We start from the raw sequence: 55,743 nt of genomic DNA on the forward strand, positions 1-55,743 counted from the left end.
CGCGCGCGCCTGTCTGGCCTTGTCGATTGATGTACGGGTGGGCCTGCCTTTGGGTGGGCCCGTTATTGGTGGAGTAGTTGATAAAAAGACATGCCGGAAAACAGGGAAACGACCAGTCCAGCGGTTGTTTTTCGGCGTGAATAAGTCACAAAGCAGTCCCCTTACCCTGTTGATAGGGGGGACGCCGTATTTGGTACAGCCTGCCATAAAGAGCAGAATCGCCCCGCTGGAAAATAAAGCATTTTCATAAACAGTGACGAGTGCCGTCTGCACCCTGCCGGGTGTGGCGCGGGTGTCGTCCTAGGGCAAGGAAAGTCATCATGTTCAAACAGGCGTTCGCCGTTCTGCAAAAGATCGGCAAGGCATTGATGTTACCGGTGGCCGTGTTGCCGGTGGCAGGTTTGCTGCTGGGCATTGGCAGCTCCAATTTTTCGTTTATTCCAGATGTAGTCAACCATGTGATGGCCCAGGGCGGCGGCGCGATTTTTGGCAACCTGCCCATCATCTTCGCAGTCGGTGTAGCGCTGGGTCTGGCAGAGAATGACGGTGTTGCCGCCATTGCAGCCGTGGTGGGGTTTGTGGTGATGGTGGCCACAATGGGCGTGATGGCACAGTTCTTCGGCATTGAGCCGGCAACCGTGCTGGGCATGAAGTCGATGGAAACCGGCGTGTTCGGCGGGATTATCATCGGTGCCGTCGCCGCGACCCTGTTCAACAAGTACTACCGCATCCAGTTGCCGCAATACCTGGGCTTCTTTGCCGGTAAGCGCTTTGTGCCGATCGTGACCGGTGTTGCCGCCATTTTTGTGGGCGTGATCCTGTCCATCATCTGGCCGCCGATCCAGCACGGTATTGACGTGTTCTCGCACTGGGCTGCTGCCAGTGATCCGCGCACCGCGGCCACGGTGTACGGTTTTGTTGAGCGTCTGCTGATTCCGTTTGGTTTGCATCACATCTGGAACGTGCCGTTCTTCTTCGAAATCGGTAACTTCACTAACTCTGCAGGTCAGGTTGTCCACGGTGATATCAACCGCTTCTTCGCGGGTGACACCACTGCCGGTATCCTGTCGGGCGCCTTCCTGTTCAAGATGTTCGGTCTGCCGGCCGCCGCTTTTGCCATCTGGCACACTGCCAAGCCGGAAAAGCGCGCCATGGTGGGCGGTATCATGATCTCCGCCGCGTTGACCTCGTTCCTGACCGGTATTACCGAGCCGATCGAGTTCTCGTTCCTGTTCGTGGCGCCGGTGCTGTACGGTATTCACGCGGTACTGGCTGCATCCACCCAGTTTGTGGCGAACACCCTGGGTATGCACATGGGCTTCACCTTCTCGCAAGGTGGTATCGACTTCTTGCTGTTCAACGTGTTTGCCAATAACCCGGCTGCGCAACATTGGGCCTACGTGCTGATCCTCGGCCCGATCTATGCTGCGATCTACTACGTCGTGTTCCGTTTCGCCATTGTTAAACTGAACCTGAAAACCCCAGGTCGTGAAGATGATGAACCGGTTGCCGCTGTCGCGACTCCGGTTGCTGGTGGCGCTGCAGTGGGCGTTGCCGCAACGGCAGATTCGGTCAGTGCCAGGCTGATTGCGGCTGAACCGCGTTTTGCCTTTGCTTCCAAGCTGGTGACCGCGTTTGGTGGCCCGGAAAACATCAAGGGTCTGGATGCGTGTATCACGCGTCTGCGTATTGCCGTGGATGATCCGGCCAAGGTGGATCAGGCCAGCCTGAAGGGTCTGGGTGCTGCAGGCGTGATGATGGTTGGTAATGGTGTTCAAGCGGTATTCGGCACCAAATCCGACAACTTCAAGACAGACATGGATGAATACCTGAAGAAGGGCGGCCGCTGATTCTTGCCGGCAGCAACAAATCGGGTAAAGTGCTTTAGTCGCACTTGATCCAGACAAACCGGAACGGGCGTGTACATCACGCCCGTTTTTATTTTTGTGGAGACCTGATGGAAGAGAAACGCATGCGGCGCAGCCGCCATAACAAATGGGTTGCCGGTGTCATTGGCGGGATGGGGGATTACCTGAGCATCAGCGCAGACAAGCTGCGGATTGTGTTCATTCTGCTGTCGATCTGCGTGGCCGGTTTTCCGGGACTGATCCTGTATCTGATCTTGTGGTTCCTGATGCCGACCGAAGAGTAAGCCGTTTTTGCAGTTTGCCCTTGCACAAGAGCCATGGCGTCGCCAACTCCCAGACAGTTACCCAAGGAGCCGGCGATGTCTCAACCTCATTTGCATCTTGTCAGTTTTGACCTGTGCCCGTTTGTGCAACGGGCCATCATCACGCTGCTGGAAAAAGGCGTGCCGTTCGAGCGCACGTACATTGATCTGGCCAACAAACCAGACTGGTTCCTGAAACTCTCTCCCACCGGCAAAGTGCCGATCCTGCAAGTCGATGACCACGTATTGTTCGAATCAGCGGTCATTGCAGAATACCTGGATGAAGTCTACGCGCCGCAGCTACACCCGGCCGATCCACTGACCCGTGCGCAACATCGGGCCTGGATTGAATACGCGTCAGGCATGCTGGGGGCGCTGTGGCAGTTTTATACTGCGGTCGACATCGAGGCGCTGGACAAGGCGCGTGCCGATATCGAGAACCGGCTGGCCTGGCTGGAGCCCGCGGTCAGCGCGTCCGGACCGTATTTTGCCGGTGAGCAGTTTTCGCTAGTCGATGCCGCTTTTGGACCGGTATTCCGGTATTTCCCGGTGCTGGAAGCCATGGCGGAACAGGGCTGGTTTGCCGCAACGCCGCGGATTGCCGCCTGGAGCAACGCCTTGCTGACTCATCCCTCCGTGATTAACGCCGTCAAGCCAGGCTATGCGGAAAACCTGCGTGGCTTTATCCGCAGCAAAGGTGGGGTGCTGGCCGCACGCGCCTGATTCATGCTGATGCGCGCACCGGCGGGTTGCGGTAAGGTAGCGCACCCGCCACCACCCACCTGCGCACCCATGAGTACCCCGGACTGGAAACAACTGCTGTTCACTCGCCGCATGGCCATCTGCCTGGTTTCCGGCTTCAGCTCGGGGTTACCACTTTACATCCTGATCAACCTGGTACCGGCGTGGCTCAAGAGCGAGCATGTTGATCTCAAAACCATCGGTTTTTTTGCGCTGATCCAGTTTCCGTACACCTGGAAATTTGTCTGGTCGCCGCTGATGGATCGCTTCTCCCTGCCGCATCTGGGCCGGCGCCGTGGCTGGATGTTGCTGACCCAATGTGTGCTGCTGGCCATCATTGCCGGCACCGGCCTGTTCAGCCCGACGCTGGATATCTGGACCATCGTCACCTTTGCCGGATTGCTGGCCTTCTTTAGTGCCAGTCAGGACATCGTGCTGGATGCCTATCGCCGGGAAATCCTGAGCGAAGTGGAGTTGGGCCTGGGGAACTCGGTCTTTGTGAATGCCTACCGCATTGCCGGTCTGGTGCCGGGGGCGTTGTCGTTGATTCTGGCGGATCACCTGGCGTGGTCGCAGGTGTTCTTGTGTACGGCACTGTTCATGCTGCCCGGGGTGATCCTCACCTTGCTGGTCAAAGAGCCGCACTTGAGTCGCCCGCCCGCGACCTTGCGTGAGGCCGTAGTCGAACCCTTTCACGAGTTCATGACCCGCCACGGCTGGCAAACCGCGTTGCTGATTCTGGGATTCATTTTTTTGTACAAGCTGGGCGACAGCATGGCCACCGCGCTGGCCACGCCGTTTTATCTGGACCTTGGATTCAGCAAAAGCCAGATTGGCTTGATCGCCAAAAATGCCGGTTTGTGGCCGAGTGTCATTGGTGCGCTGCTGGGGGGGATCTGGATGATCAAGCTGGGCATCAATCGGGCACTGTGGTTGTTCGGGCTGGTCCAACTAGGCTCGATTCTGGGTTTTGCGTGGCTGGCCGGCAGGGGGGCTGATCCGCTGGCGCTAGCTGCAGTCATCAGTTTTGAAGCGCTCGGCGTCGGCCTGGGCACTGCGGCCTTCACCGCCTTTATCGCCCGCACCACCCATCCGCGCTATACCGCCACCCAGTACGCCTTGTTTACCAGTCTGGCGGCGGTGCCGCGTACGGTTTTCAATTCCATGACTGGTGTATTGGTCAGCCATTTGGGCTGGCAGATGTTTTTCTGGGTCTGCGCGCTGCTAGCCATTCCGGGCATGCTGCTGTTGTTTAAAGTGGCACCGTGGAATGCCCAAGTGCCCCAGTCCACGCAGCCGGCAAAGCCGGCATGAAAAAAAGCCACCCGACCGGGTGGCTTTTTGTTTGACAGGCAGACCTGTCAGCTTTGCCGGCGCCACTGTGCCAGGCCATAAGCAATGCACAACAAGCCGATCAAGCCCTCGCCCATGGCCCATAACTGCCAGGCATATCCGTCACCCATCCAGGCATTGGCCACGCGCAAAAAATAAGCGCACGCTCCGTTGCTGGTGTCGGTACAACTATGGCGATTGAGCCAGTCCCACAGCGCCACGCCGACAAAACCCGCCCCCACCGCAAAGGCGGGGATTGCTTTGGCGCGTGGTGTCAGTTCATCACTCATGGCGCGGTGTAGTCGTAATCGACCACCAATGGCGCGTGATCAGAGAACTTGATGTCTTTGAAGATACTGGCAGACTTGAGCTTGCCGGCCAGCGAGGCGGAGACGATGTGGTAATCAATGCGCCAACCCACATCCTTGGCATAGGCCTGACCCCGGTTGGACCACCACGTATAACCTGGCGCTTCCGGATAAAGCGTACGCCAGGCATCAACCCAGCCCTGCTCTTCAAACAGTTTGCCAATCCACGCGCGCTCTTCCGGCAGAAAACCGGAATTCTTCAGATTGCCTTTCCAGTTTTTCAGATCCAGTTCGCGGTGGGCAATGTTCCAGTCACCCACCAGCACAATGTCGCGGCCGTTTTTGGCCAGTGTGGCCAGGTGGTGCCAGAAGCGCTCCATGAAGGCGAACTTGACGGTCTGGCGCTCTTCACCGCTGGAGCCGGAGGGCAGATAGACCGACACGACGGACAGATTGCCAAAGTCCGCCTGGATGTAGCGGCCTTCGACATCGATATCGTCAATCCCCAAGCCAATGACCACATTATCTGGCTTGGTGCGGCAATACAGGCCCACACCGCTGTAGCCTTTTTTCTCGGCACAATGAAAATAGCCGTGCATGCCCGCGGGGGTGCGCATGGCATCGGTCAGGTCACCGTCTTGCGCCTTGAGTTCCTGCAGGCCGATAACATCCGCGTTCTGGTGGGGCAGCCACTCGAAGAAGCCTTTGTTGGCCGCAGAGCGAATACCATTGAGGTTGGCAGAGATGATGCGCAAGATCGAGTCCTCGTCGGGTTCAGGGTGATACAGAGTCGCCTCACCCGGCTCGGGGCGGGCATAATATGCTGTTTTTTGTCACCGGGGTTACGAAATGCGGCAGTACAGTGGCATAAAAAAGCCCGTACCCCGCCGTACCGCCAGAAATAATCGAAAGTTCTCTTTTACCAGGCCCAGAGCGCTTTCTATCGTTATAAGGAGGCAGTTTTAATATGTCCGATTTCCGCCGGGAATTCATCGAATTTGCTGTGGCACAGAATGTGCTGGGTTTTGGCGAGTTTATCACCAAAGCCGGGCGTGCCTCGCCGTACTTTTTTAATGCCGGATTGTTCAACAACGGCGCTTCGCTGGGCAAGCTGGCCGGTTTTTATGCCAAGGCCGCCGTGGCCGCCGGGATCGAATTCGACGTCCTGTTCGGGCCGGCTTACAAGGGCATCGTGCTGGCTGCTGCAACCTCCGTGGCACTGGCGCAAGCCGGCCGGGATACCCCGTTTGCTTACAACCGCAAAGAAGCCAAGGATCACGGCGAGGGCGGTGTATTGGTGGGCGCGCCACTGAAAGGGCGTGTGCTGATTATTGATGACGTGATTTCCGCCGGGACCTCCGTGCGTGAATCCGTCGCCATGATTCGTGCTCATGGCGCCGAGCCTGCGGGCGTGCTGATTGCGCTGGATCGTATGGAGCGCGGCACCGGGGCGCTCTCCGCAGTACAGGAAGTCGAGCAGCAATATGGCATTCCGGTTGCGCCGATTGCCACGCTTGATGATTTGATGGGTTATCTGGAAAACACACCAGGTATGACCGAGAACCTGAAAAAGGCCGCGGCGTACCGGGCACAGTACGGGATTCGCCAGGCCTGACACCGCGCAGACTGGCAAACCCGGATATTTGAGGAAAACAATGAAGTATTCCGGTTTGCCGGTCGCACTGGCGTTCTTGCTGGTGGCCGTATCGGCGCAGGCCCAGCTTTATCGCTGGGTAGATGACAATGGTCAGGTGCAATACAGCGACAAGCCGCCCGTCACCGGCCCCAAAAAAGGGGTATCGGAACTGGATTCGCAAGGCATCGTCCGCAAAGCCCCGGCCCAGCCGCTCAGCCCTGAAGAAAAGGCGAAGCAGGAGGCGGATCGCACTCAGGCCGTGGATCGTGAGCGGCGCGACCGGGCGCTGTTGCAGTCTTTCTCCAACACCCACGAAATTGATGTGCTGCGTGATCGCCAGATCGAATCGGTGCAGGGCGTGATCCAGACCAACGCGTTGCGTCGTCAGTCCTCCGAGGCGAAGCTGGAGCGGTTGAACAAACAGGTTGAGCTTTTCAAAAAGCGTGGCAAGGAACCACCGGCGGACCTCGCAGGTGAGGTTGCTGCTGCGCAAAAAGAAATCGCTGATATCAATGCCGATACCCAGGCCAAACAGGTGGCCATCCAGTCCATTCGCCAGCGTGCCGAAGACGATAAAAAGCGTCTGACGGAACTCCTCGCCAGGTAAAGTGCGCCCGGCAAAGCGTTGTATTTACTGTGCCAGGGTGTTTACCCAGCTTGACTTTGACCACCCAGACGTTAAATTCCGGGGTGCTTGCGTGCCCGACCTTTGTGGTCGGCGCCGACACCTGATGGCGTTGGCGGATTCGATTGCACGCTTTGACATTTATTTCTGATTTGGCAACACGACGGAGTCAACATGGCCAATGCAGCAAACGGGCCCAAAATTGTTTTGGGGATTGATATCGGCGGTACCGGCATCAAGGGTGCTCCGGTCAATGTTGAAACCGGTGAGTTGACCGCAGAACGCGCGCGTTACGATACGCCGCAGCCCTCCACCCCGGAAAACGTGGCTGCGGTTGTGCGCCAGATGGTGGATCACTTCAACTGGAAGGGTCCGATTGGCTGTACCTTCCCGGCGATTGTGCGCAATGGTGTGACCTTGTCTGCTGCCAACGTGGACAAGTCCTGGCTGAATGCCCCAGCAGAGCAAATCCTGACTGATGGTGTGGGCCAGCCGCTCAAGCTGTTGAACGACGCGGACGCGGCCGGTCTGGCCGAGCAAACCTTTGGCGCTGCCAAGGGCCAGATGGGCAAAGTGCTGGTGGTGACACTGGGTACCGGTATCGGCACCGCTTTGATCGTTGATGGCAAGTTGATTTCCAACACGGAATTCGGCCATCTGATCTACCCGAAAGACACCATTGCCGAGAAGTATTGCTCTGGCAAGGTCAAGGATGACCTTGATCTGAAGTGGAAGGACTTCAACCCGCGCCTGAACGGCTATCTGCAACATCTGGATCTGCTGCTTTCGCCGGACCTCGTCATCATTGGCGGCGGTATCAGCAAGAAGCATGAGAAGTTCATTCCGGAAATGACCGGCATCCGTTTTGAAGTCGTGGCCGCGACCCTGCAAAATGACGCCGGTATTGTCGGCGCCGCGCTGGAAGCCGCCTACACCTACGGTGTACTGTAAGTCGGTAGTTAGGGGAGGTTGCCCTGCTGGCTAAAAAACAAAACCTGCGCAGGCAGGTTTTGTTTTTTCCGGAGCGCCCTCTGACTCAGTTGTACAAGACGTCCCGCAACAGCGCGGCAATCCCGCCTTCATCATTGCTGCCGGTTACGCGCCAGGCGCTGGCTTTGACCTGATCCGCCGCATTGCCCATCGCCACGCCCATGGCGGCCCAACGCAACATCGAAATATCGTTGTGCTGATCGCCAAATGCCATCACCCGCGAGGCGGGAATACCCTGGCTGGCGCAATAGGCAGCCAGTCGCGCCCCTTTGCTGTTGCCTGCGGCAACCATATCCACCCGGTTGTGCCAGGACCATTCGCAAGAGAGGTGCTTGTGCAAATCCGCCGGCATTTGCGCCATGGCCAATTGCAAGATCGCCGGGTCCGGGTGAGAGGCCACGATTTTCCAGATACACGCAGCCTGCTCAATCGCGGTACCGATCTTGCCAACCCGGATATCCGGGGCAATGGCCGGTGGTAATTGGCCTGCCCAGGTTTGCAGACCTGCCACGTGCGCATTGGCGGCAGAAGCGATCATGGCGTCATCAACGTACAGCAGCATGTGCAGTTGATGTGCTGCGCACCAATCGGCCAGCGCTTGTGCCAGCCCGGGCGCCAGGCCAGATGCGGCCAGCGCGCGGTTTCCGGCAAAGTCATACAGGCAGGCGCCGTTGCAGCAAATAGCGGGCAGCCCTGGCAGCTGCTGGTGAAATGGCCGCGCCATGATGTGATGGCGGCCAGTCACCAGCATGATCCGCACCCCGGCCGCACGGGCCCGGGTCAGCGCCGCAAGGCTATCGGCGCGGATCTGGCCCTGACTGTTAAGCAACGTGCCATCCAGATCCAGAGCGATCAATGCCGGCAGCATCTCAGCCATGCGTAACCCCGAAGAGCTCGCGGACCTGGCGGACGGCGTCGGCCGCGTCTTCCCCCTCGGCCAGGATGGTGACTTCATCACCCTGCACAATCCCCAGACCCATCAGCTTGATCAGGTTGGTGGCTGGTGCGCTTTTGCCGGCGCGCTGCAGCAGGATTTCTGCCTTGAGCGTGCGTGCAAGTTGTACCAGGCTGGCCGCCGGGCGGGTGTGCAGACCGGCTTCATCGGTAAATACAAATGTTTCGCTGTGCATGAGTGTGTCCTTGGCCGTAATAAGCGTCAGGGCCGTGTTTGCGGCTGAAGTGTTTGTCAGACAGCGCGGAGGCAATGCGCTGCTGGCCGGGGTTGATGCCGATGGCCAGTTGCGCCATATGGGCGACTTCTTCCAGTACCACTGCGTTGTGCGCGGCCTCGGCGGCATCCTTGCCCCAGGTGAATGGACCGTGCTGTTGGACGACAATGCCCGGGCAATGCAAAGGGTTCGCCTCGCCCAGCGTTTCCAGGATGACCTTGCCGGTATGGGCTTCGTATTCGTCGCGGATTTCGGTTGGGGTCAGACCCCGCGTACAGGGAATGTCGCCATGAAAATAATCCGCGTGCGTGGTGCCCAGGGCTGGAATGGCACAACTGGCCTGGGCCCAGGCGGTGGCATAGGTCGAGTGCGTGTGGACCACCCCGCCAATCCCCGGCCACGCACGGTACAGTGCCAGGTGCGTGGGGGTGTCTGAGGAGGGTTTGTAATGGCCGTCGATCACCTTGCCGAACAGATCGACCACTACCATGTCTTGCACCGTCATGGTCTCGTACGGCACGCCGCTGGGTTTGATCACCACCAGACCGCGTGTGCGATCAATGCCGCTGACATTGCCCCAGGTGAAGGTCACAAGGCCGTGGGCCGGTAACGCCATATTGGCTTCAAAAACCTGCTGTTTGAGCTGCTGCATGATTACGCTCTCCCTTCGTCGACCGGCAAGCCGGCTGCACGCATGCGTGCCAGTACCCAGTCCCGTGCTTCGCGGCAGGCCAGAGCGGGATCGGCACTGTGTTCGCCGCTCCACATTTCAATCAGCCAGGCACCGCGATAACCGCTTTGCCACAGCCAGCGAAAACAGGCCTCGAAATCCACAATGCCCTCGCCAAAGGGCACATTCTTGAACTTGCCGGGCCGGGTGTCCTTGACGTGGATCGCAGCGATGCGACCGCGCCCGGCCATGATTTCCAGTTCCACGTCGTTATCCCAGGCGCTGAGGTTGCCGATATCGGGGTAGAGCTGAAACCAGGGGCTATTGAGTGCTTCGGCGTAACCCAATGCCTTGCTGATGGAATTCATCAATGGGGTGTCCATGATTTCCATTGCCAGCGTGACCTGGGCACGCGCGGCCCAGGCCACGGCTTGCTGCAGCCCCTGCCTGAAACGCGCGCGGGTGCGGGCATTACCAGGTTGGTAGTACTCGTCGTAGCCGGCCAGCTGGATCGTGCGGATACCGGTATCGGCGGCGAAGTTAATGGCTTTGCGCATCAGTTCGAGGCCGTGTTCGCGCACCGCATCATCTTCACTGCCCAACGGAAAACGCCGGTGGCCAGAAAAGCACATGGAGGGCACGCGCAAGCCGGATTCCAGCACCGCATTGGGAAAAGCGCGGCGCTCGGTGATGGACCAATCCAGCCGGGCCAGGCGTGCGTCGGTTTCGTCGACGGACATTTCCACGAAGTCAAAACCCAACTCCCGCGCCACAGCCAGCCGTTCTGGCCAGTTGTGGTGCAGCGGCAGGGCTTTTTCGTAAATCCCCAGGGGGACTGCAGGCAACATGATGCTTACCCCCAAAGTGCAGCAATGCGCTCGCGGAAAGCCAGGGCGGCGGCGGCGGGATCTGCCGCATCGCGGATCGAGCGGCCGGCAATAAACACGTGGATGGGGATGGCCTTGAACAGCGGCAGGTCTTCCAGCGCCAGGCCACCTGTCACGGTTACCTTGAAACCCATATCGGCCAGGCGCCGAATGGCGCTGATATCCGCCTCGCCCCAGTTCTGGCCGGCGGCCTGCGCGTCGCGTGCGCGGTGATACACCACCTGACGGATGCCGGCCTCGTACCAGGCTGCGGCTTGTTCCCAAGTCCAGTAGCCGGTGAGTTCGACCTGAACGTCACCGCCGTATTCGCGGGCGGTTTTGAGAGCGCCTTTCACCGTGTTGATGTCTGCACAGCAAATGACGGTGATCCAGTCGGCTTTGGCTTCAAAACACATTTTGGACAGAATCAGCCCGGCATCGGCAATTTTGGCATCGGCCAGCACGATCTTGTCCGGGTACAGCGCTTTCAGTTCTGACACGGCGCGCACGCCTTCGGCCACGCACAAGATGGTGCCGACTTCGATCACATCGACCGCATGAGCCACCAGCCGGGTGCTTTTGAAAGCATCGGCCATAGACTGGTTATCAAGGGCAATTTGCAACATGGGCAGGGAACGGGGCATGACAAGTCTCCTTGCACGCGGCTCAATGGCCGCGCGGCAATATCACTGGATTGAGAAGCGGGAAAAGGATTAGTGGGTCTGGTCGAGCACGCGTAGTACGTCATCGACCGTGCGGCATGCACGTAGCTGCTCAAAGCTGTCGGCTTGATCAAACAACGTAATCACCTGCATCAGGCCAACCTCGTTGTGGGCCCTGGCATCGACCGCAGCCAGCGTGATCAGCAAATCCACCGGGTCGTTATCCGCATGGCCAAATCGCACGGGCTCTTTGAGCGTGACCAGGGCAAAGCCATTTTGCAGCACACCGTATTCGGGTCGGGCATGCGGCATGGCCAGGCCAGGTGCCAGCAAGAAATACGGCCCCAGCTCGGCCACATTGGCCAGAATGGCGTCGTAATACGCTGGGGTGACTACGCCGGCGGTTTCCAGCCGTTGCGTGCCAAGGGCCACGGCTTCTTGCCAGGTATTGGCGTGCCCTTGCAGCACAATGCTGTTGTGTTGAACCAGAGAGTCCCTGAGTTTCATGGTCGCCTCACGCTTTGAGTGCGCCAGGGAAGTGGGCGTTGATCACCTCCATGAGCTTGGGACCAAAATCGGCGGCCGAGAGCATGTTGCGCACCCCGATCACGTACTTGCCTTGCGGGGCTGCGATATTGGCAGCCAGTTGTTCTGCGGCAACCACAATGTCGTAACTGGCAAACTCTGCCTTGGCCTCACTCACCGCGCAGCTGTGCATCTTGTGATCCACCTTCTGCGAAGTCAGAAACTGACCGATTTTCAGCTTCATGATCATGGAACTGCCCTGACCACAGCCACAAACCGACAACACACGTACTGTACTCATGCTGGACTCCTGACGTTTTAGGATGGGCACGCGGTGCGCGCCCATGTAGATAAACAGGTGGGAAATAATCAGGCGATGGCGTCTTCTTCGCGGCGCAGGGTGCGGCCGGCCAACACCATATAGAGCACTGACAGCGCAATCACGGCGCCAAAGAACCACCAGCCCCAGTGCATGCCTTGCATGAAGAGCGGGTAAATGGTGGCCCAATCGGCCATGCCCAACTGGCCCATGCTCATGCCGGACAGGCGTACACCCCAGGCGGTGCCCAGAATTTCCAGTACGCCGGCGGCGAAGCAGATCACTGCAGCGGCTTTCCAGCCGCCAAAGTGGTTGGCGTAGATGCCAATGGTGGCGTTAGAGAAAAAGAGCGGAATAAAGCCGGGAATCACCATCACCGGGGAGCCAAAGACCAACAGGCCCAGCACCGCCAGGAGCTGGCCAAACGCACCCCAGACAAAGCCCCAGACCACCGCATTGGGCGAGAACGAGAACAGCGCGGCGCAATCAATCGCCAGGACGGCGCCAGGCATCAGCTTCATGGAAATGCCGGCAAACGACTCGGTCAGTTCGGCCACAAACATGCGTACGCCCTGCACGATGATCACGATGGCGACGGCAAACATCATGCCGGTCTGCACGATGTAAAGCGTCCAGTGGGTTTTTCCGGCCATGGTTTGCAGGTTATCCAGACCCAGCGAGATCAGGATGCCGCCAAAGAACAGCGTCATGATGATGGCGGTCGCGACAATGTTGTCCTGGAAGATGGACAACCAGCCCGGCAGTTTGAGGTGTTCTACACTGTCTTCGCGACGGCCCAACAGCGGGGCGGCTTTGGCTGCGGCCCAAGAGGCAAACTGCTGCTGATGGCCAATCGAGAAACCACCCCCTTCAGAAATTTCATCCGTCATCTTGTAGATGATGTTGGACCCGATCGCCCAGTACAGCGCCGTGATGACAGAGGCACAGATGATGGTGGTCCACATGCCGGTATGCATCTGCAGCATGAAGAACGCCACAATCACGCCTGCGCCCTGAAACATGATGTGGCCGGTAAGAAATACCGTGCGGATACCCGTGACGCGCCGTGCCAGCACAAAGATCACATTCAGCAACAGGGCAAACAGCACGGTATAACCCACCCAGGCGTAGGCATCGCCCAGTGCGTCAATGGTGGCGACCATGCCGGCGTAGGGGTCGGCAACGGTGCCGGTCAGTTGGTAGACCTGTGCCAGCCGGGTGACGATCGGCTTGAAGGTGCTCACCAGCACGCCGGCCCCGGCCTGCAACAGCATGAAGCCGACGATGGTCTTGATGGTGCCCTTGATCACCACGTCCGCCGGTTTGCGCAGCAACAGATAGCCGAGCATGGTCACCAGCCCGAGCAAGAACTCGGGGCGGGATAACACCTGGCTGTAGAACACGTAAAAGATCTTGTATACGGCGTCCATGAATGCCGTTCTCCTGATTTGTCGTCGGTGGTTTTGCGCAATGGGTCGGCGCATGAGCTACACGCTACCTCGACAAAATGATCAAATACAATCAATAGTGATCATAAAATGCGAGATGCTTGATCCTGGGTAAAAGATTTCAGATCGCGTAAATGCGAATTGGGCAATGTGCACGCTGGCAGGCGGAATTGGCGGTAACCAGCGGTAGCCGGGCTGGTTTTGATCTGGCGCAGATCAGTGTGGAGATGATCGGTGTGATGGCGGTGGCTTATGGTTAACTTGATTTTAAGTGATCAAATGTGATCAAAACGAATCATGAAATCCACCAACCGATCAACAAGGAACACCTATGAGTAAAGTCGAACAGATCACGCGGGAATCCTGGATTCTCAATACTTTCCCGGAATGGGGTACCTGGCTGAACGAAGAGATTGAAGCCGAGCAAGTCGCGCCTGGCAGCTTTGCCATGTGGTGGCTGGGCTGCACCGGCATCTGGCTCAAGAGCGAAGGCGGCGCCAATCTGTGCGTGGACTTCTGGTGTGGCACCGGCAAGCACACCCATGCCAAACCCCTGATGAACAAACAGCACCAGATGCAGCGCATGGCGGGCGTGCTGAAACTGCAACCCAATCTGCGCACCACCCCGTTTGTGCTGGACCCGTTTGCCATCAAACAGATCGACGCAGTGCTCTCCACGCATGATCACAATGACCATATCGATGTGAATGTGGCCGCCGCCGTACTGAAAAACTGCCCGGACACAGTGCCCTTCATTGGTCCCAAGGCCTGCGTGGATTTGTGGATCAGTTGGGGCGTACCGGCCAGCCGCTGTATCACGGTCAAACCCGGAGATGTGATCCGGGTGAAGGATGTGGAAATCCTGGCGCTGGATTCCTTTGACCGCACCGCGTTGATCACGCTGCCGGCGGGCGAAACCGCCGCGGGCAAAAACCCGGATGGCATGGACCTGCGTGCGGTGAACTACCTGTTCAAGACACCAGGCGGCACGCTCTACCACAGCGGTGACTCGCATTACTCCAACTACTACGCCAAACACGGCAACGACTACCAGATTGACGTTGCCCTGGGTTCATACGGTGAGAACCCGCGCGGCATTACCGACAAGATGACCAGTGCGGACATCTTGCGTATGGGTGAATCGCTGAACGCCAAGGTGGTGATTCCGTTTCACCACGATATCTGGTCCAACTTCCAGGCCGATCCGCAGGAAATCCGGGTGCTGTGGGAGATGAAACGGCATCGGCTGAACTACGCGTTCAAGCCCTTTATCTGGCAGGTGGGTGGCAAATTTACCTGGCCGCAAGACAAGGACAAGCTGGAGTACCACTATCCACGCGGCTTTGATGATTGTTTTGCCATTGAACCCGATCTACCGTTCCGGTCCTTCCTGTAATGGGGAGAGTGGCGCTGGTATGATGCAAAACAATCAAAAATGCGCAATACCGCGCCACTCATCACATGACTGAACGTCAACGCCACCACGCCATCCTTGCCCTTCTGGCCGAGCAATCGCCGGTCAGCGTGCATGATCTGATTGCGCGCATTGGCATGTCGCCCGCCACCGCGCGGCGTGATCTGCACAAACTGGCGCAGGCAGGCCAGCTATTGAAGGTGCGCAATGGCGCGGAGCGGATTGACGCTGGTTCTCCGGCGGCACCGTGGCTGCCGCTGGACCTCAGGAACACCCCGCATCTGGATGCCAAATACCGCATCGCCCGTGAGGCTGCCACGCTGCTCAGCCCCGGCGACAGTGTCGTGATCAATTGCGGGTCAACTGCCTTTTTGCTGGGTCAGCAGTTGTGCGGCCGGCCGGTCCAGTTGATCACCAATTATTTCCCGCTAGCCAGTTATCTGGTCAGTCATGATCACGCGGACCTTATCCTCATGGGCGGCCAGTATGATCACAGCCAGGGCATTACCATTGGTGACGATCAGTCGTTACGTTATGCCGCGCGCTGGATGTTCACCTCTGGCTCTGGTCTGACTGCCGACGGCCTTTACAAAGCCAACATCATTACCGCGCTCTCTGAACAAAAAGTCATGCGCGGTGCCAGCAAACTGGTAGTGCTGGCCGATGGCAGCAAGGTCGGGCAAGGCAGCGGCATGCTGTTTGCGGCTGCGAGCGACATTGCCATGTTGATTACCAGCACCGACGCTGACGCGGCCACAGTCGCCGCATTGCGGGCGCGCGGCGTTGAAGTACGGCAGGTGTAGGCGGCGTCGTTTCTGCGTGAATACGCGCGCAGGTTCTGCCGCGTAACAAGTCCGGTCGCGAAGCTGGCCGGGAAACTGGCGCACCTCTTCTCGCACAAGTCCCTGTTTTGCCGTAGAATATTGCCCCTTGGTGGGTACCCCACAATGCGGTTGATGTTCGGAATGCCAGTTGCAGCGGGTACCCCTTGTGCAAATAGATAGACCAGCAGCAGAGAACCCCCATGCTTTACCCAACTCGTTATGACGTAATCGTTGTCGGCGGCGGCCATGCCGGAACGGAGGCCGCCCTGGCGGCTGCGCGTATGGGGCGCAAGACATTGCTGCTGAGCCACAATATTGAAACGCTGGGCCAGATGAGCTGCAACCCGTCGATTGGCGGCATTGGCAAGGGCCATCTGGTTCGCGAAGTCGATGCGCTGGGCGGCGCGATGGCGCTGGCGACAGATATGGGCGGCATCCAGTTTCGCACGCTCAACTCATCCAAAGGCCCGGCGGTGCGCGCTACGCGTGCGCAGGCAGATCGCATCCGCTACAAGGCGGCGATCCGCGACATGCTGGAAAACCAGCCCAACCTGGATCTCTTCCAGCAAGCCGTCGATGACCTCACGCTGGATGGCGACCGTGTCACCGGTGTGATCACGCAGATCGGTATCCGTTTTGAAGCCAGCGCGGTGGTGCTGACTGCCGGCACGTTCCTGAATGGCAAGATCCACGTCGGGCTGGAAAACCATACCGGCGGGCGTGCAGGCGACCCGGCGTCAGTGACGCTCTCGCACAAGCTGCGTGAACTCAACTTGCCGGTCGGCCGCCTGAAAACCGGCACACCGCCGCGTATTGATGGCCGCACCATTGATTTTTCCGTACTGGAAGAACAACCGGGCGATACGCCGGAGCCGGTGTTCTCCGTGCGCGGCAATGTGGGCATGCACCCCAAGCAACTGCCGTGCTGGATTGCCCACACCAACTTGAAGACGCACGAGATCATCCGTTCCGGGTTTGATCGCAGCCCCATGTTTACCGGCAAGATTGAAGGGGTCGGCCCGCGTTATTGCCCGTCGATTGAAGACAAGATCAACCGTTTTGCGGACAAAGACAGCCACCAGATTTTTCTGGAGCCGGAAGGTCTGGATACCAATGAGTACTACCCAAACGGAATCTCTACCAGCTTGCCGTTTGATATCCAGATTGCTGCCGTGCAATCGATCAAGGGGCTCGAAAACGCGCGCATCCTGCGTCCGGGCTACGCGATTGAGTACGACTATTTTGATCCGCGTGGCCTGAAGTCCAGTTTTGAAAGCAAAGCAATCACCGGCCTCTTTTTTGCGGGCCAGATCAATGGCACCACCGGTTACGAAGAAGCGGCGGCGCAAGGCCTGTTTGCCGGTCTGAATGCCGCCCTGTTTGTGCGTGATGAAGCCCCGTGGTTGCCTGGCCGGGATACCGCTTACCTGGGGGTGCTGGTCGACGATCTGGTCACCCGTGGCGTGACCGAGCCCTACCGTATGTTTACCAGCCGCGCCGAGTACCGCTTGCAACTGCGCGAAGACAACGCCGACCTGCGCCTGACCGAAGCCGGTCGCAAGATGGGGCTGGTGGGTGATGAACAATGGGCGCTGTTCAGCCGCAAGCGTGATGCCATTGATGCCGAGATGAACCGGTTGAACAGCACCTGGGTGAACCCGCGGGTGCTGGATGCGCATGATGCCGAACGCGTTTTGGGTAAGGCCATCGAACGTGAATACACGCTGGCCGAGTTGCTACGTCGCCCGCAAGTGACCTACGCCGACCTGTTGAGCATGGCCGCTGCACAGCCCAAAGAAGGTGAAGCCGCTGTGACTGATCCGCTGGTGGCTGAACAGGTTGAAATCCAGGTTAAATATCAGGGTTATATCGAACGGCAACAATCGGAAGTGGCCAAGCGCGATACACTGGAAGACTTCCGCTTGCCTGACAGCCTGGATTACCGTGAGGTGATCGGCTTGTCGATCGAGGTGCAGCAAAAGCTCAACAAGCACCGGCCCGAGACCGTGGGCCAGGCAGGACGCATCTCCGGCGTTACCCCGGCGGCGATTGCCCTCTTGCTGGTGCACCTCAAGAAAAAACAGTGGCTCGGGGACGATGCTGGCAAAGCCGCTTGATCGTCCAGGGCTCAACAGAACAAATAATCAAACATATATATATAAAGAATTCCGCTCATGAACGATGCGCTCAATGCTGGTCTTGCCACGCTGGGTATCCCGCTGGACGAGGCACAGAAACAAAAGCTGCTGGATTACGTAGGCCTCCTGGGTAAATGGAACAAGACCTACAGCCTGACCGCCATCCGCGAACCGGAGCGGATGGTGCCCCACCATTTGCTCGATTCGCTGGCACCGTTGTCGGCGTTTCCGGCTGAGTCCCATGCCCGTATTCTGGATGTCGGCTCCGGTTTTGGTACGCCAGGTATTCCGCTGGCGATTGCCCGGCCAGACTGGCAACTGACCTTGCTGGATTCCAACCACAAGAAAACCACCTTCCTGCGTCAGGCGTTGCTGGAACTGCAATTGCCCAACGTCACGGTCGTGAGTGATCGCGTTGAGGCCTACCACCCGGAGGCGCCGTTCAACGTCATCACCTCGCGGGCATTTGCCGAACTCTCCGAGTTTATCAAGCTGACCCGCCACTTGCTGGCGAAAGGCGGCAACTGGGCTGCACTCAAAGGCGTGTATCCTTATGAGGAAATTGCGCTGCTGCCCAAAGATGTGGTGGCGACTGAAGTGAAACAACTGCAAGTGCCCGGCCTTGAAGCCGAGCGTTGCCTGGTATTGATCAAAGAGGTGTGAGTTTCATGACGCGTGTGCTAGCGATTGCAAACCAGAAAGGCGGTGTGGGCAAGACCACGACAGCGGTCAATCTGGCTGCCAGCCTGGTGCATCTGGGCAAACGCGTCCTGCTGGTTGACCTTGATCCCCAGGCCAACGCCACCATGGGTTCCGGCGTGGACAAAGGCAAGGTTGACGCCACCGTGTACAGCTTGCTGATTGGTCAGGCGCCGATTGGTGAAGTGCTGGTCAGATCGGAAAACGGCGGCTTTGATCTGTTGCCGGCCAATCGTGATCTGGCCGGTGCAGAAGTAGAACTGGTCGAAGCTGACGCGCGTGAATCCCGCCTGAAAAAGGCGCTGGGTGAAATCGCCGGCAACTATGACTTTGTGATTCTGGATTGCCCGCCTGCGCTCAACCTGTTGACCCTTAATGGCCTGGTGGCGGCCGATGCGGTGATGATCCCCATGCAGTGCGAGTACTACGCGCTCGAAGGCCTGTCTGACCTGGTGAACACGCTGCGGCGGGTTAAACAGAACCTGAATCGGCGCATCGAGATCGAAGGCCTGTTGCGTACCATGTTCGACCCGCGCTCGACACTGGCGCAGCAAGTGTCCGACCAACTGGTCAAGCATTTCACTTCCAAGCTCTATCACACCGTGATTCCGCGCAACGTGCGCCTTGCCGAAGCGCCCAGCTATGGCCGCCCCATCCTGTCGTATGACAAGACCTCCAAGGGCGCACAAGCGTATTTGCAGCTCGCCGAAGAACTATTGGCGCGGCATAATCCGGTCGATGCTGCGCAGCCGGTTTGACCGCTACGCCTTCCTTTGCTCGCCAGAATGAATCGAACATGAACAAAAAATTCAAAGGTCTGGGTCGTGGTCTGGATGCCCTGATGGGCGATGCGGTGGCGAGCGAATCGTTGCAGCAACTGCCCATTACCAGCTTGCAACCAGGCAAGTACCAGCCGCGCACCCAGATGGACGAAGACGCCCTGCAAGAACTGGCGGAGTCCATTCGCGCCCAGGGGCTAATGCAGCCGGTGCTGGTCCGCCCGATTGCGGGTAGCCTCGAAGACCGTTTCGAGATCATTGCCGGTGAACGCCGCTGGCGTGCCTGCCAACTGGCCGGACTGACCGAGATTGCCGCGCTGGTGCGCGAAGTGCCGGACGAAGCCGTCGCGGCCATGGCACTGATCGAGAATATCCAGCGCGAAGACCTCAACGCGCTGGAAGAAGCACAAGGTCTGTCGCGGCTGATTGAAGAATTTGGCATGACGCATGAGGCCGTTGCGCACGCTGTCGGCAAATCACGCGCCACCGTCACCAATCTGTTGCGCTTGCTGAACCTGGCTGAGCCGGTACGCGAACTCTTGGCCGCAGGCCAGTTTGATATGGGTCACGCCCGCGCGCTGCTGGCATTGCCGGCGCTCAAGCAGATCGACACCGCACGGACCGTGGCACTCAAGGGTTTGTCAGTACGGGAAACCGAAGCCCTGGTACAGCGCCTGATGCAGGACGCACCGGCCAAGGCCGAGAAAAAGGCAGACCCCGATATCAAACGGCTGGAAGACGAAGTGTCATCCCGCCTGGGGTCTACGGTTGGCATCCGCCACGGCAAGCGCGGCAACGGCAAACTGACTATCCAGTACACCAGCCTGGACGATCTGGATCGTTTGCTGGCGCTGCTGAAATAATCACAAAGCCAACCATCTGCCTCTGAAGATGCGCGCGTGTCGGCGAATGGCACCAAAAAGGTGCAAATAGTGTCACCTATATGCCGCAGAAACGAAAAACCCCGTAACATCAATGTGTAAAATTGACGCGCAACCGGCCCCGTCCGTATAATCGCCGGATATTTGCCTGGCGTAACAAAATGGTTAACAAAGCACAGATCCAGGGCATCATCCGACTGAAAGTCTGGATTACCCTGGGGGTACTCGTGCCAGTTTCCATTTTATGGGGATGGCAAGCGGGATTTGCAAGTGTCATAGGCGGCACTGTCGCGATTCTGGGTTCCCTGATCTACGCCAGAGCTGCTTTCCAGTTGCCATACGGCCCGCCAGAAGTGCTGATGAAGCTGCACTACCTGGGCGAAGCCTTAAAAATGGCGTTTACACTGGTCGCGTTCGCGGCGATATTCGTCTTTCACCACAAGGTGGTCTGGCCGGCACTGTTTTTTGGTTACGCGGCAGCGGCATCCGCCTTCTGGTTCGGGCTTTTGATCAAATTTAAAGACAAGAAATAATCATGGCTGAAAACACCTCAACCGAATATATCCTTCACCATCTGACGCACAACCGTCTGAATACCGAAGGTACGATGGCCAATTTCCACCTCGATACCTTCTGGATCGCGCTGGTTCTTGGCTTTATTTTCGTTGGTATCTTCGGCCTTGTTGCCCGCAAGGCCACGGACGGCGTACCTGGCAAGCTGCAGAACTTTGTCGAACTCATCGTCGAGATGGTCGACACCCACATCAAGGACACCTTCCACGGCAAGAGCAAAGTGATCGGCCCACTGGCGCTGACCATTTTCTGCTGGGTGTTCCTGATGAACGCCATGGACTTCTTCCCGGTTGACCTGTTCCCCTGGATCGGCAGTCTCTTTGGTATTCACCATCTGCGCGTGGTACCGACGGCTGACGTGAACCAGACTTTCGCCATGTCGATCTCGGTGCTGCTGTACATCATCGGTTTCTCCATCAAGGCCAAGGGCCTCGGTGGCTGGATCAAGGAACTCTTCACTGCCCCGTTCCATGCTGAAGGCACGGTTGGCAAGGTTTGTCTGTTGATCCCCAACTTCCTGTTCCAGTTGATCGAACTGATCGCCAAGCCCATTTCGCTGGCACTGCGGTTGTTCGGCAACATGTACGCCGGTGAACTCCTGTTCATCCTGATCGCGCTCTTGCCGTGGTGGATCAACTGGGTGCTGGGCACGCCGTGGGCCATCTTCCACGTGCTGGTTGTGACCCTGCAAGCATACGTATTCATGGTTCTCACCATCGTTTATCTGTCGATGGCGGTGGAAGACCACTAAGCTGCTGGCGGTTTTTGCCGCCGCAGTAGTACCTGATCGCGCGGGGTCGCATCATGCGGTCCTGCTCGAGTTACCCCCTTATCTTTTTTGCAACTTCCTTTTCAGGAGATATTACAAAATGGCTGCACCTGAAGTTATCGCTAGCGTACAAAGCGCAACCGCAATCGCCGCCGCACTGATGATCGGTCTGGCTGCTCTGGGCACCGCTATCGGTTTTGCTATCCTGGGTGGCAAATTCCTGGAGTCCTCCGCTCGTCAACCGGAAATGATCCCGGTTCTGCAAACCAAGCTGTTCATTATTGCTGGTCTGCTGGACGCCATTTCCATGATCGGCGTTGGTGTTGCCCTGCTGTACACCTTCTCGAACCCGTTCCTCTCCGCGCTCGCAGGCTAATTAGCACGTCAACCGCGAACAACTGGAGGGCTACAACGTGGAATTCAATACTTCCCTCATTGGCCAGGTAATTACATTTGCCTTGCTGGTGTGGTTCACGATGAAAATCGTGTGGCCTCCGCTGACCGGGATGATGGAAAAGCGCGCACAGCGTATCGCTGAAGGTTTGTCGGCTGCAGATCGTGCCAAGCAAGATCTTGCCAATGCCGAAAAAGCCTCTGCCGAAAAGCTGCGTGAAGCCAAGCAACATGCTTCCGAGCTGATTGCCCAGGCCGAAAAGCGCGCCAATCAGATCATCGACGAGGCGAAAGACAAGGCCAAGGTCGAAAGCGAACGCCTGCTGGCGGGCGCCCAGGCCGAAATTACGCAGCAAGTCGAGCAGGCCAAGGGCGTATTGCGTCAACAAGTGGCAAATCTTGCCCTTGAAGGCGCAACCAAAATCCTGAAGCAAGAAGTCGACGCCGGCAAACACGCCGTGCTGTTGGAATCGATCAAAGCGGAACTGTAATCAGTCATGGCAGAACTCATCACCGTCGCAAGGCCGTACGCCGAGGCTGTGTTCCGTCTTGGCAAGGAAAGCGGCAAGCTGGACCAATGGTCCGAAGTGCTGGCAAAGCTGGGTCTCATCGCTGACGATGCGACGGCCCGGCAGGTCGCGTCCAATCCAAGATATTCCGCTGCTCAAGTTCAGCAACTCTTGGTCGAGCTTTTGGGTGCAGGCGTGACCGATGAAGTGAAAAACTTTGTCGCGCTGATTCTCGAGAACGACCGCTTTACTGCACTGCCTGTCATCCGTGACCTGTACGAGTCGTACAAGGCCGCAGAAGCAGGTGAAGTCGAAGCGCAAATCGAATCGGCATTCCCGCTTGACGCAGCTCAGGTCGACGCACTCAAGACGTCACTTGCCCAGCACTTTAACCGCAAGGTGGCCGCTACAACGTCTACCAATGCCGATCTGATCGGTGGCGTGAAGGTGACGGTAGGTGATGTTGTGATCGACGCATCCATAGCCGGCAAGCTCTCTGAACTGGCGACGAGCCTGAAGAGTTAGGAGATTTTTTAATGCAACTCAATCCGTCTGAAATCAGTGAACTGATCAAGGCCCGGATCCAGAACCTGTCGACTGGTGCGCAAACCGCCACTGTTGGTACGGTTGTGTCGGTTACCGACGGTATCGTCCGCGTTCACGGCTTGTCCGATGTGATGCAAGGCGAAATGCTGGAATTCCCGGGTAATACCTTTGGTCTGGCGCTGAACCTGGAACGTGATTCCGTCGGTGCCGTGGTGATGGGTGAATACACCCACATCTCCGAAGGCGACGAAGTCAAATGTACCGGTCGTATTCTGGAAGTACCGGTTGGTCCGGAACTGGTTGGCCGCGTGGTCAACTCGCTGGGTCAGCCTATCGATGGCAAGGGCCCGATCAACGCCAAGCTGTCCAGCCCGATCGAAAAGATCGCGCCGGGCGTGATTGCGCGTCAATCGGTTGACCAGCCGCTGCAAACCGGCCTGAAAGCCATCGACACCATGGTGCCGATCGGTCGTGGCCAGCGTGAGCTGATCATTGGTGACCGTCAGACCGGCAAGACTGCCGTTGCGCTGGACGCGATCATCAACCAGAAGGGTACTGGCGTTACTTGTATCTATGTTGCGATCGGCCAGAAAGCCTCGTCGATTGCCAACGTGGTACGCAAGCTGGAAGAACACGGCGCGCTGGCTCACACCATCGTGGTGGCCGCTGCTGCGTCTGAATCCGCTGCCCTGCAATACATTGCTGCTTACTCCGGTTGCGCAATGGGTGAGTACTTCCGCGATCGCGGCGAAGACGCCCTGATCGTATACGATGACTTGTCCAAGCAAGCCGTTGCTTACCGTCAAATCTCCCTGTTGCTGCGCCGCCCGCCGGGCCGCGAAGCTTACCCGGGCGATGTGTTCTATCTGCACTCCCGTCTGCTGGAACGTGCCGCACGTATCAACGCCGAAGAAGTTGAAAAACTGACCGGTGGCGAAGTGAAGGGCAAGACTGGCTCGCTGACCGCTCTGCCGATCATCGAAACCCAGGCCGGTGACGTGTCTGCCTTCGTTCCGACCAACGTGATCTCGATCACCGACGGCCAGATCTTCCTGGAAACCGACTTGTTCAACGCCGGTATCCGTCCTGCGATGAACGCCGGTATCTCGGTGTCCCGCGTTGGCGGTGCAGCGCAGACCAAGGTCATCAAGAAGCTCGGCGGCGGTGTGCGTCTGGCACTGGCCCAGTACCGTGAACTGGCTGCGTTCGCGCAGTTTGCTTCCGATCTGGACGAAGCCACCCGCAAGCAGCTCGAACGCGGCAAGATGGTGACGGAACTGATGAAGCAGGCTCAATACAGCCCGCTGAAGGTTGCTGAACTGGCCGTGACCCTGGCGTTGATCGCCAAGGGTAGCTACGACGATGTTCCGGTTGATCGCGCTCTGGCGTTCGAATCTGCCTTCCTGGCAGACCTGAAAGCCAACCACGCTGATCTCCTGGGCCGCGTTGAAGCCAAGGGCGTGTTGTCCGACGAAGACGAAGCTACCCTGCTCAAGGCAGTGGCTTCGTTCAAAGCCAGCAGCGCGTACTGATTCAGTACTGAAAAAGGAACTGGATCATGGCAGGCGGTAAAGAAATCCGTACGAAGATCAAAAGCGTAAAAAACACGCAGAAGATCACCCGCGCTATGGAAATGGTCGCGACATCCAAAATGCGCAAGGCGCAAGAACGCATGCGTTCGGCCCGTCCTTATGGCGACAAGATCCGCAGCGTTGCGGCCAATCTTTCGCAAGCATTTGTGGATTACCCGCATCCGTACCTCCAGAAGCGCGAAAGCGTTAAACGGGTTGGCCTGATCGTGGTTACGTCGGACAAGGGCCTGTGCGGTGGTTTGAATACCAACGTGCTGCGCTTGTCCGTCAACAAGATGAAAGAGTTTCACCAGAACGGCGCCGAAGCCTCTGTTACCGCAATTGGTAACAAGGGCATGGCTTTCATGAGCCGCAACGGCGCCAAGGTGATTTCTTCTGCAGTGGCTCTGGGCGATACGCCCCACCTGGAAGCCTTGATCGGTCCGATCAAGGTGATGGTGGATGCGTTTGTCGCGGGCGAAGTGGATGAAGTCCATCTGGTGTACACCAAGTTCGTCAACACCATGAAGCAAGAGCCGACGGTAGAACAGTTGTTGCCGTTGTCGGGCGAGGCCTTTGGCCAGCCTGAACACAAGTACAACTGGGAATACCTGTACGAGCCGGATGCAAAGACCGTCATTGACGAGTTGATGAACCGCTACGTTGAAGCGCTGATTTATCAGGCTGTAGCCGAGAACATCGCATCCGAGATGGCTGCGCGCATGGTGGCCATGAAGGCTGCAACAGATAACGCCGACAAGGTGATCGGCAACCTGCAACTGCTGTACAACAAGACCCGTCAGGCCGCGATTACGAAGGAACTCTCCGAAATCGTCTCCGGCGCGGCAGCAGTTTGATGCAGGCGGCTAACCCGATTGATGCAAGATATTAGGAACCTACGATGAGCCAAGGCAAAATTGTGCAAATCATTGGTCCGGTTGTCGACGTGGAATTTCCGCGTGATAACCTGCCCAAGGTGTATGACGCGCTCAAACTGGCCGACCCCGAACTGACGCTGGAAGTTCAGCAACAGCTGGGTGACGGCGTTGTGCGCGCGATCGCCATGGGTACGACCGATGGTTTGAAGCGCGGTCTTCTGGTGTCCAACACTCACGCTCCGATCTCGGTGCCGGTGGGCAAGGCGACACTGGGCCGCATTATGGACGTGCTGGGTAACCCGATTGACGAAGCTGGCCCGGTTGAGACCGACGCCCGCCGCGCCATTCACCAGGCCGCTCCGAAGTTTGACGAACTGAACCAGTCTATCGACCTGCTGGAAACCGGTATCAAGGTGATTGACCTTGTTTGCCCGTTCGCCAAGGGCGGTAAGGTGGGTCTGTTCGGTGGCGCCGGTGTGGGCAAGACCGTCAACATGATGGAACTGATCAACAACATCGCCAAGGCACACAGCGGTTTGTCCGTGTTTGCCGGTGTGGGTGAGCGTACCCGTGAAGGGAACGACTTCTACCACGAAATGAAGGACTCCAACGTCCTTGATAAAGTGGCGATGGTTTACGGTCAGATGAACGAGCCCCCGGGCAACCGTCTGCGCGTTGCGCTGACCGGTCTGACGATCGCTGAACAGTTCCGTGACGAAGGCCGTGACATTCTGTTCTTTGTGGACAACATCTATCGCTACACCCTGGCCGGTACCGAAGTATCCGCGCTGCTGGGTCGTATGCCTTCTGCTGTGGGTTATCAACCGACCCTGGCCGAAGAAATGGGTGCCCTGCAAGAACGGATTACCTCGACCAAGGCTGGCTCGATCACCTCCATCCAGGCCGTTTACGTCCCTGCCGATGACTTGACCGATCCGTCGCCTGCGACCACCTTCGCTCACTTGGACGCTACCGTTGTTCTGTCGCGTGACATCGCCTCGCTGGGTATCTACCCGGCGGTTGATCCGCTCGACTCCACATCGCGTCAGCTGGACCCGCAAGTGGTGGGTGACGAGCACTACAGCGTGGCGCGTGGCGTTCAACAGACTCTGCAAAAGTACAAAGAACTGCAAGACATCATTGCAATTCTGGGTATGGATGAATTGTCTCCGGACGACAAGCTGGCCGTGGCTCGTGCCCGTAAAATCCAGCGTTTCCTGTCGCAGCCGTTCCACGTTGCTGAAGTGTTTACCGGCTCGCCGGGCAAGTACGTGCCGCTGAAGGAAACCCTGAAGGGCTTCAAGGGCATTCTGAACGGTGATTACGACCACCTCCCCGAGCAAGCCTTCTACATGGTTGGCGGCATCGAGGAAGCGATCGAAAAAGCCAAGACCTTGCAATAAGGATGTAGGCAGATGGCGATGACCATTCATGTTGACGTGGTAAGTGCTGAATCGCTGATTTTCTCTGGTGTTGCTGAATTCTTCACAGCACCGGCAGAAGGCGGTGAAGTTGGTATTTACCCGCGCCATGCGCCTCTCCTGACTCGTATTCGTCCGGGCGCGGTGCGCATCAAGCTGGCTAACACTCACGAACCGGATGTCATCCTGTACGTGTCCGGTGGCCTGCTTGAGGTGCAACCGCATTCGATTACCGTGTTGGCAGATACTGCCATTCGCGGCACGGATATCGACGAAGCCAAGGCGCGTGAAGCCAAGGCGAAGGCCGAAGAAGCACTGAAGAACCGCAAGACCCAGATGGACTTCGCCATGGCGCAGGCTGAACTGGTGGAAGCGGTGGCCAAGCTGGCCGTAATCGAAAAGCTCAAGAAACGCGGTCACTAAGCCGTTTTTCTTGCGTGCCCCAAAAAAAGCAGCCCTTGTGGCTGCTTTTTTATTGTCCGATTGTCTGTAATCCTGAAAGCGCCAGGCCGGGCAGGGTTTTGCGATGCGTCATGGGCTGGCAACAGCTAAAATGACGGGCAATTCACGAACCGGATGCCTCCATGTCTTCTCTTGATGTCGTCATTCTTGCTGCCGGTATGGGCAAGCGTATGTATTCCTCTTTGCCCAAGGTATTGCACGCCATCGCTGGCAAGCCACTGGTCGGTCATGTGGTCGATACTGCCCGCACGCTGGCGCCAGCCCAGATTGTGGTGGTGTACGGCCACGGTGGGGATCAGGTCCAGGCCGCATTTGCGGGTGATACCGCGTTGCACTGGGCGCTGCAGGCGCAGCAACTGGGCACTGGCCACGCGCTGGCGCAGGCGCTGCCTTACCTCAAAAGTGACGTCACCTTGATGCTGTATGGCGATGTGCCGCTGACCCGCGCCGAGACGCTCAAAGCGTTGCTTGCGGCCGCAGAGGGCGGCAAGCTGGGTATTCTGACCGTCACACTCGCCAACCCGACGGGTTACGGCCGTATCGTGCGTAACGATGCTGGCGCAGTTCAGTCCATTGTCGAACAAAAAGATGCCTCTCCGGCACAGGCCGCCATCTGTGAGATCAACACCGGGATTCTGGCCCTGCCCACCGCGCGCCTGGCGCAATGGCTGGCGGAACTGAAAAATGACAACGCACAGGGCGAGTACTACGCCACGGACCTGATTGCGCTGGCCGTGCGCGATGGCGTTGCCGTTGTCACCACCCAGCCGGCTGATGCGTGGGAAGCCGAAGGCATCAACAACAAGGTGCAACTGGCGCAACTGGAACGCATCCACCAACTCAACCAGGCGCAGGCACTGCTGACCGCCGGCGTGACACTGGCCGACCCGGCGCGACTGGATATCCGTGGCCGCGTGGTGCATGGCAAGGATGTGTTCATTGACGTGAACTGCGTGCTGGAAGGCGAAGTCTCGCTGGGTGATGGCGTACAGATTGGTGCCAACTGCGTGCTCAAAAATGTCTGGATTGCCGATGGCGCGGTCATTCACCCTTTCAGCCACCTGGAAAACGCGGAAGTGGGTGCGGGCTCGTTGATTGGCCCGTATGCTCGCCTGCGCCCCGGAGCGGTGCTGGAAGAAGGCGTGCACGTCGGCAATTTTGTTGAGGTTAAAAAGTCGACCCTTGGTGCAGGTACCAAGGTGAATCACCTCTCCTACATTGGCGATGCGCAGATTGGCAGCGGCACCAACATTGGCGCGGGCACCATCACCTGTAATTACGATGGCGTGAACAAATCGCTGACCACCATTGGCGACAATGTGTTCATTGGCTCCAATAATTGCCTGGTGGCTCCGGTCACCATTGGGGATGGCGCAACAACGGGCGCGGGGTCGGTGATCAGCAAGAATGCGCCGGCGGGCGAGTTGACGCTGGGCCGTGCGCGTCAAGTCACCATTGCCGGCTGGAAGCGCCCGGTCAAGCACAGCAAGTAAGCCTGCCAGCGCACTCAGGCGGATGCATCCTCGTGCGTGGTCACGAGGATGCGCACCGCGTGCGCGGTAGGGCGGATGGGCGCGCCGCGCGCATCGGCAACGGCCTCGGTCAATTCGGCTCCCAGCAACAGGATCAGCGCCGAGTAGTACACCCACACCAGCAGCACCACTACGCTGCCCGCGGGTCCGTATGCCCCGCCGACATTCGAGTTCTGGATATACAAACTGATGCCTATCTTGCCCAGAATAAACAGGATGTCGGTCAGGACCGCGCCGGCCAGCGCATCTTTCCAGGCAATGATCGCATCCGGCAAGACCTTGAAGATGGCAGCAAAGACAAAGACGAAGATGGCGGTGGAGACACCCGCTTCGACCCAGCGCCACGCCAGCGTGTGCCCTGGCACAAACAGCCCGATGACCGTGCTGGCGGAAAACGAAATCACCAGCAAGAAAGCCACTGCCAGCAACAACCCCAACGCATTCATGCGCGAACGTAACCAGCCCAGCACCGCCTGACCGGGGCGCGAACGCAAGCCCCAGACGCGGTTAATGGCCCCCTGTAACTGGGCAAATACCGCAGATGCGCCCACCAGGGTGATCCCCAGCCCGATCATGCCCGCCAGATTGCCCACGCTGGGTTTGCTGGAGGCATTGCGGATCACCAGTTCAACGGCATCTGCCGCTTTGGGCCCCACCATGCGGTTCAGGCCATCAATCAACTGGGTCTGATAATCGGGTGAGAGTGAAGCCACCACCCACAGCAGCAGCACAATCAGCGGGGCAAAAGAGAGAGCGGAGTAAAACGCCAGTGCTGCCGCACGGGTCATCAGTTCATCGTCAAAAAAGCCGGCAATGGTTTTGGTGATCACGTGTCGCACCAGTTGCCAAAGCACGTTCAGTTTGTGTTGCACCGGTTTTCCTCCCTGGGTCTATCAGCCTGGCATTGATCGGCCGGAAAATCATGGCGCGTTGTCCGGTTTTATTGCAGGACAGGCCGGGACAACGGCGCACCCGCAACCGGGAACACCTTGAGTTCCAAGAGAATTTGCTACGGTCAGTGGTACAATCGCGGCTGATTGTGGCCACCGCAGCGCGCTGGCCCCGGCACAATGACTGCCGACCCTGAATAAGACGCGACAAGACCCGCCAGGTTTTGCCGTGTGCCAGTTTGAACACAAGGAAAGATCCAATGAGTCTTAAATGCGGCATCGTCGGCTTGCCCAACGTCGGCAAGTCCACGCTTTTCAACGCCCTGACCAAAGCGGGCATTGAAGCGGCCAATTACCCGTTTTGCACCATCGAGCCCAATGTCGGCATCGTGGAAGTACCGGATGCGCGCCTGCAACAACTGGCCGACATCATCAAGCCGCAGAAGATCGTGGCGGCGATTGTCGAGTTTGTTGATATCGCCGGCCTGGTGGCTGGTGCCAGCAAGGGCGAAGGTCTGGGCAACCAGTTCCTGGCCAACATCCGCGAAACCGACGCCATCGTGAATGTGGTGCGTTGTTTCAACGATGACAACATCGTGCATGTGGCCGGCAAGGTTGATCCGATTGATGATATCGCCGTGATCGGCACCGAACTGGCGCTGGCTGACCTGACCACGGTCGAAAAATCGTTGCAGCGTGATGGCAAGAAAGCCAAGAGTGGCGACAAGGAAGCGCAAAAGGTCGTGGCCGTGCTGGAAAAACTGCTGCCGGTGTTGAACGAAGGCCGCCCGGCGCGCGCTGCGGGTTTGTCTGATGAAGAAAAGCTGGCAATCAAGCCGCTGTGTCTGTTGACCATCAAGCCGGCCATGTACGTGGCCAACGTGGCAGAAGACGGTTTCACCAACAACCCGCTGCTGGACAAGGTCACGGAATACGCCAAGGCCGAAGGCGCGCCCGTGGTGGCCGTATGCGCCGCCATTGAGTCGGAAATTGCCGAACTGCCGGACGAAGACAAGGTGGAATTCCTGGCCGAACTGGGTCTGCAAGAGCCTGGCCTGAACCGGCTGATCCGTGCCGGTTTTGAACTGTTGGGTCTGCAAACCTACTTCACCGCCGGGGTGAAAGAAGTCCGCGCCTGGACCATCCACAAGGGTGATACTGCTCCACAAGCAGCCGGCGTGATCCACACCGACTTTGAACGCGGCTTCATTCGTGCGCAGACCATCGGTTTTGATGACTTCATCACCTATAAGGGTGAACAAGGCGCCAAGGAAGCCGGCAAGATGCGCGCCGAAGGCAAGGAATACGTGGTCAAAGACGGCGACGTCCTCAACTTCCTGTTTAACGTCTGATTCTGGCGGTGACGGCTGGCCTTGCCAGTCTGTCGCAAAAAAAGCCCCTCGGCATGCATGTGCCCTGGGGCTTTTTGCTGGCCGCCGCATTGGTGAGATGACAAATTTGTGCCGGACGCAAAAGCCGCCAGCACTCAGCGGCAATTTCGACTATTGAGATGTATGGAGATGCATGTAACCGGCAAATAAATCCGGCAATACCGGTGTTCTTGCATCGGTTCCCTTCCTTTTCAGGCGGCCAGGTATGGTTAATCCGCTCAGGCGGCTGGGCAGTGTTGCGGCAATGCTGGCGGTCATCTGGCCTGGCTATGCCGGCGCCGCAGGCACGCTTGATCTGCCCGGTGCGGACGTGCAAAAACGGGCCAATGCGGTGCTCGGGTTAATGGGCTATTCGCTGGTGCCGGATGTGACGACCAGCGCCCTCTCCATCAACAGCGCGTCTTCCGGTGATCCTGGCCTGACCATGTCCAATCTGGGCGGTGGCGCCACCATGAGCAAAGATATTCCGGTGTATCTGGAGGGGACCCTGGCCTACAGCCGTTACGACCCGGCGTTTGTGGCTACGGATGGCACCGTGCAGCGCCCGATTCCCTTCAAATGGAACAGCCTTGCCGGCACAGCGGGGATTGGGTGGGATTTTCCGCTGGCAGAGCATCTGGTGTTCCGGCCCATTTTCAATTTTGCGCTCGGCACGGTGGCCAGTGACCTGGTCGGGGCCAAATGGTTTGCCGAATACAAAACCGGACGGCAGTTTGATTTTCTGGATAACGGCAGCCTGAACGCCTACGGCCTGGGGGGCTCGCTGATGCTGGATTACGAGGACTACCAGCCCGCGCGCGATATTGATGTAGAGCTGCGTTACACCGACATCACCCTGCACAGCTTTGGCGGCACCTCTGATGCGGTGCAAGGCTCGTCGCGACCGCAAACGCTGGGCCTGTGGGCCCGCTGGCGTGCGCCGACCGGCATGGAAGCCCTGGGCCGCCCGATACGCTACGTGCTGGAGTACGCACAAACCCAATACATTGGCCAGCTACGCGGGGCGCTCGGGTTCAACTATCTCAATTCCGTCGGGACCGGGCTGGAACTGGATACCAGCAAATACGACATTTTCATTACCCGCGTACGCCTTGTCGGGCGCTATATGTGGGGAGGTAACGCGCATGGTGCATCGCTGGGGTTTGCCGTGAGTTTCTAGCGGTGCACAGGCTCCCGCCTGTCGGGAAAAAACTTGCCAGGCACAGGTGCCTGCGCTTTGCTGATAGTCGGTACGCCCGGATATCAGGGGCTTCTGATGATCACATCCACATCAATACGCCGATCCCGCATCGGCCAGGGGGCTTTGCAATGACCGCCGTGTTTGCTGTGTTGCGCCGGTACATGCTTGTGCTGGCGCTACCGTTGTTGCTGATCACCCCGGCGGCGATGGCGGCGGATGACGATACGCCGCTGACCCAGGCGCAACTGGATCAACTGGTTGCGCCCATCGCACTCTATCCGGACTCCCTGTTGTCCCAACTGCTGATGGCGACAACCTATCCGGACGAGTTCGACAAAGCCTACCAGTGGTCCAAGGCGCACCCGGATGCCAAGGGTGATGACGCCGTCAAACAGGTGGAGGCGCAGAACTGGGACCCATCGGTGGCCTCCATGGTGGCCTTCCCGGAAGTGCTGATCACCTTGGGGGGCCAGCCCAAGTGGGTCAAGGATATGGGCGATGCCTTCCTGACCCAGACGGCCGACGTGATGGACGCCGTGCAACGTTTGCGGGGGCAGGCGCAAAAAGCGGGCAATCTGAAATCCAACGAACAAATCAATGTCACGACGCAGCCGGCCTCTGGCAGCAATACGCAAGTCATTGTCGTTGAGCCGGCCAAGCCTGACGTGGTGTACGTGCCCACCTATAACCCGACCGTGGTGTATGGCGCCTGGGCCTACCCGACCTATCCGCCTTATTACTATCCGCCCCCGGCGGGCTACTGGTTCTCTACCGCCGTGATGACCGGGGTGGCCTGGGGTGTCGGGATTGCAGTGGGGAACGCACTCTGGGGTGGCTGCAATTGGGGCTCGCATGACGTTAACATCAACGTGAACAAGTACAACAACATCAACACCAATCGCAAGATTGAAGGGAGCGGTAACCGTTCCTCCTGGAAACATGATCCGGGGCATCGTACCTCTGATTACCGGGGCGGCTCGACAGAGCGCAATCGTCGCCAGCAGGATTTCAACACCAACCAGCGCGAACAATTCCGCGGCCGTGACTCGGCTGCCGCCGGTACGCGGGATGTGAATAACCGGGATACACGCAATCGCGATAGTCGCGAAAACAGCCGCCGGCAGGCCGAGCAGACCATGGAAAACCGGGGGATCAGCAGCCCGGGGCATCGTACCGGCAATGGGCAAGCCGAACGCAACCGTAGCAGCACCAGTAATCAAATGGCGCGGGATAACAGCAACCGCGCACGGGGTGATGGGGCCACGCGTGATAACGCGCTCAGTGGCGTGAATAATCGGCAAGCCCAACACGAATCCGTACGCGGTCGTGAAAGTAATCAGTCGCAACGCATGCAGGGCAGCAGCCGGCCCAGTGGCGGCAGTTTCAATCGGGGCGGCTCATCCGGCCGCAGTTCTGTAAACCGCCCAGCGCGCAGCGGCGGCCGCGGCCGTTGACCAAAGAGGATTATTGATCATGCACGCAAGCGGATTGATCAAGGCAGTGCTGGTTCAGGTTGCCCTGTGCGTTTCGATGAGCGCCATGGCGGCGACGGCGCCACGCGTATTTCCGACGCCTGAGGCGGCGGCAGATGCGCTGGTCGATAGTATCGCCACCCATGACGATGACGCGCTCAAAACCATTCTGGGCAGTGACTATCGCAGTTTTATTCCTACGGGTGGCGTGGCACCGGAAGACATCACCCGGTTTCTGGCGGCCTGGGCCCAGGCGCATGAGATTGTGAACGTGGATGAGCAGACGGCCATGCTCTCGGCCGGCACGGCCGGCTGGACCTTGCCCGTGCCCATTGTCCGCCATCAGGATGGTTGGATGTTTGATACTCGCGCCGGCGCGCAGGAAATGCGTCTGCGCTATATCGGGCGCAATGAACTCAATACCATCCAGGTGGTACTGGCCTATACGGATGCGCAACGGGATTACTGGAGCTGGGCCCAAAGCCAGGGGGCGGCGGCCTATGCCCAACGCTTGCTGTCTTTGCCAGGCAAAAAAGATGGCCTGTATTGGCCCACCCAGCCCGGCGAAGCGCCCAGCCCGTTGGGCGCGCGGTTTGCAGAGGCCCAGCCCGGGCAGCCTTATCACGGCTACCTGTACCGCATTCTGACCGCCCAGGGCGAGGCGGCGCCGGGTGGCGCCAAAAACTACGTCAAGGACGGCCGGATGGTAGACGGCTTTGCGTTGATTGCCTGGCCGGCCAGCTATGGCAAAAGCGGCATCATGAGTTTTATGGTCAATCAGGACGGCGTGGTGTACCAGGCTAACCTGGGGCCCGCGACCGATAAAATTGCCCGCAGCACACGGGCATTCAATCCGGCCGCTGGATGGACACCGACCGAAGGGGCGCACTGAATTGGCCAGGTTTTGCGGGTTTATGCACTGGTTTGATGTGGCGACGACCACTGACCCCATAAAAAGCCCCATTTGTTGGGGCTTTTTACATTACCAGCCCAACGGCCAGGGCGAAATGGCCAGACCTGTTAGAATCGGCCTCCGGTATTTGCCTTCACCAGATATTTCAGACAAAGACTTTCTTACCATGCGCGCTCTCTTGTCCTGTGCCGGCATCTTGCAATGTCATGGCCGTCACAATGCCTGTGCTGCGCCAGACCGCGCGGTTAACCTTTTGCCGAACGCGGCGTTAAGTGACCACCGTTTGCCAGCCGGGCAACGGGCATCGTAATGATGCCGCCTTTGTCGTTGAGTCTTGATCCATGCGTCTTTCGGTCATCCTGATCACCAAAAATGAGGCCGCCAATCTGCGGGCCTGCATTGAATCTGTCGCTTTTGCCGACCAGATTGTTGTTGTCGATTCCGGTAGTACTGATGGCACCGTTGCGCTGGCGCGGGAGTTGGGCGCCACCGTGCTGGAAACCGATTGGCCCGGTTTTGGCCCGCAGAAAAACCGCGCCCTTGATCTGGCTGATGGTGACTGGGTGTTATCGATCGATGCCGATGAGCGCGTCACCCCCAGCCTTGCCGCAGAAATCCGCCAGGTGCTGGCGGCCCCACAATTTGATGCCTATGAGATTCCCCGGCTTTCCAGCTACTGCGGTCGTTTTATCCGCCATAGTGGCTGGTGGCCGGACCCCGTGCTGCGTCTGTTCAAGCGCGGTGCAGGCCGGTTTACCGATGTGCCGGTGCATGAACGGGTCGATTTTGCCGGGCCCAAAGGCATGCTCAACGCCTGGTTTGAGCACTACACGTATCCGGATCTGGAAAGCGCACTCGTCAAGATGAACCGCTATTCCACCGATGCCGCCCAGGCCATGCATGCCCGGGGCAAAAAAAGCTCGTTGATGGGGGCGCTCTTGCGCGGGTTCTGGACCTTTGTGCGGATTTATCTGCTACGCCGGGGTTTTCTGGATGGCCGGGAAGGCTTTTTGCTTGCAGTCACTGCAGGTACAGGCAACTTTTATCGCTACGCCAAACTGGCACAACTGAACCGGCAAACCCGCGCATGAAGATTCTGGAACTGGATTTCGAAGCAGGTTGGCGTGGTGGTGAACGGCAAACATTTTTGTCGATGCAGCAATTTCGCGCAGCGGGGCACGAGGTCGAAATCCTCTGTCGGGCGGGCGGCAAAATGGCGGAGCGGGCCCATGCCGCCGGTTTTGTGGTGCACCCATGCAACAACGTACTGGGTGTGCTGGCGTTTCTGGCCATACATGGCGAGAGTTACGACATTCTTCATCCGCAGACCGGCCATATGCTGAGCTGGGCGGTATTGAGCCGCCCGTTTCATCGGCGCCCAGTGGTGTATTCGCGCCGGGTCGCATTTGCGTTAAAGGGGTGGTTTACCCGCTACAAATACCAGCGCGTCGATCAGGTGGTGGCCATCAGTCAGGCCTGTGCCGACAGCGTGCGCGCGTTGGGTGTGGACGATATCGAGATCATCCCCTCCGCCGTGCTGCCGGTATTGCCGGACGCATCGCGCTGCAAAGCGCTGGCCGATACCCTGGGGATTGGCGGGCGGCGTGTGGTGGCGACAACCTCCGCGCTGTCGGAGGACAAAGACCCGTTGCTGCTGGTCGAGGCTATCGCCAGCTTGCGGCAACGGCGTAATGATTTTGTATTTGTGCATTTTGGCACTGGCGATATGACCGACGTCGTGAAGACACGGATCAAGGAACTGGGGCTGGAGCAGGTGTTCTTGCTGGGGGGTTACCAGCAACAGGTAGAAGCCTTGTTCGGGCTGTTTGATGTGTTTGTGATGAGCTCGCGAGAGGAAGGCCTGGGCAGCAGTGTGCTGGATGCTTTCAGTGCACGTGTGCCGGTGGCATCCACAGATGCGGGGGGCCTCAAGGAACTGCTGGCTGATGAGCGCGGCTTGCTCAGTGCCGTGGGCGATGCGCGTGGCCTGGCGGCCCACATCGACACCCTGCTGGAAGGGTCACCACAAGTACTCGCCATGGCCGAGCGGGCCTATGAATACGTCGTACGGGTCCACAGTGTGGAAACGATGGCGAACAGTTATTTGCGTCTTTTTGAGAGATTGCTGCGGCGCGCGCCGGCTTGAACGGCACGCGTGGGCACAACAATATAAATATGGTCAAACGACGCATCCTTTTTCACCAGACCCACTTTTTGCGGGGTGGTATTGAAACATCCTTGATCTCTTTGCTGCGGGCGCTGGATCGCAGCAAGTTCGAGATCGGGCTGACCATTACCTATCCCACGGAAGCGCTCGATACCCTTTATCGTGCGCAAATTCCAAAAGACGTTGCGATACATGTCCTTGCCCCGGAAGGCTGGTTGTCGTATTTCCGCCAGAAAAAGACCCAGGGCAAACTCGGACTGCTGGGCAAAATCTACGAAGAAGGCCTGCTGCCGCTGGTACGCCGTGCCATTGTCAGCCGGCGTTTTCGCAAGCTTGCGGCCGGTTACGATGCGGTAGTCGATTACGACATGTCCTTGTCCCGTATTACCGGTCGCCTGCCCATCCCCATGCTGGGCTACTCGCATTTCAGCGTGGCCCATTTGCCCAGCCAGAACCCGCGCAAACTGCGCAAATTGCGGGCACAAGCGCGGGATCACTACGACCGTGTCGTGCTGCTCAACGACACCATGCTGCAAGATATCCGCGCACTGATTCCGCAAGAATCAAACAAGTTTGTGCGGCTGTACAACTCCATTGACCTTGAGCGCATCCGTGAACTGGGCCACACCGGCTCCGCACCGCTGGCGGAACCCTACATGGTATCCGTGGGTCGATTGCAAGAGTCGCAAAAAGACTTCTCTACCCTGCTGCGGGCCTTTGCCTTGTTGGTCAAAGACGGACTGACCGAAAAACTGGCCATTGTTGGTGAGGGCAAATCGCGGGCAGAACTGGAAACACTGGCGGCTGAACTGGGCATTGCCGAGCGGGTCGTCTTCGCCGGTTTTCAGGCCAACCCTTATGTCTGGATGCAACACGCCCGCCTTATGGTGTTCAGCTCAAAAATGGAAGGCTTGCCCAACGTGCTGCTGGAAGCCATGGCCCTGGGGCAACTGGTGGTCAGTACCGATTGCCCGGTGGGTCCGCGGGAAATCCTGGCCGAGGGCAAGGCGGGTCTGCTGGTACCGGTGGGCGATGCGCCCGCGCTGGCACAAGCCATGCGCCAGGGACTGCACGATGAGGCAACCCGCACAGCGCTGCTGAGCTATGCGGCAACACATATCGAACAAATGGGCTTTGGCCCCACTACGGCGGCATTTGCCGACTGCATTGCTACCGTTATCAAAGAACGCTCATGAAAGATTATGCACAGACTGCGGTCCTGGCCGATGCTTATAGTGTCGGCGCCCCAGGCGAGCCGGCTTCACCTCGTGAACAACCCCTGAAAGGAGGCCGTTTCATGCCGCCCCCCGGAACGCTGGGAACGCGTCTGGCCAGCCTGTTGTTGTTCAGCTTTCCGCTCCTGTTACTGGCGGTACCGCGGGGGAGTGGCGTTTTTCTGATCGGCATCTTTGCACTGGTGCTCGCCAATCTGCCGCAGATGGGCACGCTGCACCGGCAATACCGCGCCGTCTTGCTGCCGGTATGGATGAGCGTGCTTGCGGTGCTTGGTGTACATCTGGCCTCCAAATACATGTTTGGGCTGCCGTGGGATGTGCTCGATAACCCCTCGCGCGTGCTGGCCATCCCGCTGGTCTGTCTGGTGGTGCTGCGCTATCGCCCAGACCCGATGCTGTTGTGGAAGGGGATTCCGCCGGGCCTGCTGCTGGCGTTGCTGATCGTGGCCTGGCAGTTTTTTGTGGATAAGGAAGTCCGGCCCGGCGCCTGGACCTTCATCATTGCGTTTGCCAATATGGTTGCCACCCTGGGCGTGATTGGTTTTTTCCGGCCCGGGCAGACACATCGCGATCATGTCATGGCGTGGCTATGCCCGGCGCTGGCCATGGTGGTGTTGATCATGAACGGTTCACGCGGTGCCTGGCTGGCGCTGGTGCTGACGGTGGTCGTTTCTATTTATTTCCGTTATCAGCGCTTTAGTCCCAAGGTGGCGCTGGTGTCGCTCTGTTCGCTGGCCTTCATCGGGTTTGTGGCCTGGTCCGTACCGGACAGCCCGGTAAAACAACGCATTGAACAGGCGCGTCACGACGTGGCGCAGTTCCAGCAAGGCAATGTGGACACCTCGCTGGGCGAGCGCCTGCGGATATTCCAGTTGGCGGTCAATGAAGTGCGCCAGCACCCGCTCACAGGCGTGGGCTCGGGCGAATTTGGCCGTCTCACCGACGCCCTGCCGGGCTGTCCGGGCGACCAGAAAGAAATCTGTACGCTCAAACATGCCCACAATGACCTGCTGGATGCCGCCGCAACCACGGGCCTGCCTGGGCTGGCCGCATTCCTCAGTCTGTTGCTGGTGCCCGGATTTATCTTCTTTGGCGTATTGCGCACCACCTGTGGTCGGGATGCAATGGCGCCCTATCTGGGCAAAGCCGGCATGGGTGCCGTCGTGGCCACGCTGATCTGTGGTTTTAGCCAGGTCACCATGGCGCATCAGGCCAATATCGCGTTTTACGCCAGTTTGATGGGCTTGCTGCTGGGACTGGCCGCCGTGCGCATGCACACCCTGGCCCAGGGTACACCAGAGCAATAAGCCGGTCGGGCCGGCGGCTTCGGGCTATAGTGACGGGACTGTCCAAAACTCCCCGTCCGTTGCGATGGCACTGGCCGGCCCAATTGACGCATGTTTACAGGCGACCCTATCCTTCAAGCTGATCCCGCCAAAGTCCTGCGCTTGCGCCGTGCGCGCACGTTCGCCACCTCTTTGCTGGTGATCGTCACCTTGTTGTACGTGCTGGCCTTGCGGCTGGATCATCTGCATCCGGCCATGGGCTACGTGGCCGCTTTTTCCGAGGCCGCCATGATTGGCGCGCTGGCCGACTGGTTCGCCGTGGTGGCGTTATTCCGGTATCCCATGGGCGTGCCGATTCCGCACACGGCAATCATTCCGCGTAACAAGAACCGCATTGCCGATAACCTGGGCGCGTTTATCGAAACGCATTTCTTGCAGCCAGAGCAATTGCTGGCACGCATTGATGCATTTGATCCGGCCCGGCGTTTGTCGATCTGGCTGGCCAGACCGGGCGCCAAACGTGAACTGACCGAGCAAGCCGCCTACTTTTTGAAGTTTGTGCTGGGTACGCTGGATGATCCGCGCCTGGCCGCCATTGCCCGTGAGCTGGTGCTCAAGGCGCTGGGCACGGCCGACTTTGCCGGCAGTGCCGCCACGCTGATCAAAGTGCTGCGTGAGGACGGTCGGCACCAACAAGTGCTCGACGGCGTCTTGCGTGTTTTGCTGGGCAAGCTGGAAGACCCCAAAACCCAGGTCTGGCTCTCCGGCTTGCTGGCCAAAGAGTTCGACGTGTTGCGCTGGGTCGCGCTGGATGAAGCCGGTGGCCGTTACCTGGCCCGCAAACTGGTCACCGCCGCCATGCTGGAACTGGATCACGCCCTGGTGCAGCCAGACCATATGCTGCGTCATGCGTTTGATGATCAACTGCGGCAACTGGCCAGTGATCTGGCCGAGGACCCGGCGCTGCGGGAGAAAGTCCAGACCTGGCGCGATATGCTGATTACCGCGCCCGCCTTGCACGACAAGCTCGACGGCCTCTGGCGCAGCCTGCTTGATGGCCTGCAAAATGACCTGACGCACGAAAACTCGCAAATCCGCAGCCGGGTCGGCGCTGCCATCAAGCAACTGGGTTTGCGCCTGCATGAAGACCAGGCCTTTGCCGAATGGCTAAATCAGCAAATCCGTGACTTCGCCGCCCGTTCCATCATCCGCTACCGCAGCGAAATCGGCCGTTTTATTGCTGACCAGCTCAAAGCCTGGGACAACCGTGTGCTGGTGGCACGGCTGGAACTCAATGTCGGCGTTGATCTGCAATTCATCCGCGTCAACGGGACACTGGTGGGCGGCGCGGTGGGTTTGCTGATCTACAGCGTGCGCCACGTGTTTGGTTTCTAGGCGGCATGTTTCAAACGCCACCATGCAGGGCTTTGCGCATTGACCGTTGCTGGTGCTGGCAGGCAGTCTTGCCAGCTTTCTCCCCACGGTTTTGCTCTGCCATGAAGATCATGTTCTGGCGCTGGCTGATCAACGTCTGGCCGCCCTTGCTATTTGCCGGCATCCGCGTCAAATACGTCGCACCCGATTTCAAGCGCATCGTCATCCAGCTGCGCTCATACAAAATCAACCTCAACATCATGCGGTCGCACTTTGGCGGCAGCCTCTACGCCATGACCGACCCCTGGTATATGGCCATGCTGATGCAGATTCTGGGGTCGGATTATTACGTCTGGGATCGGCGTGCCGAGATCGATTTTCTTAGCCCGGGCTATGGCACGGTTACTGCCGTCTTTACGCTGGATGACACGCAGATCGCGGCGATCCGCGCGGCGACCGAGGGGGGTGAAAAACACCTGGCCCACTTCAAGGTAGAAATCCGCGACCGGGCGGACAAGCTGGTCGCCACCGTCGATAAAACCGTTTACGTGCGCAAAAAGCCGCACAAACGCTAGCGCACGGCGGGCAGCGGGTGGTGCAGGGGACGTTTACCCCGCATAATGCAACGAAAATTCCCGGTAACCTCCGGCAACCACCGCATCCGAGTCTATGAACGCTCCGGCCGACCTTGTTCGCAACCTGTTACACGCCACCCTTAACAGCTATTCCCGTACTGAACTGGCCCGCTATCTGGACGTGAACCCGGCCACCATCGCCCGCTGGATCAATGGCCAGTCCGAACCACGTGCCTATGTGGCGCAGGCATTGCAGCAACTACTGCAACCCCAGGCGCCGGCCCGGAGCACACCGGCTGAATTTACGTTTATTGACCTCTTTGCCGGCATTGGCGGCATCCGCAAAGCGTTTGAGCAAGAAGGCGGCCAGTGCGTGTTTACCAGTGAGTGGGACAGCTACGCGCAAAAGACCTACCACGCCAATAATCCGGACGGGCAACGCATTGCGGGGGATATCACCCAGGTGGCCGAAGCGGATATTCCGCCGCATGACGTGTTGCTGGCGGGTTTTCCGTGTCAGCCCTTTTCCATCGCCGGGGTCTCCAAAAAGAACGCGCTGGGGCGTGCTCACGGCTTTGCCGATGCCACTCAGGGCACGCTGTTCTTTGACGTCGCCCGCATCATCGCCGCGCATCGCCCGCGAGCGTTTGTGTTGGAGAACGTCAAAAACCTGCACTCGCATGATCAGGGCCGCACCTTCGCCGTCATCTTGCAGACGCTGCGGGAAGAACTGGGTTACGAGGTGCATTACCGTGTGATCGACGGTCAGCACTGGGTGCCGCAACACCGGGAACGTGTGGTGATTGTGGGTTTCCGCGAACCCACCGATTTCAGTTGGGATTTGCTGCAACTGCCGGAAAACAAGCTGCCTACCCGCATGGCGCAGGTGTTCCACCGTACCGACGGCAAAGAACCGGTGCTGGCGCATGACGGCGACAAGTTTTTTGATCACGCCAAAGGCGAGGTCAACCCCAAGTACATCCTGACCGACAAGCTCTGGGCCTATCTGCAGAACTACGCCGAGAAACACCGTGCCAAGGGGAATGGTTTCGGTTTCGGTCTGGTCGACGCCAACAGCATTTCCCGCACGCTATCAGCGCGGTATTACAAAGACGGCTCGGAAATCCTGGTCAGCCGTGGTGCGGGGCTGAACCCGCGCCGGCTGACGCCGCGTGAATGCGCGCGCCTGATGGGCTATCCGGATGATTTCCGCATTCCGGTTTCCGACACCCGCGCCTACAAGCAGTTTGGCAACTCGGTGGTGGTGCCGGTATTCCGTGAAGTGGCGCGCATGATCAAGCCGTGGATCGTGTCACCCAAGGCTGACCAGGGCTAAGCTGGCCATGACCGACGTCGTGGATGCCGCCACCCGCAGCCGCATGATGTCGGGCATTCGTGGCAAGAACACGTCGCCAGAGATCACCCTGCGCAAGGCACTGTTTGCGCGGGGTTTCCGTTACCGCATTCACGCCCCGGGTTTGCCAGGCAAACCCGATCTGGTATTACCGCGTTACCACGCCGTGATCCTTGTTCACGGTTGCTTCTGGCACGGCCACGACTGCCGCTACTTCAAGGTGCCACAAACGCGTACCGGGTTCTGGATGGGCAAGATCAACAGCAACCGGGCGCGGGATCAGCGGGAATACGCCGCGCTCAAGGCGCTGGGTTGGCGGGTACTGGTGGTGTGGGAATGCGCAGTGCGCACGGCGAAGAAGGATGATGCCTTCCGGCTGGTGGATTATGTGGCGGAGTGGCTGGCGACGGATGCCGCAGATGCCGAGATCAGTGAGATGGGCGTGAAGGATCTGGTTGTGGGGAGTAGGGTGGATGTGTCCACCGTCCCGTCATTCCGGCCTTGAGCCGGAATCCAGTAGGGGCCGTTCTGGCCCCGTTCTTTGGCGAGAACCAGCATGTTAGCGCCTGCGGCGCGGGTGTTTGCATGTCGGGGGTTGCCCGACAACAAGTACCTTTCTTTTGGGTCGCCAAAAGAAAGGTACCAAAGAAAAGGCGACCCCTGCGACAGCGCCCTTCGGGGTTCCCTGCGCTTCTCGCAAGGCGCGGCTGGCTGCGGGAACTCGGCCTGCGGCCTCAAACACCCCTCCGCCGAAACCCCGCACCTTGCTGCGATGCTCGGCGCTGCCGGAGGGGAGGCAAGTCAAAAGCAACCCCAAACCCGCAAACCGTCTGTGCACATGAAGGGTGATCCTTGCCCCATCCCGCCTTACTTCTTCGCCACTTCAAACGCCTCACCCGTCGCAAAGAACGTCCCGCCCGCTATGTAGTGAATCGAGCGGTTTAGCGGCTCATCATCAAACTGCCAGTGCCCGTCCTGGAATACGCGGGGGTCGGCGTGGGCGGCGACGACTTCGCCAATGAACATATCGTAGGTTTGCTGGTTGTGCGGTTCCGGGATGACCTTGCATTCCAGCCAGGCCAGGCAGCCTTCGACCAGCGGTGCGCCGACTTTGGTGGCCGGAAAATGCGTCAAGCCGGTGGCGTTGAACTTGTCGCCATCGCGGCCGGAGCTGGAGCCGGCGGCCAGTGTGGCCTCTGCCAGCGCCCGGCTGGGCACGTTCAGCACGAACTCGCCAGAGGCTTCAATCAGTTCACGGGTCAGCGTGGATTTATCAATGATCACCAGCATCTTGGGCGGGGCAAAATCAAGCGGCATGGCCCAGGCGGCGGCCATGACGTTCTGGCGGCCACCGTGCGCGCTGCTGACCAGCACGGTCGGCCCGTGATTGAGCAAGCGGTAGGATTTGGCGAGATCGACTTCAATCGGGGAACGATCAGACATGGATGAATACCGGTGGCAGAAAAACGATGTCTTTCAAGTGCGGCCGGCGTCCAGCCAATGCAAGACCCCAGCGCCCGCAGCGCGGCCGCTGGCAAAGCAGGCGGTCAAGAGATAACCGCCAGTGGGGGCTTCCCAGTCCAGCATCTCACCCGCGCAGAACACGCCGGGCAGGGTGCGCAGCATCAGGTTGGCGTCCAGCGCGTCAAAGCGCACGCCACCGGCGGTGCTGATGGCTTCATCCAGCGGGCGCGGGGCCAGCAGTTTGAGCGGGAGTGCCTTGATCGTGCGCGCCAACCGGGTGGAGTCGGCCATCTCTTCTTTGGAAAGCACTTCGCGCAGCAAGCCGGCTTTGACACCCGTCAGGCCCAGTTTGCTTTGCAGATGGCTAGCCAGAGAGCGTGATCCACGTGGAATGGCGACTTCCGTGAGCACCCGCTCCAGGCTGCGGCCAGGCAACAGATCGACGTAGATGGTGGCACTCCCTTGCGCCGTAATACGGTCGCGAATGGCGGCAGAGAACGCATAGATCAAACTGCCTTCTACGCCCGTTGCGGTGACGACAAATTCGCCCGGCTTCACGATCGTGGCACCGCGCGCATCCGTATACGACACCGCCACGGACTTGAGCGGAGCACCGGCGTATTTTTCTGCAAAAAACGCGGTCCAGGGCAAATCAAAGCCGCAATTGCTGGGCGCCAGCGGGGCGATATTCACGCCCTTGTCGGCCAGCAATGGCGCCCACGTGCCATCCGATCCCAAACGGGACCAACTACCGCCACCCAGGGCAAGTACCACGGCATCGGCCGTGAAGGTGGTTTCGCCTGCTGGCGTGGCCAAACGCAGTGTATCGGGTTCACTACCCCAGCCCAGCCAGCGATGACGAACTTGTACGTTTACCCCGGCATCCTTAAGCCGGTGCAACCAGGCACGCAATAGCGGCGCGGCTTTCATCTCTTTGGGAAACACCCGGCCGGATGTGCCCACAAAAGTTTCAATGCCCAGATCGTGAATCCAGGCGCGCAGTTGGTCTGGCGTAAATGCATTGATCAGCGGGGTGAGGGTTTCGGCGCGCTGACCGTAGCGTCCCAGAAACGGGCCGATCGGTTCGGAATGGGTGATGTTCATGCCGCCCACACCAGCGAGCAAAAACTTGCGCCCGACCGACGGCATGGCATCGAACACGGTCACTTTGGCACCGCCTGCGGCCAGCACTTCAGCAGCCATCAAGCCAGTGGGGCCCCCGCCAATCACGGCAACAACAGGGGCAGAGGAGGAGGGCATACGGAGGGCGGGCATGGCGGTTCCAGGCAAAGCGGTGGCACAAACCGTCATTGTACAGGTCAGGGCCGGTGGAGCGCGGGCGGGTGATTGGGTACACTGCCGCGTCTTTCACTCATTCAGGCACTGTGCCGTGGCGCTTAAATCCACCATTTTCAAAGCCGAACTCTCCATTGCTGACATGGATCGCGGCTATTACGCCACGCACGCACTGACCATTGCCCAGCATCCGTCCGAAACTGCCGAGCGCATGATGCTGCGTCTGGTGGCCTTTGCCCGCCACGCCAGCGAGACGCTGGAATTTGGCCGTGGCATCAGCGACGAAGAAGACCCGTCGCTGTGGCAGCGTTCGCTCACCGAAGACATTGAGCTGTGGGTAGACCTGGGTTTGCCAGACGAGAAACGCATCAAACGCGCGGCGCAACGGGCCAACGAAGCGTGGATTTACGCCTATGGCGGCAGCGCGGCGGAGATCTGGTACGGCAAGAACCAGTCGGAAATCCGGCGCTTTAGCAACCTGCATGTGGTGTCGGTCAGCCCGGAGATCATGTCGGGTCTGGCGGGCTTGATTGAGCGGACCATGCAGTTGCAGTGCACGATTCAGGATGGGGAGATGTGGCTCTCTAGTGACAAGGGGAGTTTGCAGGTGGTGGTGAAGGAAATGGGGTAAGGGTTTTTTCCAGCTTCTTTACGGTCTGCTACCTCGTCATTCCCGCGAAGGCGGGAATCCAGTCGGCCACCTCGGGTGGCCTTTGCTGGCAAGAATGCCAGTCTCGTAGGGTGGATTCGGAGCGATAGCGACAATCCTTCATTGCGATGTTTGAGTGTTAGCGCCTTGTGGCGCGGGGTTGAAAAGCATTTGATACCCGGGGTGCCCTCAGTCGGTCGGGAGCCTAAGGTCTCCCTCCACTCTATCGGCGCTTGGCTTTAATGGGGGTGAACGTCAACCCCAACCCCAACCCCGCAAACCATCTATACGCAAGAATGATTCACCGTGCTCGCCAATTCGTCATTGCCGACCTCGGCGGCCCCCTTGGCGGGAATCCAGCCGTAATCCCTGCCAACATTCTGCCGGTGACCGCCCCCGAACTTTTTCCCAAACCCTTGGGAATCCACGTGCATCACCATCTGTACCGACGCTGACACACCAAAATTCCCTAACCCCCAAACCAACCGTTCTTTGGCATCGGGCCATTTCAGCGGTTAAGCTGACAACGTTGCCAACCGGGGGCGTAGCGCGTCGCCGGTTATAAAACCAGAATATCCCGCAGGAGAAAAACATGAATCTGAGGATGCTTGCCGCCATGATGGCCGTCGTACCGGCACTGGCCATGGCTAAACCGCTATCGGTGTGTACCGATGCCAACCCGGATGGGTTTGATGTCGTGCAGTACTACGCCCTGGTCACCACCAACGCCTCGGCAGATGTCTTGTTCAGCCGCCTCGTCGATTACGATGCCCAGGCCGGCAAAGTGGTGCCAGCCGTGGCGCAGTCATGGTCGGCTAGCGATGATGGTCTGACCTGGACGTTCAAACTGCGCAGCGATGTCCAGTTTGGCGCAACAGACTGGTTCAAGCCCACACGCCCGCTCAATGCCGATGACGTGGTGTTCACGTTCGAGCGTGTCTTCAATACCCAGAATCCGTGGTACAAGACCTCGCCCAACGGTTACCCCAGCGTGCAATCGCTGCAGTTGAACAAGCTGGTCAAGGCCGTGAAGAAGGTCGATGACCACACCGTGCAATTTGAGTTGAACTACCCGGACGCCACATTCCTGCCTACGTTGACCATGGGCTGGGCATCGATTTACTCGGCAGAGTACGCGGGTAAACTGGGCGTGGCCAAAGCCGGTGATTTCAATACCAAACCGGTCGGCAGCGGGCCGTTTGTGCTCAAGAGTTTCCAGAAAGACGCGGTGATTCGCTACGACGCCAATACCAACTGGTTTGGCGGCAAGCCCAAGGCAGAGAAGCTGATCTACGCCATCACGCCGGACGCCACCGTGCGCTTGCAGCGTCTGAAAACCGGCGAATGCCAGATTGCGCTGGCGCCCAAGCCGCTGGATATCCAGTCCGCCAAAGCCGACAAGAATCTGAAAGTGGTGGATAACGCCGCGTTCATGACCGCGTTTATCGCCATCAACAGCCAGCACAAGCCGCTCGATAACACGCTGGTGCGCCAGGCCATCAACTACGCGTTTGATGCCAAAACGTATTTGAAGACCGTGTTTGATGGTACGGCGCAAGACGCTAGCCGGCCGTTTCCGCCTAATACCTGGAGCTTTGACAAAGACCTTGGGGACTATAACTACGACCCGGCCAAGGCCAAAGAACTGCTGAAAAAGGCCGGTTTCCCCAACGGCTTTGAAACCACCATCTGGACGCGCCCCACCGGCAGCGTGCTCAACCCCAACCCCAAGGCCGGCGCGGAGTTGTTGCAGTCTGATCTGGCCAAAGTGGGGATCAAAGCCTCCATCAAGACCATTGAATGGGGCGAGTTGATCAAGCGTGGCAAGGCGGGCGAGCACGACCTGCTGTTTATGGGCTGGGCCGGTGACAATGGCGACCCGGACAACTTTTTCACGCCGCAATTTAGCTGCGCGGCCGTGCAGTCGGGCACCAACTTTGCCCGTTATTGCGATCCGCAACTGGACAAGCTGATTACAGACGGCAAGAAGGTCAGTGATATCAACCAGCGCACCAAACTCTATCGCAACGCGCAGAAGGTGATTTTCGACCAGGCGCTGTGGGTGCCGCTGGCCTATCCGACGGCGTATGCGCTGACGCGAGCCAATGTCTCTGGCTACAAGGTCAACCCGTTTGGGCGGCAGGACTTTGCCAATGTGACGGTGAACTGAGCGTTGCCAGACCGCATGCCAACAAAAAGGCCAACCTTGAAGGTTGGCCTTTTTGTTGGTGGGCACACCGTAGCGCGTAGCCCGGATGGAGCAAAGCGGGAATCCGGGGTGGCAATATTGAAAGAGAACCGGTCTGACGGCGTCTTTCTTGCTGGTATCGCCACCCCGGATTCCCGGCCTGGTGGCCTTCATCCGGGCTACTTAGTGGTTCTTTCTCTGGGAAAACCCTGCTCAAAACGCCCGCAGGGTGGCACTCATCACCCGCAAGGCACTGCGCGAGCGTTCATCATGCACGCTGCGGTAAAGCACCACGTTGGTGGGTTGTAGTGCGGGCAGACCCAGTTTGTCCCGCACGCACACCACGCTGGCGGGCGCGGCACGGCGGCCCATGGCGCCGATGGCCAGCCCGGCGGTCACAGCGGCGGACAGGGCGCTCACCCCATCCCCCACAAACACTTCCAGCCAACTGATGCCGGCCTGGTCCAGCGCCTCGATCACATTGGTACGCAAACCGCAGGGCGGGGCCAGCATGGCAAGGCGCAGCGGCTCGTTCGGCGTCCAGCTGGTCTCTGCCAGGCCAAACCAGTCCATATCATCTTCAAACAGCACCTCACCATCCTGGCGATCGAACTGACGATCCGTGTGGTGCAGCACGTAGGCGGCATCCAGCAGACCGGCGTCATAACTGGCGAGCACCTCGGCAGAGGTTGCCACGCGCACCTCAATCACCAGCGCCGGGTCGTGCGCCGCCACGCGGGCCAGCAAGGCGGGCAATGACGCACCGGCAATGTGCCCGCTGAACCCCACCCGCAAGCGGCGCGGCGGTGCATGGAGCACCGACCATGCGCGGTCGTGCGCAGCCAGCAACTCACGGGCGGCGGTCAAAAACGCCTGACCTTCCATCGATAACCTGACCTGGCGCGGCGTGCGTTCCAGCAGGCGCCGGTCCAGATGTGTCTCCAGCCGTTTCAGTTTCAGGCTCACGGCGGACTGCGTGGTGTCCAGCGCTTCGGCCGCACGGGTAAAGCTTTGCATGTCCGCCACCAGCACAAAGGCCTGGACGGCATCCAGATCCAGCGTATTCATCAGCGTAACCATTTCAAATAATCATCACTGAAATATTGAACCATATCTGTTTGTTATGGCAAGCCGATGCGACGATGGGCGCGTTTTCTCATTTAACGGGAGCGTGCCATGACGCATCTTGATCCGCACAACCTGCCGGCCAACCACCGCTGGAAAATCCTCGGCCTGGGCGTTGCTGCCAACGCCGCGTTCAGTGCCACCTTTGCCGGTATCCCGGCGACCGCCGTACTTTTGCGTGCGGATTACCACCTGGACACCCATCAGTTAGGGCTGGTGCTGGGCATGATGGGGCTGGGGGTAGCGGTCAGCGAGTTGCCCTGGGGCATGCTGACCGACCGCTGGGGGGACCGCCGTGTGTTATTGCTGGGCCTGTTCAGTATTGCCGCCTGGCTTTTGTTCATGATGCTGCGTGTGTCGCCCACCGCCGGATATGTACCCGGCATGGCGGCGCTCATGCCTGGTTTGTTACTGGTGGGTCTGCTGGGGGGCAGCGTCAATGGTTCCAGCGGCCGCGCCATCATGGCGTGGTTTAGCGATAAGGAACGAGGGCTGGCGATGAGTATCCGCCAGACCGCAGTACCCGTCGGTGGCGCGCTGGGGGCGATGGTGCTGCCGCCGCTGGCCCGCTGGGGTGGTTTCGGCACGGTATACGGCGCGCTGGCGCTGTTCTGCGTCGTCAACGGCGTGCTGGCCTGGCGCTGGCTGCATGAACCGCCGCATCATGGGCAAACCGTGAACAAAGCCGCTGGTTCGGGCGTACCACCTGTACAAGACCCGGTGTTACAACGCATGACGCTGGCGATTGCGTTGCTGTGCGTACCCCAAGTGGCGGTACTGACCTTCACGCCGGTCTTTCTGCATGACTTTGCCCACTTTGGCGCTATGGTGGCTGCGGTCAGCCTGGTCAGCATTCAACTGGGGGGCGGCGCGCTGCGGGTATGGAGCGGCTACTGGACCGATCGCCACCGCAATCGGCAGCGTTACATTACCGCTTGCGCGTCGCTGAGCGTGCTGGCGTTTGCTGTGCTGGCGGCGGTGGTGCTGGCGCAGATGTTGATCACACCACTGGCCCCGGTGTTGCGGCTGGCGATCATCCCGGCGCTGATCCTGGCGGGCTTGTGCGTCTCGGCCTGGCACGGCGTGGCGTATACCGAACTGGCCACCCAGGCCGGCGCCAACCGGGCGGGTACGGCGCTGGGCATGGGCAATGCGGCGGTGTTTGTCGCTTTCTTTATCACGCCGATGGTGATCCCGGTGCTCAACGCCGTCTCGGGGTGGCCGGCAGTGTGGTTGATGGGCAGCCTGGCCGCTTTGCTGGCGCTGTTTGCCTTCCGCCAGCGCAAGGCCGATGTGCCGGTGACCGCAGGCTTGCAGGTAGAGCGGCGCGGCGTGCGCTGAATGGGCCAAACGACCGGCACGGGCGACTGTGCCGGCCGGCATTGTACCGGCAAAAAAGTACTCGCAAACGACAGTCTGCCCTAGCCACTTCGGCGCAGATGGCGCAAGATGTCGGGCTGTTCGACACAGACACCCGATTAGCGAGGATGCAATGCAAGAAGTAAACAGCGCCCTGCCGGCAGGCAACCTGGCAAGCCTGAGCACCGACGACCTGCAACGCTTTTATGCCGCCGCGAATGAACGCTACACCGCGTTCAAGGCACGTGGCCTCAAGCTCGATTCCACCCGCGGCAAACCGTCCGCAGATCAACTGGATCTCTCCAACGGCCTCCTGGCTGCGGTAGATGAAGCCGAAGCTAAAGGCGGCGGCGATCTGCGTAATTACGGTGGCGGCGTCAATGGCCTGCCGCAAGCGCGTGAACTGTTCGCCCCCATGCTGGGCGCACCGGCCGCACAAGTGGTGGTGGCAGAGAACTCCTCGCTGGCGCTGATGCACGACACGATCGTGTATGCACTGCTCAAGGGCGTACCGGGCAGCAAGGCAGGCTGGTCGACCGAACCGGTGACTTTCCTGTGCCCGGCACCAGGCTATGACCGTCACTTTGCCATCTGTGCCCAATACGGCATCAAGATGATTGCCGTGCCGCTGACCGGCACCGGTCCGGATATGGACGTGGTAGAAAAACTGGTCGCTGAAGATGCCTCGATCAAGGGCATGTGGTGCGTGCCCAAGTACGCCAACCCGACCGGTGATATCTACTCGGACGAAGTGGTTGAGCGCTTGGCCAAAATGAAAACCGCCGCTGGCGATTTCCGCATTTTCTGGGATAACGCCTACGCCGTTCACCATCTGACCGACAAAAAGCACGAAATCGCCAACATCCTGGAAGCCTGCGCGGCTGCCGGTAACGCCGATCGCGCTTTCGTGTTTGCGTCCACCTCCAAGATCACCCTGGCGGGTGCGGGCCTGGCGCTGTTCGCCGCATCCCCGGCCAACGTGGCCTGGATGACCAGGAACATGGGTTTCCGTTCGATCGGTCCGGACAAGATCAATCAGCTGCGCCACGTGAAGTTCCTGAAAGACTTCGCCGGCCTGCAAGCCTTGATGGAAAAACACCGCGCACTGATCGTGCCCAAGATGAACGCCGTGCTGGATGTGCTGGCGCACGAACTGAATGGCCGTGGCGTGGCTACCTGGACCAATCCGGACGGTGGTTACTTCATCAGCTTTGACGTGCGTGAAGGCTGCGCCAAGCGTGTGGTGCAACTGGCAGAAGAAGCCGGTGTCGCCATGGTGCCGGCCGGTAACACCTTCCCCAACGGCAACGACCCGAAAGACACCAACATCCGCATCGCCCCGACGTTCCCGGCGCTGGATGGCGTGAAACTGGCGGCCGAGGGCATTGCGCTGGCAACGCTGGTCGGCGTTGCCGAAAACGAGTTGAAAAAGCGCGGCCTGGCTGCGTAATCCAGACAACGGGCGCTGACTACAGCGCCCGTTTTTCTTTGTGAGGTGCGTGATGCAATATCGTGGAAGCTGTCACTGCGGCAACGTCGCGTTTGAGGCGGAAGGGACAATTGAAGGCGCTATTTCGTGCAATTGCTCAATCTGCCAGCGCAAAGGCATGTTGATGTGGTTCATTCCCAAAGCCAGTTTCAAACTGACCACGCCAGAAGAAAACGCTGCGACCTATACCTTTAACGCGCATCGCATCAAACACCGCTTCTGCCCGAAATGCGGGATTCATGTCTACGGCGAGGCCAACGACAAGCAGGGCAATCCGATGGCGGCGGTGAATATCCGCTGTATTGAGGGGATTGATCTGGCGGCGGTGCCGGTGAAAGAGTTTGATGGCCGTAGCCTGTAAGGCGGGTTGAAGTACAAAAGCATAAAGGCCGGTGAGACCGGCCTTTATGCTGTTCGGGGCAAACGCTTAACGCTGTGCCTGCACCAGACCTGCGGGTTCGTGACCCACCTGCCGCCAAACCACCCACGTCAGCAATCCACCCAGGCTCAACAACGCCCCCACGGCCGACACCCCATTCCAGCCCCAGTGCGCATACGCCGTCGCAGAGAGCAGCGAGCCGGTAGAGCCGCCAATAAAGTAACTCGTCATATATCCGGCGGTCACGCGGTTACGGGCATGCGGGAACAGTTTGTAGATCACGTTCTGATTGGTCACGTGGACGCCTTGCACGGCCAGATCCAGCACCAGAATGCCAATCAACAACGCAATAATGGACTCCCGCGCCAGCGCAATCGGCACCCAGGACAGCAGCAGCAAGATCAGCCCCAGCCAGGTAGTGGTATCGGTCTTGCCCTTGTCGGCCAGGCGCCCGGCCAGGTTGGCAGCCAGCGCACCCGCAGCACCCACCAGGCCAAACAAGCCAATTGTGCCGTCAGAGAAATGATAGGGATCGCTGGCCAGCAAGAATGCCATGGACGTCCACAACACGCTGAAAATGGCGAACGAAAACGCACCCAGCACGGCCCGGAGTCGCAACACCGACTCATTGGCGAACAGGGTGAACACGGATGCCAGCAGCTTGTGATACGGCAAGCCGGCGTGTTCATGGTGATGCGGCAGCACCCGGGCCAGCGCAATGGCGGTGACAATCATGACCGCTGCTGCCACCCAATACACCGTGCGCCAGTCGCCCAGGCTGGATAAACCGCCCGCGACGGTACGCGCCAGCAAAATGCCCAGCAGCAAACCACTCATCAAGGTACCGACCACTTTGCCGCGTTGTTCCGGTGCGGCCAGCGTAGCACCCAGCGGCACCAGGACTTGCGACACCACCGCAAACAACGCCGCAATGGCCGTACCCAGCAACACCAGCGCCAGATTGGGGGCGGAGGCGGTGATCAGCAGACCCACCGCGCAGAGGATGGTCATGCCGACGATCATGCTCCGGCGTTCCAGCATGTCACCCAGTGGCACCAGCAGTAACAGACCCACCGCATAGCTTAGCTGTGCCACGGTAATGATGATGCCCGCGCCCGCCGCAGTCAGGCCAAACTCGCCCGCCAGCGTATGCAGCAATGGCTGGGCGTAATAGTTGCTGGCCACCACGAGGCCGGTAGAAAACGACATCAGCGCAACTTGTGCGCCACTCAGACGATGTGCAGAGCCGTCCATGAGTATCTCCATGTGTTTTATTTGATGTGGTGCAGTATCTGACGACGTCATGCATCACACAAATGTATACTTTTCATCGTATTGATCTTGTTTCGAGATAAATGAAATGAATCTGCGCCAGATCGAATTTGCCGTGGCCGTGGCAGAGGAACAGAGCTTTACCCGTGCCGCCGAGCGCTGCCACACCGTGCAATCTGCCCTGAGCCATCAAATTGCCAAGCTGGAAGACGAACTGGGCGCCAAATTGTTTGAGCGCAGCAGTCGCAATGTGAAGCTGACTGTGGCCGGACAAGCGTTCTTGCCGGTGGCACGGCAGATGCTGGGCGCGGAATCCCGCATCCGCGACGAAGTGGCGGCGGCGGCCGGTACCGTCCGTGGCACGCTCACCGTGGGGACAATCTCCACCTTCAATCACGCCGACCTGGTCGACGTGCTGGCGCGATTTCATGAGCGCTACCCGCATGTGGATATCCGCTTTTACCAGGGCATGAGCGAAAACCTGCTGGTAGATGTCCGCGCCGAACGCACCGATGTGGCGCTGGTGGGGCTATGGCCGGGCGAGCCGGTAGAGGGCGTCAGCAAGCAGACCATTGCCGACGAAGAACTGATTGCCATCGTCCCGCAGGCGCACCCGCTCGCGCAGCGCGATCAGATATCGCTGCTGGATCTGGTGGGCTCACGGCTGGTGGATTTTTACGCCAACAGCGGCGCGCGGCGGCAGACAGAACAAGCCTTTGCCCGCGCAGGGATTGCACACAAGGTGAGTTTTGAGGTCAGCCACATTGATTTGCTGGAACGCATTGTCCGGCGCGGGCTGGCGATCGGGCTGGTGCCCCGGTTTGAAGGCTACACCTGTGATCGGCTGAAAATGGTGCCGGTGTCAGATGGCCCGCAGCGCCGGGTCTGGGCAGTATGGAATCTGGACCCGACACCAGCGGCAGTGGCGTTTTTGCGCATGGTGCACGAGGCGTTGATTGAGAATGGGCATGAGGTGCCGGAGCCGAGGGTGCTGCCGTGAAAGTGTGCCACTTCGTAGCCCGGATGGAGGCCATCTGGCCGGGAATCCGGGGGGCCATGCCGGAGAAGAACGCTATCCCGGCAAACGCAGCTATCCCGGATTCCCGCTCCGCTTCATCCGGGCTACGGCGCTGCGTGCAAGAATGGTTTGTTTGCATGCCTCTACATCGTCATTCCGGCCTTGAGCCGGCATCCAGTCTGCAGCCCAACGGACTGCCTGCGGTGGATTGTCGCTACGCGCCGAATCCACCCTACAAAACCCGCGCTCAGCACCGTAGCCCGGATGGAGGCCATCTGGCCGGGAATCCGGGGGGCCATGCCGGAGGAGAACGCTGTCCCGGCAAACGCGGCTACCACGGATTCCCGCTCCGCTTCATCCGGGCTACGGTGCTGCGTGCAAGAATGGTTTGTTTGCATCCCTCTACATCGTCATTCCGGCCTTAAGCCGGAATCCAGTCCGCAGCCCAACGGGCTGCCTGCGGTGGATTGTCGCTACGCGCCGAATCCACCCTACAAAACCCGCACTCAGATGATCTGGCTGTTGCTGTTGGGGTTGAAGTTGTTTTTGACTTTCCTCCCCAAAAAACCTTTTATGCACCTTGCATTATTGCGGTGCAAAACCGCAATGCTCTGTAAACATCTGGTGCGGCCCACCCCTCCGCTCAACCACAATCCCTTCGCCGCAAAACCCATAAACATCATGAAAACAGCCAGTTAAGATGCCTGGCACACCCCTTGCTGTACCTGTTGCAGTGCGATGTATACAAGACGGGATACAAACATGGGTGCAAAGATCGTTCCGCAGGCAGGCTGGACCTTACCGGAGTGGCGTAGTG

General features: G+C 59.0%; 59 protein-coding genes (2 of these 59 running past the window's edge). 44 read left to right on the forward strand and 15 right to left on the reverse strand.

Going from position 1 to position 55,743, the window contains the following annotated elements; genetic code table 11:
• From ptsP to HNQ50_RS13345, 5 genes are all read left to right on the forward strand, one after another.
• Window positions 1–30 carry the final stretch of a phosphoenolpyruvate--protein phosphotransferase gene (gene ptsP, locus HNQ50_RS13325; protein ID WP_184101533.1) on the forward strand. The gene continues 2,505 nt to the left of window position 1, outside the view, so 30 of the gene's 2,535 nt are visible here — the last part of the coding sequence; its start codon lies beyond the left edge, outside the window; the stop codon is at window positions 28–30.
• Between the two features lie 290 nt (window positions 31–320).
• Entirely contained in the window at window positions 321–1,850 is a 1,530-nt protein-coding gene (ptsG, locus tag HNQ50_RS13330) for a glucose-specific PTS transporter subunit IIBC (RefSeq protein WP_184101535.1), read from the forward strand.
• A gap of 107 nt (window positions 1,851–1,957) precedes the next feature.
• Window positions 1,958–2,152 (forward strand): PspC domain-containing protein, encoded by a 195-nt coding sequence (locus HNQ50_RS13335; protein ID WP_184101537.1) that lies wholly within the window; start codon window positions 1,958–1,960, stop codon window positions 2,150–2,152.
• 75 nt (window positions 2,153–2,227) lie between these two features.
• Window positions 2,228–2,893, forward strand: coding sequence for a glutathione S-transferase family protein (locus HNQ50_RS13340; RefSeq protein ID WP_184101539.1), 666 nt, complete (start codon window positions 2,228–2,230; stop codon window positions 2,891–2,893).
• Between the two features lie 69 nt (window positions 2,894–2,962).
• Window positions 2,963–4,225 carry an AmpG family muropeptide MFS transporter gene (locus HNQ50_RS13345; RefSeq protein WP_184101864.1) on the forward strand — a complete coding sequence of 421 codons (1,263 nt, stop codon included), beginning with the start codon at window positions 2,963–2,965 and terminating at the stop codon, window positions 4,223–4,225.
• Between the two features lie 47 nt (window positions 4,226–4,272).
• On the opposite strand, the gene HNQ50_RS13350 is transcribed toward HNQ50_RS13345, so the two are convergent.
• Window positions 4,273–4,533 (reverse strand): hypothetical protein, encoded by a 261-nt coding sequence (locus HNQ50_RS13350; RefSeq protein ID WP_184101541.1) that lies wholly within the window; start codon window positions 4,531–4,533, stop codon window positions 4,273–4,275.
• Window positions 4,530–5,309 (reverse strand): exodeoxyribonuclease III, encoded by a 780-nt coding sequence (locus tag HNQ50_RS13355; RefSeq protein WP_184101865.1) that lies wholly within the window; start codon window positions 5,307–5,309, stop codon window positions 4,530–4,532. Before HNQ50_RS13355 ends, HNQ50_RS13350 begins: the two co-directional genes overlap by 4 nt.
• A gap of 209 nt (window positions 5,310–5,518) precedes the next feature.
• Between HNQ50_RS13355 and pyrE the strand changes: the two genes are divergently transcribed.
• The 3 genes from pyrE (at window position 5,519) to ppgK (ending at window position 7,763) form a co-directional block, all read left to right on the forward strand.
• Entirely contained in the window at window positions 5,519–6,166 is a 648-nt protein-coding gene (gene pyrE / locus HNQ50_RS13360) for an orotate phosphoribosyltransferase (protein ID WP_184101543.1), read from the forward strand.
• 40 nt (window positions 6,167–6,206) lie between these two features.
• Complete coding sequence (locus HNQ50_RS13365) at window positions 6,207–6,794, forward strand: DUF4124 domain-containing protein (RefSeq protein WP_184101544.1); 588 nt, start codon at window positions 6,207–6,209, stop codon at window positions 6,792–6,794.
• Window positions 6,795–6,986: 192 nt separating this feature from the next.
• On the forward strand, window positions 6,987–7,763 hold the full coding sequence (ppgK, locus tag HNQ50_RS13370) for a polyphosphate--glucose phosphotransferase (RefSeq protein WP_184101546.1): 777 nt from the start codon (window positions 6,987–6,989) through the stop codon (window positions 7,761–7,763).
• An 85-nt stretch (window positions 7,764–7,848) separates the two neighbouring features.
• Here the strand turns inward: ppgK and HNQ50_RS13375 are convergent, their stop codons facing one another.
• From HNQ50_RS13375 to ulaA, 8 genes are all read right to left on the reverse strand, one after another.
• Window positions 7,849–8,679, reverse strand: a complete 831-nt coding sequence (locus HNQ50_RS13375) for a Cof-type HAD-IIB family hydrolase (protein WP_221303171.1) — start codon at window positions 8,677–8,679, stop codon at window positions 7,849–7,851.
• The gene (locus tag HNQ50_RS13380; protein ID WP_184101548.1) at window positions 8,672–8,932 is read right to left on the reverse strand and encodes an HPr family phosphocarrier protein; all 261 of its coding nucleotides are present in this window, start codon (window positions 8,930–8,932) and stop codon (window positions 8,672–8,674) included. The genes HNQ50_RS13375 and HNQ50_RS13380 overlap by 8 nt, the downstream gene beginning before the upstream one ends.
• Window positions 8,901–9,623: an L-ribulose-5-phosphate 4-epimerase gene (locus HNQ50_RS13385; protein ID WP_184101550.1), complete on the reverse strand. Its 723-nt coding sequence runs from the start codon at window positions 9,621–9,623 to the stop codon at window positions 8,901–8,903. Before HNQ50_RS13385 ends, HNQ50_RS13380 begins: the two co-directional genes overlap by 32 nt.
• A 2-nt stretch (window positions 9,624–9,625) precedes the next feature.
• Window positions 9,626–10,489 (reverse strand): L-ribulose-5-phosphate 3-epimerase, encoded by an 864-nt coding sequence (locus HNQ50_RS13390; RefSeq protein ID WP_221303172.1) that lies wholly within the window; start codon window positions 10,487–10,489, stop codon window positions 9,626–9,628.
• Window positions 10,490–10,494: 5 nt separating this feature from the next.
• Window positions 10,495–11,151: a 3-keto-L-gulonate-6-phosphate decarboxylase UlaD gene (locus tag HNQ50_RS13395; RefSeq protein ID WP_184101552.1), complete on the reverse strand. Its 657-nt coding sequence runs from the start codon at window positions 11,149–11,151 to the stop codon at window positions 10,495–10,497.
• Between the two features lie 69 nt (window positions 11,152–11,220).
• Complete coding sequence (ulaC, locus tag HNQ50_RS13400) at window positions 11,221–11,676, reverse strand: PTS ascorbate transporter subunit IIA (protein WP_184101554.1); 456 nt, start codon at window positions 11,674–11,676, stop codon at window positions 11,221–11,223.
• A 7-nt stretch (window positions 11,677–11,683) separates the two neighbouring features.
• Window positions 11,684–11,995 carry a PTS ascorbate transporter subunit IIB gene (gene ulaB / locus HNQ50_RS13405; RefSeq protein WP_184101556.1) on the reverse strand — a complete coding sequence of 104 codons (312 nt, stop codon included), beginning with the start codon at window positions 11,993–11,995 and terminating at the stop codon, window positions 11,684–11,686.
• A 68-nt stretch (window positions 11,996–12,063) separates the two neighbouring features.
• Window positions 12,064–13,443: a PTS ascorbate transporter subunit IIC gene (gene ulaA / locus HNQ50_RS13410; protein WP_184101559.1), complete on the reverse strand. Its 1,380-nt coding sequence runs from the start codon at window positions 13,441–13,443 to the stop codon at window positions 12,064–12,066.
• Window positions 13,444–13,595: 152 nt separating this feature from the next.
• Between ulaA and HNQ50_RS22365 the strand changes: the two genes are divergently transcribed.
• From HNQ50_RS22365 to glmU, 17 genes are all read left to right on the forward strand, one after another.
• Window positions 13,596–13,721 (forward strand): hypothetical protein, encoded by a 126-nt coding sequence (locus HNQ50_RS22365; protein WP_281386199.1) that lies wholly within the window; start codon window positions 13,596–13,598, stop codon window positions 13,719–13,721.
• Between the two features lie 71 nt (window positions 13,722–13,792).
• On the forward strand, window positions 13,793–14,857 hold the full coding sequence (gene ulaG, locus HNQ50_RS13415) for an L-ascorbate 6-phosphate lactonase (protein WP_184101561.1): 1,065 nt from the start codon (window positions 13,793–13,795) through the stop codon (window positions 14,855–14,857).
• A gap of 65 nt (window positions 14,858–14,922) precedes the next feature.
• A complete protein-coding gene (ulaR, locus tag HNQ50_RS13420) occupies window positions 14,923–15,678 on the forward strand; it encodes an HTH-type transcriptional regulator UlaR (RefSeq protein ID WP_184101563.1) in 756 nt (251 codons plus the stop codon).
• Between the two features lie 221 nt (window positions 15,679–15,899).
• A complete protein-coding gene (mnmG, locus tag HNQ50_RS13425) occupies window positions 15,900–17,816 on the forward strand; it encodes a tRNA uridine-5-carboxymethylaminomethyl(34) synthesis enzyme MnmG (RefSeq protein WP_184101565.1) in 1,917 nt (638 codons plus the stop codon).
• 57 nt (window positions 17,817–17,873) lie between these two features.
• Window positions 17,874–18,500 (forward strand): 16S rRNA (guanine(527)-N(7))-methyltransferase RsmG, encoded by a 627-nt coding sequence (gene rsmG / locus HNQ50_RS13430; protein WP_184101567.1) that lies wholly within the window; start codon window positions 17,874–17,876, stop codon window positions 18,498–18,500.
• Window positions 18,501–18,505: 5 nt separating this feature from the next.
• Entirely contained in the window at window positions 18,506–19,294 is a 789-nt protein-coding gene (locus HNQ50_RS13435) for a ParA family protein (protein WP_184101569.1), read from the forward strand.
• A 38-nt stretch (window positions 19,295–19,332) separates the two neighbouring features.
• Complete coding sequence (locus HNQ50_RS13440; protein ID WP_184101571.1) at window positions 19,333–20,178, forward strand: ParB/RepB/Spo0J family partition protein; 846 nt, start codon at window positions 19,333–19,335, stop codon at window positions 20,176–20,178.
• Between the two features lie 179 nt (window positions 20,179–20,357).
• Complete coding sequence (locus HNQ50_RS13445; protein WP_184101573.1) at window positions 20,358–20,729, forward strand: ATP synthase subunit I; 372 nt, start codon at window positions 20,358–20,360, stop codon at window positions 20,727–20,729.
• 2 nt (window positions 20,730–20,731) lie between these two features.
• On the forward strand, window positions 20,732–21,520 hold the full coding sequence (gene atpB / locus HNQ50_RS13450) for a F0F1 ATP synthase subunit A (RefSeq protein WP_184101575.1): 789 nt from the start codon (window positions 20,732–20,734) through the stop codon (window positions 21,518–21,520).
• 118 nt (window positions 21,521–21,638) lie between these two features.
• Window positions 21,639–21,914 (forward strand): F0F1 ATP synthase subunit C, encoded by a 276-nt coding sequence (atpE, locus tag HNQ50_RS13455; RefSeq protein WP_053938443.1) that lies wholly within the window; start codon window positions 21,639–21,641, stop codon window positions 21,912–21,914.
• A gap of 37 nt (window positions 21,915–21,951) precedes the next feature.
• Window positions 21,952–22,422 (forward strand): F0F1 ATP synthase subunit B, encoded by a 471-nt coding sequence (locus tag HNQ50_RS13460; RefSeq protein WP_184101577.1) that lies wholly within the window; start codon window positions 21,952–21,954, stop codon window positions 22,420–22,422.
• Between the two features lie 6 nt (window positions 22,423–22,428).
• A complete protein-coding gene (locus HNQ50_RS13465) occupies window positions 22,429–22,965 on the forward strand; it encodes a F0F1 ATP synthase subunit delta (RefSeq protein ID WP_184101579.1) in 537 nt (178 codons plus the stop codon).
• Between the two features lie 11 nt (window positions 22,966–22,976).
• Window positions 22,977–24,518, forward strand: a complete 1,542-nt coding sequence (gene atpA / locus HNQ50_RS13470) for a F0F1 ATP synthase subunit alpha (protein ID WP_184101581.1) — start codon at window positions 22,977–22,979, stop codon at window positions 24,516–24,518.
• Between the two features lie 26 nt (window positions 24,519–24,544).
• The gene (gene atpG / locus HNQ50_RS13475; RefSeq protein WP_184101583.1) at window positions 24,545–25,414 is read left to right on the forward strand and encodes a F0F1 ATP synthase subunit gamma; all 870 of its coding nucleotides are present in this window, start codon (window positions 24,545–24,547) and stop codon (window positions 25,412–25,414) included.
• Window positions 25,415–25,458: 44 nt separating this feature from the next.
• Entirely contained in the window at window positions 25,459–26,838 is a 1,380-nt protein-coding gene (gene atpD, locus HNQ50_RS13480; RefSeq protein WP_184101585.1) for a F0F1 ATP synthase subunit beta, read from the forward strand.
• A gap of 12 nt (window positions 26,839–26,850) precedes the next feature.
• Window positions 26,851–27,279, forward strand: a complete 429-nt coding sequence (locus tag HNQ50_RS13485) for a F0F1 ATP synthase subunit epsilon (protein WP_184101587.1) — start codon at window positions 26,851–26,853, stop codon at window positions 27,277–27,279.
• Window positions 27,280–27,440: 161 nt separating this feature from the next.
• Entirely contained in the window at window positions 27,441–28,811 is a 1,371-nt protein-coding gene (gene glmU, locus HNQ50_RS13490) for a bifunctional UDP-N-acetylglucosamine diphosphorylase/glucosamine-1-phosphate N-acetyltransferase GlmU (RefSeq protein ID WP_184101589.1), read from the forward strand.
• A 14-nt stretch (window positions 28,812–28,825) separates the two neighbouring features.
• Here glmU and HNQ50_RS13495 read toward each other — a convergent pair whose 3' ends face one another.
• Window positions 28,826–29,722, reverse strand: coding sequence for a YihY/virulence factor BrkB family protein (locus HNQ50_RS13495; RefSeq protein WP_221303173.1), 897 nt, complete (start codon window positions 29,720–29,722; stop codon window positions 28,826–28,828).
• Between the two features lie 278 nt (window positions 29,723–30,000).
• On the opposite strand from HNQ50_RS13495, the gene ychF reads away from it, so the two are divergent.
• The 12 genes from ychF to HNQ50_RS13555 all read left to right on the forward strand — a co-directional run bounded on the left by ychF (window position 30,001) and on the right by HNQ50_RS13555 (window position 43,192).
• Window positions 30,001–31,092 carry a redox-regulated ATPase YchF gene (gene ychF / locus HNQ50_RS13500; protein WP_184101591.1) on the forward strand — a complete coding sequence of 364 codons (1,092 nt, stop codon included), beginning with the start codon at window positions 30,001–30,003 and terminating at the stop codon, window positions 31,090–31,092.
• Window positions 31,093–31,336: 244 nt separating this feature from the next.
• Window positions 31,337–32,290: a hypothetical protein gene (locus tag HNQ50_RS13505; protein WP_221303174.1), complete on the forward strand. Its 954-nt coding sequence runs from the start codon at window positions 31,337–31,339 to the stop codon at window positions 32,288–32,290.
• 149 nt (window positions 32,291–32,439) lie between these two features.
• Window positions 32,440–33,765 (forward strand): DUF3300 domain-containing protein, encoded by a 1,326-nt coding sequence (locus HNQ50_RS13510; RefSeq protein WP_184101593.1) that lies wholly within the window; start codon window positions 32,440–32,442, stop codon window positions 33,763–33,765.
• Window positions 33,766–33,784: 19 nt separating this feature from the next.
• Complete coding sequence (locus tag HNQ50_RS13515) at window positions 33,785–34,675, forward strand: DUF2950 domain-containing protein (protein WP_184101595.1); 891 nt, start codon at window positions 33,785–33,787, stop codon at window positions 34,673–34,675.
• Window positions 34,676–35,037: 362 nt separating this feature from the next.
• Window positions 35,038–35,787, forward strand: a complete 750-nt coding sequence (locus HNQ50_RS13520; protein ID WP_184101597.1) for a glycosyltransferase family 2 protein — start codon at window positions 35,038–35,040, stop codon at window positions 35,785–35,787.
• A complete protein-coding gene (locus HNQ50_RS13525; protein ID WP_184101599.1) occupies window positions 35,784–36,842 on the forward strand; it encodes a glycosyltransferase family 4 protein in 1,059 nt (352 codons plus the stop codon). The genes HNQ50_RS13520 and HNQ50_RS13525 overlap by 4 nt, the downstream gene beginning before the upstream one ends.
• 29 nt (window positions 36,843–36,871) lie before the next feature.
• A complete protein-coding gene (locus HNQ50_RS13530) occupies window positions 36,872–38,059 on the forward strand; it encodes a glycosyltransferase (protein ID WP_184101601.1) in 1,188 nt (395 codons plus the stop codon).
• A gap of 101 nt (window positions 38,060–38,160) precedes the next feature.
• Entirely contained in the window at window positions 38,161–39,405 is a 1,245-nt protein-coding gene (locus HNQ50_RS13535) for an O-antigen ligase family protein (protein ID WP_184101603.1), read from the forward strand.
• Window positions 39,406–39,495: 90 nt separating this feature from the next.
• Entirely contained in the window at window positions 39,496–40,779 is a 1,284-nt protein-coding gene (locus tag HNQ50_RS13540; protein WP_184101605.1) for a DUF445 domain-containing protein, read from the forward strand.
• Between the two features lie 101 nt (window positions 40,780–40,880).
• Window positions 40,881–41,333, forward strand: coding sequence for a DUF4442 domain-containing protein (locus HNQ50_RS13545; protein WP_184101607.1), 453 nt, complete (start codon window positions 40,881–40,883; stop codon window positions 41,331–41,333).
• Window positions 41,334–41,427: 94 nt separating this feature from the next.
• Window positions 41,428–42,669 carry a DNA (cytosine-5-)-methyltransferase gene (gene dcm / locus HNQ50_RS13550; protein ID WP_184101609.1) on the forward strand — a complete coding sequence of 414 codons (1,242 nt, stop codon included), beginning with the start codon at window positions 41,428–41,430 and terminating at the stop codon, window positions 42,667–42,669.
• Window positions 42,670–42,676: 7 nt separating this feature from the next.
• A complete protein-coding gene (locus HNQ50_RS13555; RefSeq protein ID WP_184101611.1) occupies window positions 42,677–43,192 on the forward strand; it encodes a very short patch repair endonuclease in 516 nt (171 codons plus the stop codon).
• 362 nt (window positions 43,193–43,554) lie between these two features.
• Here HNQ50_RS13555 and HNQ50_RS13560 read toward each other — a convergent pair whose 3' ends face one another.
• The gene (locus HNQ50_RS13560; RefSeq protein WP_184101613.1) at window positions 43,555–44,130 is read right to left on the reverse strand and encodes a flavin reductase family protein; all 576 of its coding nucleotides are present in this window, start codon (window positions 44,128–44,130) and stop codon (window positions 43,555–43,557) included.
• A gap of 33 nt (window positions 44,131–44,163) precedes the next feature.
• Complete coding sequence (locus tag HNQ50_RS13565; protein ID WP_246428712.1) at window positions 44,164–45,426, reverse strand: TIGR03862 family flavoprotein; 1,263 nt, start codon at window positions 45,424–45,426, stop codon at window positions 44,164–44,166.
• Window positions 45,427–45,541: 115 nt separating this feature from the next.
• Here HNQ50_RS13565 and HNQ50_RS13570 point away from each other — a divergent pair, with 115 nt between their 5' ends.
• Both HNQ50_RS13570 and HNQ50_RS13575 read left to right on the forward strand, forming a co-directional pair.
• Entirely contained in the window at window positions 45,542–46,078 is a 537-nt protein-coding gene (locus HNQ50_RS13570; RefSeq protein WP_184101617.1) for a YaeQ family protein, read from the forward strand.
• Between the two features lie 610 nt (window positions 46,079–46,688).
• Window positions 46,689–48,266 (forward strand): ABC transporter substrate-binding protein, encoded by a 1,578-nt coding sequence (locus tag HNQ50_RS13575; RefSeq protein ID WP_184101618.1) that lies wholly within the window; start codon window positions 46,689–46,691, stop codon window positions 48,264–48,266.
• A 231-nt stretch (window positions 48,267–48,497) separates the two neighbouring features.
• Here HNQ50_RS13575 and HNQ50_RS13580 read toward each other — a convergent pair whose 3' ends face one another.
• A complete protein-coding gene (locus tag HNQ50_RS13580; protein WP_184101619.1) occupies window positions 48,498–49,352 on the reverse strand; it encodes a LysR family transcriptional regulator in 855 nt (284 codons plus the stop codon).
• Window positions 49,353–49,460: 108 nt separating this feature from the next.
• On the opposite strand from HNQ50_RS13580, the gene HNQ50_RS13585 reads away from it, so the two are divergent.
• From HNQ50_RS13585 to HNQ50_RS13595, 3 genes are all read left to right on the forward strand, one after another.
• Window positions 49,461–50,750: an MFS transporter gene (locus HNQ50_RS13585; RefSeq protein ID WP_184101620.1), complete on the forward strand. Its 1,290-nt coding sequence runs from the start codon at window positions 49,461–49,463 to the stop codon at window positions 50,748–50,750.
• A 151-nt stretch (window positions 50,751–50,901) separates the two neighbouring features.
• On the forward strand, window positions 50,902–52,218 hold the full coding sequence (locus tag HNQ50_RS13590; protein WP_184101621.1) for an aspartate aminotransferase type Ic: 1,317 nt from the start codon (window positions 50,902–50,904) through the stop codon (window positions 52,216–52,218).
• A 52-nt stretch (window positions 52,219–52,270) separates the two neighbouring features.
• Window positions 52,271–52,618, forward strand: coding sequence for a GFA family protein (locus HNQ50_RS13595; protein WP_184101622.1), 348 nt, complete (start codon window positions 52,271–52,273; stop codon window positions 52,616–52,618).
• A gap of 66 nt (window positions 52,619–52,684) precedes the next feature.
• Here the strand turns inward: HNQ50_RS13595 and HNQ50_RS13600 are convergent, their stop codons facing one another.
• Entirely contained in the window at window positions 52,685–53,890 is a 1,206-nt protein-coding gene (locus HNQ50_RS13600; protein WP_184101625.1) for an MFS transporter, read from the reverse strand.
• 106 nt (window positions 53,891–53,996) lie between these two features.
• On the opposite strand from HNQ50_RS13600, the gene HNQ50_RS13605 reads away from it, so the two are divergent.
• Window positions 53,997–54,908 (forward strand): LysR family transcriptional regulator, encoded by a 912-nt coding sequence (locus HNQ50_RS13605; RefSeq protein WP_184101627.1) that lies wholly within the window; start codon window positions 53,997–53,999, stop codon window positions 54,906–54,908.
• Between the two features lie 780 nt (window positions 54,909–55,688).
• A protein-coding gene (gene atzF / locus HNQ50_RS13610) for an allophanate hydrolase (RefSeq protein WP_184101629.1) crosses the window boundary here: on the forward strand, window positions 55,689–55,743 show its 5' end (the start). The gene runs 1,766 nt beyond the window's last position; 55 of the gene's 1,821 nt are visible here — the first part of the coding sequence; its start codon is at window positions 55,689–55,691; the stop codon falls past the right edge of the window.

Source organism: Silvimonas terrae (genome assembly GCF_014202765.1).
Taxonomy (GTDB): Bacteria; Pseudomonadota; Gammaproteobacteria; order Burkholderiales; family Chitinibacteraceae; genus Silvimonas; species Silvimonas terrae.

Bases quoted from the DNA above. Each gene is read 5' to 3' on its own strand.
- ptsG (WP_184101535.1), top strand. From the start codon at position 321: ATGTTCAAACAGGCGTTCGCCGTTCTGCAAAAGATCGGCAAGGCATTG.
- HNQ50_RS13335 (WP_184101537.1), top strand. From the start codon at position 1,958: ATGGAAGAGAAACGCATGCGGCGCAGCCGCCATAACAAATGGGTTGCC.
- HNQ50_RS13340 (WP_184101539.1), top strand. From the start codon at position 2,228: ATGTCTCAACCTCATTTGCATCTTGTCAGTTTTGACCTGTGCCCGTTT.
- HNQ50_RS13345 (WP_184101864.1), top strand. From the start codon at position 2,963: ATGAGTACCCCGGACTGGAAACAACTGCTGTTCACTCGCCGCATGGCC.
- HNQ50_RS13350 (WP_184101541.1), bottom strand. From the start codon at position 4,533: ATGAGTGATGAACTGACACCACGCGCCAAAGCAATCCCCGCCTTTGCG.
- pyrE (WP_184101543.1), top strand. From the start codon at position 5,519: ATGTCCGATTTCCGCCGGGAATTCATCGAATTTGCTGTGGCACAGAAT.
- HNQ50_RS13365 (WP_184101544.1), top strand. From the start codon at position 6,207: ATGAAGTATTCCGGTTTGCCGGTCGCACTGGCGTTCTTGCTGGTGGCC.
- ppgK (WP_184101546.1), top strand. From the start codon at position 6,987: ATGGCCAATGCAGCAAACGGGCCCAAAATTGTTTTGGGGATTGATATC.
- HNQ50_RS13375 (WP_221303171.1), bottom strand. From the start codon at position 8,679: ATGGCTGAGATGCTGCCGGCATTGATCGCTCTGGATCTGGATGGCACG.
- HNQ50_RS13380 (WP_184101548.1), bottom strand. From the start codon at position 8,932: ATGCACAGCGAAACATTTGTATTTACCGATGAAGCCGGTCTGCACACC.
- HNQ50_RS13385 (WP_184101550.1), bottom strand. From the start codon at position 9,623: ATGCAGCAGCTCAAACAGCAGGTTTTTGAAGCCAATATGGCGTTACCG.
- HNQ50_RS13390 (WP_221303172.1), bottom strand. From the start codon at position 10,489: ATGTTGCCTGCAGTCCCCCTGGGGATTTACGAAAAAGCCCTGCCGCTG.
- HNQ50_RS13395 (WP_184101552.1), bottom strand. From the start codon at position 11,151: ATGCCCCGTTCCCTGCCCATGTTGCAAATTGCCCTTGATAACCAGTCT.
- ulaC (WP_184101554.1), bottom strand. From the start codon at position 11,676: ATGAAACTCAGGGACTCTCTGGTTCAACACAACAGCATTGTGCTGCAA.
- ulaB (WP_184101556.1), bottom strand. From the start codon at position 11,995: ATGAGTACAGTACGTGTGTTGTCGGTTTGTGGCTGTGGTCAGGGCAGT.
- ulaA (WP_184101559.1), bottom strand. From the start codon at position 13,443: ATGGACGCCGTATACAAGATCTTTTACGTGTTCTACAGCCAGGTGTTA.
- HNQ50_RS22365 (WP_281386199.1), top strand. From the start codon at position 13,596: ATGCGAATTGGGCAATGTGCACGCTGGCAGGCGGAATTGGCGGTAACC.
- ulaG (WP_184101561.1), top strand. From the start codon at position 13,793: ATGAGTAAAGTCGAACAGATCACGCGGGAATCCTGGATTCTCAATACT.
- ulaR (WP_184101563.1), top strand. From the start codon at position 14,923: ATGACTGAACGTCAACGCCACCACGCCATCCTTGCCCTTCTGGCCGAG.
- mnmG (WP_184101565.1), top strand. From the start codon at position 15,900: ATGCTTTACCCAACTCGTTATGACGTAATCGTTGTCGGCGGCGGCCAT.
- rsmG (WP_184101567.1), top strand. From the start codon at position 17,874: ATGAACGATGCGCTCAATGCTGGTCTTGCCACGCTGGGTATCCCGCTG.
- HNQ50_RS13435 (WP_184101569.1), top strand. From the start codon at position 18,506: ATGACGCGTGTGCTAGCGATTGCAAACCAGAAAGGCGGTGTGGGCAAG.
- HNQ50_RS13440 (WP_184101571.1), top strand. From the start codon at position 19,333: ATGAACAAAAAATTCAAAGGTCTGGGTCGTGGTCTGGATGCCCTGATG.
- HNQ50_RS13445 (WP_184101573.1), top strand. From the start codon at position 20,358: ATGGTTAACAAAGCACAGATCCAGGGCATCATCCGACTGAAAGTCTGG.
- atpB (WP_184101575.1), top strand. From the start codon at position 20,732: ATGGCTGAAAACACCTCAACCGAATATATCCTTCACCATCTGACGCAC.
- atpE (WP_053938443.1), top strand. From the start codon at position 21,639: ATGGCTGCACCTGAAGTTATCGCTAGCGTACAAAGCGCAACCGCAATC.
- HNQ50_RS13465 (WP_184101579.1), top strand. From the start codon at position 22,429: ATGGCAGAACTCATCACCGTCGCAAGGCCGTACGCCGAGGCTGTGTTC.
- atpA (WP_184101581.1), top strand. From the start codon at position 22,977: ATGCAACTCAATCCGTCTGAAATCAGTGAACTGATCAAGGCCCGGATC.
- atpG (WP_184101583.1), top strand. From the start codon at position 24,545: ATGGCAGGCGGTAAAGAAATCCGTACGAAGATCAAAAGCGTAAAAAAC.
- atpD (WP_184101585.1), top strand. From the start codon at position 25,459: ATGAGCCAAGGCAAAATTGTGCAAATCATTGGTCCGGTTGTCGACGTG.
- HNQ50_RS13485 (WP_184101587.1), top strand. From the start codon at position 26,851: ATGGCGATGACCATTCATGTTGACGTGGTAAGTGCTGAATCGCTGATT.
- glmU (WP_184101589.1), top strand. From the start codon at position 27,441: ATGTCTTCTCTTGATGTCGTCATTCTTGCTGCCGGTATGGGCAAGCGT.
- ychF (WP_184101591.1), top strand. From the start codon at position 30,001: ATGAGTCTTAAATGCGGCATCGTCGGCTTGCCCAACGTCGGCAAGTCC.
- HNQ50_RS13505 (WP_221303174.1), top strand. From the start codon at position 31,337: ATGGTTAATCCGCTCAGGCGGCTGGGCAGTGTTGCGGCAATGCTGGCG.
- HNQ50_RS13510 (WP_184101593.1), top strand. From the start codon at position 32,440: ATGACCGCCGTGTTTGCTGTGTTGCGCCGGTACATGCTTGTGCTGGCG.
- HNQ50_RS13515 (WP_184101595.1), top strand. From the start codon at position 33,785: ATGCACGCAAGCGGATTGATCAAGGCAGTGCTGGTTCAGGTTGCCCTG.
- HNQ50_RS13520 (WP_184101597.1), top strand. From the start codon at position 35,038: ATGCGTCTTTCGGTCATCCTGATCACCAAAAATGAGGCCGCCAATCTG.
- HNQ50_RS13525 (WP_184101599.1), top strand. From the start codon at position 35,784: ATGAAGATTCTGGAACTGGATTTCGAAGCAGGTTGGCGTGGTGGTGAA.
- HNQ50_RS13530 (WP_184101601.1), top strand. From the start codon at position 36,872: ATGGTCAAACGACGCATCCTTTTTCACCAGACCCACTTTTTGCGGGGT.
- HNQ50_RS13535 (WP_184101603.1), top strand. From the start codon at position 38,161: ATGCCGCCCCCCGGAACGCTGGGAACGCGTCTGGCCAGCCTGTTGTTG.
- HNQ50_RS13540 (WP_184101605.1), top strand. From the start codon at position 39,496: ATGTTTACAGGCGACCCTATCCTTCAAGCTGATCCCGCCAAAGTCCTG.
- HNQ50_RS13545 (WP_184101607.1), top strand. From the start codon at position 40,881: ATGAAGATCATGTTCTGGCGCTGGCTGATCAACGTCTGGCCGCCCTTG.
- dcm (WP_184101609.1), top strand. From the start codon at position 41,428: ATGAACGCTCCGGCCGACCTTGTTCGCAACCTGTTACACGCCACCCTT.
- HNQ50_RS13555 (WP_184101611.1), top strand. From the start codon at position 42,677: ATGACCGACGTCGTGGATGCCGCCACCCGCAGCCGCATGATGTCGGGC.
- HNQ50_RS13560 (WP_184101613.1), bottom strand. From the start codon at position 44,130: ATGTCTGATCGTTCCCCGATTGAAGTCGATCTCGCCAAATCCTACCGC.
- HNQ50_RS13565 (WP_246428712.1), bottom strand. From the start codon at position 45,426: ATGCCCGCCCTCCGTATGCCCTCCTCCTCTGCCCCTGTTGTTGCCGTG.
- HNQ50_RS13575 (WP_184101618.1), top strand. From the start codon at position 46,689: ATGAATCTGAGGATGCTTGCCGCCATGATGGCCGTCGTACCGGCACTG.
- HNQ50_RS13580 (WP_184101619.1), bottom strand. From the start codon at position 49,352: ATGAATACGCTGGATCTGGATGCCGTCCAGGCCTTTGTGCTGGTGGCG.
- HNQ50_RS13585 (WP_184101620.1), top strand. From the start codon at position 49,461: ATGACGCATCTTGATCCGCACAACCTGCCGGCCAACCACCGCTGGAAA.
- HNQ50_RS13590 (WP_184101621.1), top strand. From the start codon at position 50,902: ATGCAAGAAGTAAACAGCGCCCTGCCGGCAGGCAACCTGGCAAGCCTG.
- HNQ50_RS13595 (WP_184101622.1), top strand. From the start codon at position 52,271: ATGCAATATCGTGGAAGCTGTCACTGCGGCAACGTCGCGTTTGAGGCG.
- HNQ50_RS13600 (WP_184101625.1), bottom strand. From the start codon at position 53,890: ATGGACGGCTCTGCACATCGTCTGAGTGGCGCACAAGTTGCGCTGATG.
- HNQ50_RS13605 (WP_184101627.1), top strand. From the start codon at position 53,997: ATGAATCTGCGCCAGATCGAATTTGCCGTGGCCGTGGCAGAGGAACAG.